Genomic DNA, 55892 nt, shown 5'->3' with positions numbered 1-55892 from the left:
GGCAGACCCCGACGGCACCTCGCTCACCGACCTCGATTCGCTCGAGGAGCGCACGCCGGTGTCGCTGCGCGTCTCGCTCGGGCCCGTGCCGGCGGCCGCCGGCCAGCCGGCCGATGAGGCCGCGGCCGCCCTGCAGCAGGTGGGGCTGGTCGCCGACTTCTCGACCGAGCAGCACTCTGCCGAGGTGCCGCAGGGCCGTCTCATCAGCGTCGGCATCCCCGCGGGCGAGGTGCGTCGCGACGCGACCATCACCGGCGTCGTCTCGCTCGGCCCCGAGATGGTCGATGTGCCGGATGTGGTGGGCAAGCCGATCCCGGAAGCCCTCGACCTGCTCCGCGCGGCCAGGCTCGAGCCTGACTTGCAGACCAACGTTCCCGAGGCGCTCTGGGGCACCGGCATCGCCTCGATCCTCTCGCAGAGCATCGAGGCCGGCACCCCCGTCGAGATCGGCACGACCGTGACGATCGACGCGACCTTCTAGCGCGGCGCGACGCCGCGCATCCGTCGCATCACCCCGCGCGACGCGCGCGGACGGCTAGGCAGGGCGAGGCGCGGCGCGCGCGGACGGCTATGCAGGGCGAGGCGCGGCGCGCAGCTCCTCGGCCACCAGGAACGCGAGCTCGAGCGACTGCATGTGGTTCAGGCGCGGGTCGCAGAGCGACTCGTAGCGGGTCTCGAGGGCGACCTCGTCGATCGCCTCCGAGCCGCCGAGGCACTCGGTGACGTCGTCGCCGGTGAGCTCGACGTGGATGCCGCCGGGGAACGTGCCGACCTGGCGGTGCGCCTCGAAGAAGCCGCGCACCTCGTCGACCACGTCGTCGAAGCGGCGCGACTTGTAGCCGTTCTTCGTGGTGATGCCGTTGCCGTGCATGGGGTCGGTGACCCACAGCGGCGTCGACTCGAGCGACTTCGAGGCCTCGAGCAGGCCGGGCAGCACGTCGCGGATGCGGCCGGCGCCCATGCGGGTGATGAACGTCAGGCGGCCCGGCTCGCGCTCGGGGTCGAGCCGGTCGACGAGCGCCTCCATGTCGGCGGGCGTGGTCGTCGGGCCGAGCTTCACGCCGATCGGGTTGCGCACCCGCGAGAAGAAGTCGACGTGGGCACCGTCGAGCTCGCGCGTGCGCTCGCCGATCCACTGGAAGTGGCTGGAGGTGTTGTAGGCCAGGCCCGTGCGGGAGTCGATGCGCGTCATCGGGCGCTCGTAGTCCATCAGCAGGCCCTCGTGGCCGGTGAAGAACTCGACGCCCTTCAGCTCGTCGAAGTTGGCGCCGGCCGCCTCCATGAAGCGCACGGCGCGGTCGATCTCGCCGGCGAGCGCCTCGTACCGGGCGAACGAGGGGTTCTCGCCGAAGCCCTTGTTCCACGAGTGCACCTGGCGCAGGTCGGCGAAGCCACCCTGCGTGAACGCGCGCACCAGGTTCAGCGTCGAGGCGGCCATGTGGTAGCCGCGCAGGATGCGCTGCGGGTCGGCCGCGCGCGACTCCGGCGTGAAGTCGTAGCCGTTGACGATGTCGCCGCGGTAGGCGGGCAGCGTCAGCTCGCCCCGGGTCTCGTTGTCGCTCGAGCGAGGCTTCGCGAACTGGCCGGCCATGCGGCCCATCTTGATGACCGGCATCGCCGCGCCGTAGGTGAGCACGACCGCCATCTGCAGGATCGTCTTGACCCGGTTGCGGATGTTGTCGGCCGTGGCGCCGGCGAAGGTCTCGGCGCAGTCGCCGCCCTGCAGCAGGAAGGCCTCGCCGCGGGCGGCGGAGGCGAGCCGATCGCGCAGCATGTCGACCTCACCCGCGAACACCAGCGGCGGCGAGCTGCGCAGCTCGCGCCGCACCCGCTCGATCGCGGCCTCGTCCTGCCAGGTGGGCTGCTGCTTGATCGGCAGCGCTCGATACGCATCGAGGCCCTGCTCGATGGAGCCGTGCTCCATGAACGAAGGTGTCGCGATGGTGTCGGTCATGCCCTGCCTCAATGCTCCGGCGGCGCTTGTGCGCCGTCATCCAGTCTAGTCGCGGGCGGATCGCCTCAGCGGCCCGTCGAGCGGGCCGTGCGCTCGGCCTCCACGCGCGCCTTCACGCTCGAGGCGTAGACGTCGACGTACTCCTGATCGGAGATGCGGTTGAGCGTGACCATGATCTCGTCGGTGATCGAGCGCAGCACGAAGCGGTCGCCCTCGAGGTTGTAGTAGCGCGAGAAGTCGATCGGCTCGCCGAAGATCATCCCGATCCTCCCGACGCGCGGCAGCCGGCTGCCGATCGGCATGATCTTCTCGGTGTCGACCATCACGCACGGGATGACCGGCACGCGCGCGTCGAGCACCATGCGGGCGACGCCGGTGCGGCCGCGGTACATCTTGCCGTCCGGGCTGCGGGTGCCCTCGGGGTAGATGCCGATGAGCTGGCCCTCCTGCAGCTTCTGCAGCGCCGCGTTCAGGCTCTGCGAGCTCTTCTCGCCGCCCGAGCGATCCATCGGCAGCTGCCCGACACCGAGGAAGAACCACCGCATGAGCCTGCCCTTGAGGCCCTTGCCGTTGAAGTAGTCGGACTTCGCCAGGAAGTAGACGCGGCGCTGGAGCACCAGCGGCATCAGAAAGGAGTCGATCACCGAGAGGTGGTTGCCGGCGATGATCGCGCCGCCGTGCTCGGGCAGGTTCTCGAGCCCGGCGACCCAGGGTCGGAACACCCGCGTGATGTAGGGGCCGACAATCCAATGTCGCAGCAGCCAGTAGATCATCGCCACCTCCTCGGGGATCGAGCCTAGGGCAGTGGGATGCTCCCTACAGACATGCGCGCCGTTGAGGGATCCTCGCGAGCGCCGACCCTAGACTGAGCCGAACGCACGAAAGCCGAAGGAGTCCCAGTGCCCGAGCTCACCACCCCAGAGGGTGTCATCCCTCCCGTCGTCACCCCGGATCCTGAGGCGAACGTCACCGATCTGCTCGAGGACACCGTCCGCAAGCATCCTGACTCCCCGCTGTTCTCCTTGCCCGAGGGCGAGGGCTGGCGCGACATCTCCGCCACCGAGTTCAAGCGCCAGGTGGTCGCGCTCGCCAAGGGCTTCGTCGCGGCCGGCATCCAGCCGGGCGACTCCGTGGGCTTCATGTGCAAGGTGCGCTACGAGTTCTCGCTGGTCGACTTCGCCCTCTGGTACGCCGGCGCCCGCATGGTGCCCGTCTACGAGACCTCCGCCCCCTCGCAGATCCAGTGGATCCTCTCCGACGGCGGCGCGAGCCGCGTGATCCTCGAGGACGCCGAGCTGGTCTCGCGCTTCGATGAGGCGCACGGCGACCTGCCCGCCATCAGCGACGTGTGGCGCATCGACCGCGGTGACCTCGACCGGCTGGTCGAACAGGGCAAGGACGTTGCCGACGAGGAGATCGAGCGCCGCCGCTCGCTCGCGGTCGGCAGCGACATCGCCACCCTCATCTACACCTCCGGCGCCACCGGCCGCCCCAAGGGCACGATGCTGACGCACTCGAACTTCGTCGAGCTGTGCCGCAACGCCGCCGTGGAGATGGCGGATGTGGTCCGCCCCGGCGCCGCCACCCTGCTGTTCGTCACGCAGGCGCACGTGTTCGCGCGCTTCATCTCGGTGCTCGGCATCGCCGCCGCGGTGCGGGTGGGCCACCAGTCCGACACGAAGCAGCTGCTGCCGTCGATGGGCTCGTTCAAGCCCACCTTCTTCCTCGCCGTGCCGCGCGTGTTCGAGAAGGTCTACAACGCCAGCGAGCAGAAGGCCGAGGCCGGCGGCAAGGGCAAGATCTTCCGCGCCGCCGCGCTGGCGGCCGTCGCGCACTCGAAGGCGATCGACGCCGGCCACGTGCCGCTGGGGCTCAAGCTGCGCTTCGCCGTGCTCGACAAGCTCGTGCTCAGCAAGCTGAAGGTGGCGCTGGGCGGCAACGTCAAGTACGCCGTCTCCGGCTCGGCCCCGCTGTCGATCTTCCTGGCCCACTTCTACCGCTCGCTCGGCATCCGCATCCTGGAGGGCTACGGCCTCACCGAGACGACGGCGCCGCTGACGGTCAACGTGCCCAGCAAGTTCAAGATCGGCACGGTCGGCCCCGCGCTGCCCGGCAACGGGGTGAAGATCGCCGAGGACGGCGAAGTGCTCGGCAAGGGCGCCGCCGTCTTCGCCGGCTACTGGAACAACGAGCAGGCCACCAAGGAGTCCTTCACCGAGGACGGCTGGTTCCACACCGGTGACATCGGCTCGCTCGACGCGGACGGCTACCTGACCATCACGGGCCGCAAGAAGGAGATCATCGTCACCGCCGCGGGCAAGAACGTCGCCCCGAACGTGCTCGAGGACCCGATCCGCTCCAACACCATCATCGGCCAGCCCGTGGTGGTCGGCGACCAGCGCAAGTTCATCGCGGCGCTCATCACGCTCGACTCGGAGATGCTCGGCACCTGGCTCAAGAACAACGGCCACGACGAGCACATGTCACTGGCCGACGCGGCGGCGTTCCCGCCGGTCATCGACGAGGTGCGCGTGGCGATCAAGCGCGCCAACAAGCAGGTCTCGCGCGCCGAGTCGGTGCGCAAGTTCGCGATCATCCCGGTCGAGTTCATCGAGGCCAACGGCCACCTGACGCCGAAGATGTCGATCAAGCGCCACAACATCCTGAAGGACTACGCCGCCGAGATCGACGACATCTACGCGTCGAACTCGACCGCGCACGACGTCGGCGAGTGATCGCACGGATCCCGGAGTGACCGGATGATCGAGCCGCACGCCCCCCAGGACGCCGTGGCGGTCGCCGATCACTACGACGAGCTCGACCTGATCTATCGCCGGGTGTGGGGCGAGCACGTCCACCACGGGCTCTGGACGACCGGGCGCGAGACGCCTGCGGAGGCTGTCGAGGCTGCAGCCCAGCGAGGCGTGCGTCGACATCGGCTGCGGCTACGGCGGCACCGCGAGGCGGCTCGCGGCGACCCGCGAGGTCGGGGTCATCGGCGTCACCCTCTCCGCCGAGCAGGCCCGGCACGCGGCGACGCACCCCGCTCCCGGCGTGGAGATCCGCGTGCGCGACTGGCTCGAGAGCGGTCTGCCCGGCGGCTCGGCCGACGCCGCGTGGGCGATCGAGTCGAGCGAGCACATGGTCGACAAGCCCGCGTTCTTCGCCGAGGCCCATCGCGTCCTGGCGCCCGGCGGCCGCTTCGTCGTCTGCGCATGGCTCGCCGAGACGGGCGCGAGCGGCTGGAAGGTCCGCCACCTGCTGGAGCCGATCTGCCGGGAGGGCCGCCTGCCCTCGATGGGCACGCGCGAGGAGTACGCGGCGATGGCACGGGACGCCGGCTTCGAGATCGTCGGCTACGAGGACGTCAGCCAGCGCGTCGCGCGCACCTGGACGATCTGCGCGCGTCGGCTCGCGCGAGCGCTGGTGGTCGATCGGGAGATCCGCCGGATCGGACTCGCCGCGCGCAACCGCATCTTCGCGCTGTCGTTCCCTCGTCTCATCGTGGCCTACCGCATCGGCCCGATGCGGTACGGCATCTTCACGCTCGTCAAGGTCGATCCGGCCCAGCAGGGCTGAGGCCTGCCCTGCCGCGCGGGTCGGCTCAGTACCAGTCGGCCTTGCGCACCTCGGCCATCGCGAGCGAGCGCACATCCTTCTCGAGCGCCTGCAGGTAGAGCTTCCCGTCGAGGTGCGCCATCTCGTGCTGCAGCATCTGCGCCATCAGGCCCTCCCCCTCGAGCACGACCTCGGCGCCGGCCGTGTCGACACCGATCACGCGGCAGAACGGATGGCGCGGGGTCGGGAAGCCGAGCTCGGGCACCGACAGGCAGCCCTCGTCGACGAGCTCGGGCTCGCCCCGCACCTCGTCGATGCGCGGGTTGAGCACGTAGCCGAGCTCGCCGTCGACGAAGTAGGAGAAGGCCGCCTTCGCGACGCCGATCTGGCAGGCGGCGACGCCGGCGCGGCCCGGCAGCTGCACGGTGTCGAGCAGGTCCTGCACGAGCGCGGCGGTCGCGGCACCGGCGGGGTCGACCGGCGCGGCGCGCTCTCGCAGCACCGGGTCGCCGAAGACCCGGATCTCGCGGACGCTCATGCCGGCGCCACCACCACGATCAGGTCGCCCGCCTGCACCGGCGTCGTGCCGGGCAGCGCGAGGCGCTCGACGGTGCCGGCGATCGGCGTCGTGATCGCGGCCTCCATCTTCATCGCCTCGATGGTCGCGACGGCGTCGCCGGCCGCGACGGTGTCGCCCTCGGCGACCTTGACGGTGACCGCCCCCGCGAACGGGGCCGCGATCTGGCCCGCCACCGACGCATCCGCCTTCTCCACCTGCGGCTTGTCGACCTTCACCGAGCGGTCGCGCACGTAGACGGGGCGCAGCTGGCCGCCCAGCACGGTCATGACCGTGACCATGCCGTCGTCGTCGGGCTCGCCGACCGCCTCGAGCTCGACGTTGAGGGTGACGCCGCGGCCGATGCCGACGTGGTGCTCCTCACCCTGCTGCATGCCGTAGAGGTAGTCGATCGTGTCGACCACCGAGAGGTCGCCGTACTGCTCGCGGCTCTCGTCGAAGGCCTTGGTCGGTGCGGCGAAGAGCAGCTCGTTGAGCGCGTGCCGACGGTCGGCGCCGGGCGCCGTGAGCCGCTCGGCCTGCTCGGGCTCGAGCGGCGTGACCGAGATGTCGACCTCGCGCCCGGCGAGCACCTTCGAGCGGAAGGGCTCCGGCCAGCCGCCGGGCAGGTCGCCCAGCTCGCCCGCCATGAAGCCGATCACCGAGTCAGGGATGTCGAACTTGCGCGGGTCGGCCTCGAACTCCTCCGGGGTGACGCCCAGCGCGACCAGCTGCAGCGCGAGATCGCCGACCACCTTCGAGGAGGGGGTGACCTTCGTCGGGCGGCCGAGGATGCGGGATGCCGCGGCGTACCAGTCCTCGATCTTCTCGAAGTCGTCGGCGAGGCCGAGCGCGATCGCCTGCTGGCGCAGGTTGGAGAGCTGGCCGCCCGGGATCTCGTGGTGGTAGACGCGGCCGGTGGGGCCGGGCAGGCCCGACTCGAACGGCTTGTAGAGGCGGCGCACGGCCTCCCAGTAGGGCTCGAGCTCGCTGACGGCATCGAGCGAGATGCCGGTGTCGCGCTCGGTGTGGGCGACGGCGGCGACGAGCGCCGACAGCGAGGGCTGGCTGGTGGTGCCCGACATCGGCGCGCTCGCCACGTCGACCGCGTCGACCCCCGCCTCCGAGGCGGCGAGCAGCGTCGCCAGCTGGCCGCCGGCGGTGTCGTGCGTGTGCAGGTGCACCGGTACGTCGAAGCGCTCGCGCAGCGCGGAGACGAGCTTCGAGGCCGCCCCGGCGCGCAGCAGGCCGGCCATGTCCTTGATCGCCAGCACGTGCGCGCCGGCGTCGACGATGCGCTCGGCGAGCCGCAGGTAGTAGTCGAGCGTGTAGAGGTCCTCCGCCGGGTTCAGCATGTCGCCCGAGTAGCAGAACGCCACCTCGGCGACGGTCGTGCCGGTCTCCAGCACGGCATCGATCGCCGGGCGCATCTGGTCGACGTCGTTGAGCGCGTCGAAGATGCGGAACACGTCGATGCCGGTCGCGGCGGCCTCCTCCACGAACGCGGCCGTGACCTCGGTCGGGTACGGCGTGTAGCCGACGGTGTTGCGGCCGCGCAGCAGCATCTGCAGCGGGATGTTGGGCATCGCCTCGCGGATGCCGGCGAGGCGCTCCCAGGGGTCCTCGCCCAGGAAGCGCAGCGCCACGTCGTAGGTGGCGCCGCCCCAGGCCTCCATCGAGAGCAGCTGCGGCGTCATGCGCGCGACGTGCGGCGCGACGGCGACCAGGTCGGCGGTGCGCACGCGCGTGGCGAGCAGCGACTGGTGCGCGTCGCGGAAGGTGGTCTCGGTGACCGCGAGCGAGGTGCGCTCGCGCAGCGCGCTCGCCCAGCCGGTCGGGCCGAGCTCGAGCAGCCGCTGGCGCTCGCCGTCGGGCGCGGGGGCGTCGATATCGATCTCCGGCAGCTTGATCGCCGGGTTGATGACGCCGTCGGCCGAGCCGTGCGGCTTGTTGACGGTGACGTCGGCCAGCCACGACAGCACCTTCGAGGCGCGGTCCTTCGGCGGGTTGATGCGCGTGAGCTCGGGGTGCTCGTCGATGAAGAGTGTCGAGACGTCGCCGGCGCGGAACTCCTCGTCGTCGAGCAGGTTCAGCAGGAACGGGATGTTCGTGGCCACGCCGCGGATGCGGAACTCGCTGACCGCGCGGTGGGCGCGGCGGATGGCGGTGTCGAGGTCGCGGCCGCGACAGGTGACCTTCGCGAGCATGGAGTCGAAGTGCGGGCTCACCTCGGTGCCGGGGTTGATGGTGCCGCCGTCGAGACGGACGCCGGCGCCGCCGGGCGAGCGGTAGGCGGTGATGCGGCCGGTGTCGGGGCGGAAGCCATCCGCCGGGTTCTCGGTCGTCACGCGGCACTGCAGCGCGGCGCCGTGCATCTCGATGTTGTCCTGCAGCAGGCCGAGCTCGGCCAGCGTCTCGCCGGCTGCGATGCGGATCTGGCTGGCGACGAGGTCGACGTCGGTGATCTCCTCGGTGACGGTGTGCTCGACCTGGATGCGCGGGTTCATCTCGATGAACACGTGCTCGCCGGCGCGCTCACCGGCGGTGTCGAGCAGGAACTCGACGGTGCCGGCGTTGACGTAGCCGATCGACTTCGCGAAGGCGATCGCGTCGCGGTACATCGCGTCCCGCTGCTGCTGGCTGAGGTTCGGCGCCGGTGCGAGCTCGACCACCTTCTGGTGGCGGCGCTGCACCGAGCAGTCGCGCTCGAACAGGTGCACCGTCTCGCCCGTGGCGTCGGCGAGGATCTGCACCTCGATGTGGCGCGGGCGCACGACGGCCTGCTCGATGAACATGGTGGCGTCCCCGAACGCGCTGTCGGCCTCGCGCATGGCGGCCTCGAGCGCCTCCCGCAGGTCTTCGCGCTTCTGGACCAGACGCATCCCTCGACCACCGCCGCCGGCGACGGCCTTGCAGAAGACCGGAAAGCCGATCTCGTCGGCGCCCGCGATGAGCACGTCCATGTCGGTGGTGGCGGGCGTCGATGCGAGCACCGGCACGCCCGCGGCGATCGCGTGCTCCTTGGCCGTCACCTTGTTGCCTGCCATGGCCAGCACGGAGGCGCCGGGGCCGACGAAGGTGATGCCTGCTTCCGCCGCGGCGGTGGCGAGCTCGGGGTTCTCGCTCAGGAAGCCGTAGCCGGGGTAGATCGCGTCGGCGCCGGCGTCCTTGGCGACCCGGATGATCTCGCTCACCGTCAGGTAGGCGCGCACCGGGCGGCCCGGTTCGCCGATCTGGTAGGCCTCGTCGGCCTTCTGGCTGTGCAGCGAGTTGCGGTCCTCGTGGGCGAAGACGGCGACCGTCTTCACTCCCAGCTCATTGGCTGCCCGGAAGGCTCGGATCGCGATCTCGCCGCGGTTGGCTACGAGCAGCTTCGTGAACATGCAGGAACCCTCCGAGGTGTGGCGGCGCTTCCGATCCAATCTAGTGCCGCTAGGCTTGGCCGCCGTGCACGTACTCTCGATCAGCTCCCTCAAAGGCGGCGTCGGCAAGACCACGGTGACGCTCGGTCTCGCCTCCGCCGCATTCGCGAAGGGTCTCCGCACCCTGGTGGTCGATCTCGACCCGCAATCCGATGCCTCCACCGGCATGGACATCGAGATCGAGGGCCGACTCAACATCGCGGATGTCCTCGCCAACCCCAAGGACAAGGTCGTCCAGCAGGCGATCTCGCCCTCGGGCTGGACCCAGGGCCACGGCGGCACCATCGACGTGCTGATCGGCAGCCCGTCGGCGATCAACTTCGACGGCCCGCATCCGACCATCAAGGACATCTGGAAGCTCGAGACGGCCCTCGCGACCGTCGAGAACGACTACGACCTGGTGCTGGTCGACTGCGCCCCCTCGCTCAATGCGCTCACGCGCACCGCATGGGCGGCCTCCGACCGCGTGCTGGTGGTCACCGAGCCGGGCCTGTTCTCGGTCGCGGCCGCCGACCGCGCGCTGCGCGCGATCGAGGAGATCCGCCGCGGGCTCAGCCCGCGCCTGCAGCCGCTCGGCATCGTCGTGAACCGCGCGCGGCCGCAGTCGCTCGAGCACCAGTACCGCATCCAGGAGCTCAAGGACATGTTCGGCCCGCTCGTGCTCGACGCGGTGCTGCCCGAGCGCACCTCCATGCAGCAGGCGCAGGGCGCCGCCCGGCCGCTGCACGTGTGGCCCGGCGAGGGCGCGCAGGAGATGGCGCTGCAGTTCGACGAGCTGCTGCAGCTGGTGCTGACCGCCGCAGGCCGCGCCGGCGACGAGGCGGCATCCGGCCGCCGCATCCCCGCGCCGACCGCCGCCGTCGACGCCACGGCGGCGGCAGAGCTCGAGGAGGCCGCCGCTGAGGCAGAGGCTGCCGAGGGCGAGAGCGGCGAGCCCGGCAAGACCGACAAGCAGTAGCCGACCTCACACCGAGGCGATGCGCTCCCCCGTGCGCGGCATGCCGCGCTCGACGACCGCGCCGTCGGCCACGCGCCGGGAGGGCCCGAGCTCGACGGCGATGCCGGATGCGCTCGGCCAGTCGAGCGAGTCGGTGGCCTGCAGGTGCAGGTGCGGCTCGGTGCTGTTGCCGGAGCCACCGCACTCGGCCGGCTGCTGGCCGGCCGTCACCCGGTCCCCGACCCGCGCGGCTGCTACCGGGCGCGGGCTCAGGCCGTGCGGCTCTTGCGCGCGCGGCGGGCGGCGAGCTCGTCGACCGGCTGCTGGTCGACCTGGGTGACCTCGAGCTCGATCAGCTGCGTCTCGACCTCGCGCAGCACCTTGCCGACCGCGATGCCGAACACGCCCTGGCCGCGACCGAGGAGGTCGATGACCTCGTCGTTCGAGGTGCACAGGTAGACGCTCGCGCCGTCGGAGATGAGGGTGGTCTGGGTCAGGTCGCGCACGCCGGCGTCGTGCAGCTGCACGATGGCGACGCGGATCTGCTGCAGCGAGATGCCGGTGTCGAGCAGGCGCTTGACGAGCTTCAGCACCAGGATGTCGCGGAAGGAGTAGAGGCGCTGGCTGCCGGAGCCGGTGGCCGAGCGGACGGTCGGCTCGACCAGCCCGGTGCGCGCCCAGTAGTCGAGCTGGCGGTAGGTGATGCCAGCCGCGTCTGCGGCGATGGCGCCCTTGTAGCCGACGGCGTCGTCCTCCTGCGGGAGGCCGTCGGTGAACAGCAGACCGAGCTCGTGGCGGTTCGTCCCGCCCTGGTCTGCATCCCGGCTGCCGTCGCGCATTGCCGTCCCTTCCACTGCTGGGCTCAACCTTCAAGTAATGGTTGAGTGTTGGCCCCACCGTAGCGACCCGACGCGTCGTCCCCGGGGATATCCGGATCGGGCGGCGTGTCGGGGCCGAGTCTACGCCCTGCCGCCGACGACGGACAGGGGCGCGCCAGCGATCAGGCGCCGAGCGAGTCGCGCGTGAGCAGCTCGCGCACCGACTGGATCTGGCCGGCGAGGTCGCGCGCCGCCTCCGCCGCCTTCGCCTGGCTGCCGGTCTCGCGACGGCCGCGCATGGGCTTCAGCGCCGACTCGATCAGCGCCGCCTCGCGCTGCGCCGACTGCCGCATGCCGCGCAGGTGGCGCGGCTCGATGCCGAAGCGCTGCAGCTCGACCAGGGACTTCAGCGCCTGCACGGCGGCATCGCCGAACGGCTCGGCGCCCGGCACCAGCTGCGCGGAGAGCGCATCGGCGAGCAGCTGCTTCGATGCGCCCGTCTCGGCCTGCAGCTCCGCCCGCGACAGCCGCCGCTCGGCGCCCAGGATGGAGGGAGCCTCGACGCGCACGTTCGCGCCGGGGATCTGCGGCGTGCGACCGGCGTCGATGTCGTCGAGGTGGCCGAGGATCACCTTGAGCGGCAGGTAGTGGTCGCGCTGCAGCGTCAGGATGTAGCGCAGCCGCTCGAGGTCGGCGGCGTCGAACTTGCGGTAGCCGGAGCTGGTGCGCTGGGGCGAGATGAGCCCCTGGTCCTCGAGGAAGCGCAGCTTCGACGGCGACAGGTCGGGGAACTCCGGGCCCAGCTTCGCCAGCACCTGGCCGATGGAGAGGAGGCCGGCGGGCTTCCTCGCCGCCTGTGCGCTCACGCCCGCTGCTCGAGGTCGAGCCGCGAGCGGTAGAACGTGAGCCGGAACTTGCCGACCTGCACCTCGGCGCCGTCGCGCAGCACGACCGACTCGACGCGCTCGCCGTTGTGGTACGTGCCGTTGAGCGAGCCGAGGTCGCGCAGCTCGAAGGCCGTGCCGGAGCGGGCGAACTCCGCGTGCCGGCGCGAGACGGTGACGTCGTCGAGGAAGATGTCGGCGTCGGGGTGGCGGCCGGCGACGGTGGAGTCCTGGTCGAGCAGGAAGCGCGCGCCCACGTTCGGCCCGCGGCGCACGACCAGGATCGCCGAGCCAGAGGGAAGCGAGGCGACAGCCTCGCGGTCCTCGGGCGAGGTGCCCTCGATCATCGCCGCCAGCTGTGCGCGGTAGTCGTCACCCCATGACTGCGTGCTCTCGCCGTCGCGGCCGTCGTGCTCGGTCATGCGGTTCCTCCACGCGAATGGTGCCAGCGGGCGCTGGCGGACGTTCAGCATAGCGTCGGAGCCTGTGCGGAGAGCCCATCGCTGGGACCCTCGCCGACGTAGGCACCGACGCCCTGAGACGCCACCCTAGCGAATGCGCGGGCGCGGCGGGAGGCTCAGGCGAAGCCTGCGAACTGGCGCAGCAGCGCGGCCACCGCGGCGGCCGCCGCGACCGCCACGATGAACGGCGCGCGCACCGCGAACAGGCCGGCCGCGACCAGCACGGCGGGGATGCGCGCGTCGAGCACGATCCCCTCGCCGCCGCCGAGCGTCTGCACGGCGACCAGGCCCGCCAGCAGCGAGACGGTCAGCAGCTCGAGCGTGCGGCGCGGTCGCGGCTGATCGAACAGGCGCGGCGGCACGGCGTAGCCGAGCAGCTTGATCGCGAGCACCGCGATGGACGCGAGCAGGATGAGGTGCCAGAGGGTCACGCGTGCTGCCCCTCGCGATGCTCGGGCCCGCCGGGGTCGGGCAGATCGGACTCGTGCTTGGGCCCGAACCAGTTCGTCAGCCCCACGACGACGCCGACGACCGCCGCCAGGATCACCGGCGTGCCAGAGGGCGCCACCGGCAGCAGCGCGGCGGCGAGCACGGCGCTGGCGGCGGCCACCGCGATCGCCTGCCTCGCCTTGAGCCGCGGCCAGAGCAGGCCGACGAAGGCCGCGGCGGCAGCGGCGTCGAGCCCCCACTGCTTCGGGTCGCCGAGCAGGTCGCCCAGCAGTGCACCGGCGAGAGTCGCCAGGTTCCAGCCGACGAAGATGCCCACGCCCGTCACCCAGAAGCCCACCCGCTGCGCCCTCGGCTCCGACTGCGCCAGCGCCACCGCGGTGGACTCGTCGATCGTCACATGCGCGGCCAGCGGCATCATCATCGGTCGCGGCTGCACCACCCGCCGCATGCTCATGCCGTAGAGGGCGTTGCGCAGGCCCAGCATGCCGGCGCTCGCGACGCCCGCGATGCCCCCGCCGGCGGCGATGACGCCGATGAACGCGAACTGCGAGCCGCCCGAGAACATCAGCAGGCTGAGCACCATCGTCTGCCACAGATCGAGGCCGCTCGCGATCGAGAGCGCACCGAACGAGAGGCCGTAGGCACTGGTCGCGACGACGACCGAGACGCCCTCCCGCCAAGCGCGACCCACCGCATCCGTCTGCACCGGATCAGCCTATTCGGCGGGCGCAGTGCTGCTCGCGGCCGGCCTCGCCGACTGCGCCGCTAGCCTGGAGCGCATGAGCCTGCTTGCCGGCGACGACGGCCTCGCCCGGCCCGCGTGGGCCGCGACCGACCCGCTCATGCGCGACTACTACGACCGCGAGTGGGGCATGCCGGTGCGCGACGAGACCGGGCTGTTCGAGCGGCTCTCGCTCGAGGCCTTCCAGTCGGGGCTGTCGTGGTCGACCATCCTGCGCAAGCGGCCGGCGTTCCGCGAGGCCTTCCTGGGGTTCGAGGCGGATGCGGTGGCCCGCTTCGACGAGGACGACACGGCCAGGCTGATGGCCGATGCGCGCATCGTGCGCAACCGGCGCAAGATCGCCGCCACCATCCAGAACGCCCGTGCCACCGTGGCGCTGCGCGAGGCGGAGGGGCTGGCGGCCCTGATCTGGTCGTTCCAGCCGCAGGCGACGCCGAGGCCGGCGACGTTCGCCGAGGTGCCGACGCAGAGCGCGGAGTCGATCGCGCTGTCGAAGGAGCTGAAGCGGCGCGGATTCGCGCACGTGGGGCCGACGACGATGCACGCGCTGATGGAGGCTGTGGGCATCATCGACACGCACCTCGTCGGCTCGCACCGGCGCGGCTCGAGCGGCATCTGGGCAGCCGATGGGAGCAGAGCATGAGGCAGATCCTGATCGTCCAGTCGCGGCCGGAGGACGCCGTCGCCGACGCCGAGCTCGAGGCGATGGTGCGCTTCGGCCGGCTCGACGAGGCCCGCATCCGCCGCGTGCGGCTCGACCGCGAACAGCCGGCCCTGGGCAGCGACGGAGTGGGCAGCGGCGGCGTGGGCGCGAGCGTCGTCGACCTGGCCGACATCGATGCCGTGCTGGTCGGCGGCGGCCCCGCGAACTTCAGCGACGAGCACGGCCGGCCGCCGGGCCACGCCGCCACCGTCACGTGGCTCACCGAGCTCGCCACCCGCGTCATCCGCGACGACGTGCCCTACCTCGGCGCGTGCCTGGGCCTGGGCGCCCTCGTGCACGCGCTGGGCGATCGCATGGTGCGCGGCATCGCCGAGTCGGTGGCGCCGGTCGAGCTGAGCCTGGTCGGCGAGGACTGGTTCACCGACGGCCTGCCGCGCGCCTTCACCGCGTTCGGCGGCCACAAGGAGGGCATCGCCCAGGCGCCGGAGGGCGCGACGACGCTCGCGGTCTCGGCGGCCTGCGTGCACATGATCCGGGTCGGCGAGCACGTGGTGGGCACGCAGTTCCACCCGGAGCTCGACGCCGAGGGGCTCGAGCAGCGCATCCGCGTCTACCGCGACCACGGCTACTTCTCCCCCGCCGAGGTCGACGACCTGGTCGCCGCCGGCCGCGCGGCGCAGGTGACGCATCCGCAGACCATCCTCGCCCGCTTCGCCGAGCGCTACGGGCTCACGCGGTGACGGCTGCCGCGAGCGCCGCCGGGCCGCGCGCGGTCGTCGCCTTCGACGCCTTCAAGGGCAGCCTGACCGCCGCCGAGGCGTGCGCGGCGGCCGCCCGCGGCATCCGCGCGGTGGTGCCGGATGCCGAGGTGCTGCTCGTGCCGATGGCCGACGGCGGCGAGGGCTCGCTCGATGCGCTGCTCGCCCGCGGCGGCGAGGAGGTCGTCACCGCCACCGTCGACGCCATCGGCCGCCCGGCCCGGGCGCGCTGGGCGCTCGAGGGCACGCACGCCGTCATCGAGCTCGCGCAGGCCGCCGGGCTCCCGCAGGTCGAGGACGCACCGCTGCAGCCGCTGGCCGCCTCCACCGCGGGGCTGGGCCGGGTGGTGCTCGCCGCGCTCGAGCGCGGTGCCGACGAGCTCACGCTGCTGCTGGGCGGCTCGGCGACCAGCGACGGCGGCGCCGGGCTGCTGACCGCCCTCGGGGCGCGGCTGACGGATGCGTCGGGCCGCCCCGTGCAGGCCGGCGGCGGTGGGCTCGGCGCGATCGCGCACCTCGACGCGAGCCGCATCGACCCGCGCGCCCTCGCCGCCACCTGGCGCTTCGTCACCGACGTCGACGCACCGCTCTTGGGCCCGCGCGGCGCAGCGGCCGTGTTCGGGCCGCAGAAGGGCGCGAGCGCCGCCGAGGCGGCCGCGCTCGATGCCGCGCTCGACCGCTTCGCGCGCGTGGGCGCCGCGGCCCTCGGGGTCGACGCGGCGGCGATCACCGAGGTGCCCGGCGCCGGCGCCGCCGGCGGCGTGGCGAGCGTGCTGCGGGCGCTCACCGGCGGCGCGATCGTCGCCGGCGGCGACTGGTTCGCCGAGCTCGCCGGGCTCGACGACGCGCTCGCCGGCGCCGCCATGGTGCTCACCGGCGAGGGACGCTTCGACAGCCAGTCGGCCGGCGGGAAGGTGGTCTCGGTGGTGCACGCCGCCGCGCAGCGCCACCGCGTGCCGCTGTGCGTGCTGGCGGGATCGGTCGATGCGGCCGCCGCACGAGCGATGGGCGTGCCGGCCTTCTCGCTCGCGGCCGGGCCCGCGACGCTGACCGAGCTGCAGCGTGACGCGGCCGGCCTGCTCGAGGCGGCCGCCGCAGCCGTCACCCGCCTGACCCTGCGCTGACCTCGGGCCCGGCGCTGGCAGATCGCCCGGTTAGATGGTGAGCATGACTCGCGTCGACCCGAACGCCTCGACCATCGCCCGCCTTCGCGCCGCCGCCGGCGCGCTCGGGCCGAGCGAGCGCCGCGTCGCCGATGTCGTGCTGAGCCGCCCGGAGGCGGTGGTCGAGTGGTCGACCTCGGAGCTCGCCCAGATCGCCGGCACCGCGCCCGCGACCGTGATCCGAGCGTGCCAGAGCCTGGGCTTCCGCGGCTTCCAGCACCTGCGGCTCGAGCTCGCCCGTGCCCTGCCAGCCGTCGCGGCCGACGAGCCGGCGACGGCACTGCCGGCGTTCACCGACGCGATCGAGGCGCTGCGCCACAGCGCCGCAGCCGTCGATGCGGAGGCGATCGAGGCCGCGGTCGCCGCCGTGGCCTCGACCCATCGCATCGTGCTGGTCGGCAACGGCTTCTCGGGCCCGCCGCTGCAGGACGCCGCGCTGCGCCTGTCGACGCTGGGCCGCAGGGTCGAGGCACCCATCGACGTGCTCGGTCAGCAGTTCGCGTGCCAGTCGCTGCGCCCCGGCGACGTCACACTCGCGCTCAGCTATTCGGGCGCCAACACCCACACGCTCGCCGCCTGCCGCGCCGTGAGCGCCGCGGGCGCGACCCTGATCGCGGTGACCTCGTTCGCCCAGTCGCCCATCGCTCGGCTCGCCGACGTGCTCGTCGTCACCGGTCAGGCGAACCGCGTGCACGATGTCGACCCCTTCCTCACCAGGCTCGGGCACCTCGTGGCCCTCCACGCCATCCATGACGGCGTCGCGCGGCGCTCGCCGTCGACCGTGCCCGGCATGCGCGAGGTGGTCGCCGACGCGCTCGCCGACGACGCCTGACCTTCGCCCGGGCGTCAGCCGCCCGACACCTCCCGTTCACGCTGCCCGACGAGTCTGGAATCACGTTCCGAGCGATGCGGAACGGCGGGAATTCGAACGGGGTGGCAGATGCAGGCGCACGAGCTCGCCCTCGACGGCACCCGCAACACCCGAGTCTTCGGCTCCCCTGCCTGGCTCATCCGCTCGGCGCACCTCGACGATCTGACCGCCGAAGGCGCCGCCGGCCTGCGCGAGGCGGGTGCGACCGTCGTGGTCGACCTGCGCGAGCCGATCGAACGAGCGGCGTCCGCTGAGCCCGCCGCGCACGGCCTGCCGGTCGTGCACATCCCGCTGTACGGGCTCGCCGACGGCCCGCCGCTGGTCGGCTCGCTCGAGGGCGTCGCCGAGATGCTGCTGGCCGATCGCATGCCGCAGCTCGCCGCGGCGGTCGCCGCGATCGCGGATGCGGACGGCGCCGCGATCGTGCACTGCGCCGTCGGCAAGGACCGCACCGGGCTGGTCGTCGCCCTCGCGCTGCTGGCGGCCGGTGCCACCCGCGAGCAGGTCGTCGCGGACTACGCGCGCTCCGGCGCGGCGATCAGCAGCGAGCGCATCGCCGAGGTGACGCGCGAGATCGATGCACTCGCGCTCGATTCCGAGACTCGTGCCGCGGCGCTGCGGCTGCACCTCGCGAGCCCCGCGCAGGCGATGGAGGACACGCTCGACCGCATCGAGGCAGCCGGTGGCGCCGAGCGGCTGCTGCTCGACGCGGGCATCGGCGCGCAGCGGATCGTCATGCTGCGCGCGAAGGCGAGCAGCGTGGTGCAGGCATGAGCGCCGCGAGCGGCAGGCTGACGATCCTGCACCTGAGCGACGTGCACGCCACCGACGGGGCGCTGCTCTACGACCCCGTCGACGGCATCGAGCGCCTCGAGCAGGTGGGCCGCTACGCCATCGACGCCGGCGTCACGCCCGAGGCGATCGTCGTCACCGGCGACCTGATCGAGCGCGGCAACGAGGCCGCCTACCCCGCGCTGGCTGTCGCCTTCGACCGGCTCTCCGCGGCCCTCGGCGCACCCGTGCTCGCCGTACCCGGCAACCACGACACCGCCGCCGTCGACGCGCTGCTCGGGCGAGCCGGCGCAGCCGTGGCCCCCGGCTCGCTCACCGCCGACCGCGTCGTGCACGTCGGCCAGCTGCGCTTCGCCCTGCTCGACTCGGCCGACGGCGGCCTCCACCCGCAGCAGCTCGACTGGCTGCGCGAGCAGCTCGCCGAGCCGTTCGGCATCGGCACCGTCGTCACCCTCCACCACCCGCCGCTGCCCTCCCCGCTGCCGAGCCTCGCCAAGCAATCGCTCGTGCAGGGCGAGGCACTGATGCAGCTGCTCAGCGACACCGATGCGCGCCTCGTGCTGGCCGGCCACTTCCACCACCCGATGTGGGCCGTCCAGGCCGGCGTCCCGATCAGCGTCGGCCCCTCGCTCGTCTACCAGCAGGTGATGGATGCGGTGCCCGGCACGGTCGCGGGCGACGGCGAGGCGATGTTCTCCCTCGTGCACGTGACCCCATCGACCGTCAGCGCCTCGTCGGTGCGCCTCGCCTCCCCCGCGCCGCTGTTCACCAGGCACATCGCCGTGCCGGCCTGACCCAGCCGGGCCGACCCGACCCATCCGCCCCCATTCCCACCCATCGAAGAAGGAACGACATGCATCGCAAGACCGTTCGCCTCGCGGCGCTCGCAGCATCCGCCATCGTCCTCGCCGGCTGCAGCGCAGCCGAGGCCGAGCCCGCGACCAGCGACTCGGGCGCCCCCGAGGCCGCTGCCGAAGCCACCACCATCACCCTCTACACCTCGGAGCCTCAGGAGAAGATCGACGAGATCATCAGCGCGTTCAACGAGCAGCGCCCCGAGATCACCGTCGAGGTCTTCCGCGCCGGCACCGGCGACCTGACCGCCCGCATCGAGTCCGAGCGGGTCGCCGGCGAGGTGCAGGCAGACGTGCTGCTCGCCGCCGACGCCCCGACCTTCGAGGGCTACGCCGCCGACGGGCTGCTGGCCGAGCTCGACGTCGCCGACGTCGACGCGCTCGACCCGGCTGTGCTGGATGCCGAGGACTACTACGTCGGCACCCGCATCATCCCCACCGTGATCGCCTACAATACCGACATGGTCGACAGCCCGCCGACGTCGTGGCAGGAGCTCACCGACCCGAGCTACGCGAACCAGCTCGTCATGCCGAACCCGGATGTCTCGGGCGCGGCGGCGTTCAACGCCGCGGTGTGGCTCGACGACCAGCAGCTGGGCGAGGAGTGGATGACGGCGCTGGCCGCGAACGAGCCGGTCATCGTCGACAGCAACGGGCCCACCTCGCAGGCCATCGCCAGCGGCGCGCAGCCGGTCGGCGTGGTCGTCGACTACCTGGTGCGCGACCTCGCGGCAGCCGGTTCACCCATCGCCGTGTCGTACCCCGAGGAGGGCGTGCCCTTCGTCAGCCAGCCGGCCGGCATCTTCTCGAGCAGCGACGACGTCGAGGCCTCGCAGGCGTTCATCGACTTCCTGGTCAGCGCCGAGGGCCAGGCCATCGCCGTCGAGCAGGCGTACCTGCCCGTCCGCGGTGACGTCGGCACGCCCGAGGGCGCTCCGGAGATGAGCGACATCGCGCTGCTGAATCCCGACCTCGAGGTCATCGCCGAGACGAAGGCCGACGCCGTCGCGACCTTCAATGCGCTCTTCCAGTAGCACGCTGCTCGCTGAGCCCGGCCGCCCCGCGGCCGGGCTCAGCCTCGTGCGCCGACGACTGACGGACGGCCTGAGCCTCGTCAGGCTCGCGGCCTGGCTCGCGGTCGCCGCGCTCGTGCTCGTGCCCTTCGGCTCGATGATCGTGCTCGCGGGCACCGAGCATCTCGCCACCCTGTTCGAGGGCGACGTCGTGGAGGCAGGCCTCAACAGCCTCGTCTCCTCGCTCGCCTCCGCGCTCGGCGCGGTGCTCGTCGGCGGTGCGCTCGCGCTCATCATCGAGCGCACCGACATTCCCGGCAAGGGCGCGCTGCGACTGTTCGCGTTCAGCCCCATGCTCGTGCCGCCCTTCGTCGGCGCCATCTCCTGGGTCGGGCTGGCCGGACCGGCGAGCCCCGTGAACCGCTGGTGGCGCGAGCAGTTCGGCGAGCCGCTGTGGTCGGTCTACGGCGCCGACGGCGTCATCATGCTGCTGATCGTGCACTCGTACCCGATCGCGATGCTCATCATCACCGCGGCGCTGCGCCGCGTGCCGGCCGACCTCGAGCAGGCCGCCCGCATCGCCGGCGCCTCCGCCCCACGCGCGATGCTCACCGTCACCGTGCCGCTGCTGCGCGGCGCCGTGCTCTCCGCCTTCACGCTCACCGCGGTCTCGAACCTGGCCGACTTCGGCATCCCCTCCATCCTCGGCACGCCCGAGCGCTTCACGACGCTCTCGACCCTCGTCTACCGCTACATCCAGTCGGGCACGGTCGACGACCCGCTCGCCGTGGTCGCGACCATCGGGGTCGTGCTGCTGGCGGTGGCGCTGCTCGCACTGGTGCTCGACGTGCTCATCGGCCGGACGAGCGTCGAGCTCGACGCCTCGGCATCACCCGCCGAACCGCTGCCGCTGGGACGCTGGCGACCGGCCGCTGCGGTCCTGTCCTGGGGCGGCGTGCTGGCCATCACGCTGCTGCCGCTGCTGGCGCTGCTCGAGCAGTCGCTGCTGCCTGCACCCGGTGTGCCGCTCACGCCCGAGACCATCACGACCGACTCGATCGAGCGGGCGCTCACCGCCAGCGGCACCATCACGGGGGCGGTCACCTCCATCTGGCTGGCAGGGCTCGCCGCCGTCATCTGCACGGTCATCGGGCTCGTCATCGGCACGCTCGTCACCCGCACGAGGGCCCGCGACAACCGGGCGCTGCACACGCTGGCGATCATGCCCCAGGCCATCCCGGGCCTGGTCATCGCCGTCGCCTGGCTCGTGATCGCCCCGCGCATCGGCCTGTTCAACACGCCGTGGCTCATCCTGGTCGCCTACGTCACCTCGTTCCTGGCGCTCGTGGTGCAGTCGGTGCACGCGCCGCTGTCGGCCACGCCGCTCACCGCGGAAGAGGCCGCGCGGGTCTCCGGTGCCAGCCGCGGGCGCGCACTGCTCGACATCTCGCTGCGCATGGCGATGCCCGCCGCGATCGGCGGCGGGGTGCTCGTCGCCCTCACCGCCGTGCGCGAGCTCACGCTCTCGGCACTGCTGCTCTCCCCGGGCAGCCAGACCCTCGGCGTGGTCATCTTCAGCCTCCAGCAGGGCGGCGGCTCCAACGCCGCCTCTGCGCTCGCCCTCATCGTCACCGTCGTCGGCCTCGCGGGCCTCGGGCTCGCCGCGCCGCGCCGACGCTAGGAAGGATCCCCATGGCAACCGTCTCACTCGACCGGATCGACGTGCGATTCCCCGACGGCACCGTCGGTCTGCGCGAGATCTCGCTCGACGTCCGCGACGGCGAGTTCGTCGCGCTCGTCGGCCCCTCCGGCTCCGGCAAGACGACCCTGCTGCGCGCCGTGGCGGGATTCCTCCGTCCGGCGGCCGGCTCCATCGACATCGACGGCACCGTGGTCGCGGGTGCCGGCGGCTTCATCGAGCCTGAGCACCGCGGGCTCGGCATGGTCTTCCAGCAGCACGCGGTGTGGCCGCACTGGAATGTCGGGCGCAACGTGGAGTATCCGCTGCGCATGCAGCGCGTCCCCAAGGCTCGACGCGCGGCGCTCACGACCGCGGCGCTCGAGCGCGTCGGCCTCGGCGGCTACGAGCGGCGCGACCCCGCAACGCTCTCCGGCGGGCAGCGGCAGCGGGTGGCCCTCGCGCGGGCCCTCGTGGCCGAGCCGCGGGTGCTGCTGCTCGACGAGGCGCTGTCGGCGCTGGACGAGCCGTTGCGCGACCGCCTGCGGCTCGAGCTGCAGGCCCTCACGCGCGAGCTGGACCTGACGGTGATCCACGTGACGCACGACCGTGACGAGGCGCTCGCGCTCGCCGACCGCGTGGTGATGCTCGATGGCGGCCGCATCGTGCAGGTGGGTGCACCGGAGGACCTCGTCGAGCGGCCCGCTTCGGCAGCGGTCGCCCGTTTCCTCTCGGACGCGGCGCTGGTTGAGGGCTGCCTCGACGCTGAGGGCTTCGCCGCCTACAACCACCCACTGCGGCTCCCAGCCTCCGCCGTCGCCGGCGCCCGCGGCGCGGTCACGCTCGCAGTGCTGCCGGAGGCCATCGCGATCGAGCCGGGCGACGACGCCGTCGTCACCAGCTCGCTGTACGGCCGCGACGGCAGCGACGTCGTGCTCGATTGGGCCGGCCTGTCGGTGCGGTGCCGCTCGCGAGCGCACCGCCCGAGCGTGGGCGATCGGATGCGCGTGGTCGTCGACCGCGCGATCGCCTACCCGGCGGCAGACGTGAGCGCTGCGCGACCGCTGGCTGAGTCGGTCGCGGCGTGACCCGCCGGCTCGCGCTCGTGCGCCACGGCCAGACCGCCTGGAACGCCGCCCGGCGCATCCAGGGCACGACCGACATCCCGCTCGACGACACGGGGCGGGCCCAGGCAGAGGAGGCGGCCGCCGCACTGGCAGCCCTCGGCCGCTGGACGCTCGTCATCGCCTCGCCGCTGCTGCGCGCGCACGAGACGGCGGCGATCATCGCCGCCCGTCTGCGCCTGCCGCTGCACGATCAGGTGCCTGCACTGGCCGAGCGCGACTGCGGCGAGGCCGAGGGGCTCAGCGTCGAGGAGGCGCATGCCCGCTGGCCCGAGCTCGACTACGCCGGCGGTGAGACCCTCGACGCCGTCGGACGGCGGGTGGCGGATGCGCTGACGCAGCTCGCAGACGCCGCTGACGGTGCGATCGTCGTCAGTCACGGCATCGCGCTCCGCGCAGGCATCGCGGTGCTGACGGGCGAGCCCATGACGCGGCTCGCGAACGCCGAGGCGATCGTGCTCGAGCGTCTGCCGGACGACGGCGGCGCGCGCATGTGGCGCCGCGGGGGCGCGCTGCTCGAGGGAGCGGGGCGCAGCGGCTGAGCCGAAGCCGACCGCCCCGGTCAGCGTCGGCCTCGCACGGTTCCGCCGCCGTGGCCGCGGGCCTATGCTCGTGACTCACTGCAGGGCACCGCGGCCGGAGCCGCTCGCGGGGCGACTGCCGGAGGGAGCGCCGGATGGGTTCGATCGAGATCACCGTCGACGGCGACCCGCGCGCGGCCGGCGCGATCGGCCCGCATACGAGCCTGCTCGACTGGCTGCGCGAGCAGGGGCGCACGAGCGCCAAGGAGGGCTGCGCCGAAGGCGAGTGCGGCGCCTGCGCGGTGCTGGTGGCCCGGCCCGACGGCGCCGGGGCGACGCGCTGGACGGCGGTCAACGCGTGCCTGCCGCCGGCGCTCGCGTTCGACGGGCAGGAGATCGTCACCGCCGAGGGGCTGGGCACCGCGCCGACGCCGGGGGCTGCGGCCGAGCTGCACCCGGTGCAGCGAGAGATGGCAGAGCGGGGCGGCTCGCAGTGCGGCTACTGCACGCCGGGGTTCGTCTGCGCGATGGCCGCCGAGTACTACCGCCCGGATCGCGCGGCCGAGGAGCGCGCCGCGCACGGCGAGTGCGGGCCGAACGGCTTCGACCTGCACGCGCTGAGCGGCAACCTGTGCCGCTGCACCGGCTACCGGCCGATCCGCGATGCGGCCTATGCGCTCGGCGCGCCGGCGGCAGACGACGCGCTCGCCCACCGCAGTATGCAGGCGCCGCCACCGCCGCGCCCCACCAGCGTGCGCGATGAGCGCGGCACCTTCCTGCGGCCCGCTGACCTCGCCGAGCTCACCGCGCTGCTGGGCGAGACACCCGAGGCGCTGCTGCTGGCGGGCGCGACCGATGCCGGTGTGGAGCGCAACCTCCGCCACACCCGGCCGCCGCTCGTGCTCGCGATCGACCGCCTGGAGGAGCTGCGCGGCCTGCACGTGACCGAGACCGCGATCGAGATCGGCGCCGCGCTCACGCTCAGCGAGATCGAGCACACTCTCGCCGGCCGGGTGCCGATGCTCGACGCGCTCATCCCGCAGTTCGCCTCCCGGCTGATCCGCAACGCCGCGACGCTGGGCGGCAACCTCGGCACCGGCTCCCCCATCGGCGACAGCCCGCCGGCGCTGCTCGCGCTGGAGGCGACGCTGCTGCTCGTCTCGGCGACCGGCGAGCGGGAGGTGCCGCTGGCCGAGTACTTCACCGGCTACCGGCAGAGCGTGCGCGCACCGGGCGAGGTGATCAAGGCGGTGCGGATCCCGCTACCGCTCGCACCGCTGACCGCATTCCACAAGATCGCCAAGCGTCGCTTCGACGACATCTCGTCCGTCGCCGTCGCGTTCGCCCTGACGCTCGAGGGCGGCCGGGTGACCACCGCACGCATCGGGCTGGGCGGTGTCGCCGCCACCCCCATCCGGGCGCTCGCCACCGAACGCGCCCTCGAGGGGCGCGAGTGGAACGAGGAGACCGCGCGGTCCGCCGCAGCCGTCCTGCGCGGCGAGGGCACACCGCTGGATGACCACCGTGCCAGCGCCCGCTACCGCAGCGCCATGCTCGAGCAGTCGCTGCTGCGTCTCCACACCGAGGCGGTGATCTGATGGCCACCGCACGGGCCACCGCTGCACTGGCCGCCACCTCCCTGGCCGAGCGCCCAGAGCATCCGGTCGTCGGCCGCGCCGTCTCGCACGAGAGCGCCGAGCTGCACGTCACCGGCGCCGCCCTCTACACCGACGACCTGCTGCCGCGGATGCCGGGGGCGCTCCACGCGTGGCCGCTGCAGAGCCCGCACGCGCACGCCAGGATCAGCGCACTCCGCACCGAGGCGGCGCTCGCGGTGCCGGGCGTGGTGCGCGTGCTCACCGCCGCCGACGTGCCGGGCGTCAACGACGCCGGCGTGCGGCAGGACGAGCCGCTCTTCCCCGCCGAGGCGGCGTTCCACGGCCACGCCGTCTGCTGGGTGCTCGGCGAGAGCCTCGAGGCCGCCCGGCTCGGCGCCGCTGCGGTAGAGGTGGACTACGAGCCGCTGCCCTCGGTGCTGACCCTCGCCGAGGCGATCGCGGCCGAGCAGTTCCAGGGCGCGCAGCCGATCGTCACCAGGGGCGATGCGGCGGCCGGGCTGGCGCGCGCCGCCCACCGCTGCAGCGGCGAGTTCGAGTTCGGCGGGCAGGAGCACTTCACCCTCGAGACGCATGCGGCGATCGCGCAGGTCGACGAGGCCGGGCAGGTGCTCGTGCACAGCAGCACGCAGCACCCCTCCGAGACGCAGGAGATCGTCGCGCACGTGCTCGGCCTGCGCAGCCACGAGGTCACCGTGCAGTGCCTGCGGATGGGCGGCGGCTTCGGCGGCAAGGAGTGGCAGCCGCACGGACTGGCCGCCGTCGCCGCGCTGGGGGCCGTGCTCACCGGCCGTCCCGTGCGCATGCGCCTGAACCGCACGCAGGACATCACGATGACCGGCAAGCGCCACCCCTTCCACGCCAGCTGGGAGGTCGGGTTCGACGAGGACGGCCGGCTCCAGGGGCTGCGCGCCACGCTCACCTCCGACGGCGGGTGGTGCCTCGACCTCTCCGAGCCCGTCCTGCAGCGGGCGCTCTGCCACGTCGACAACGCCTACTTCATCCCCGACGTCGAGTTGCGCGGGCGCATCGCCCGCACGAACAAGACCTCGCAGACGGCCTTCCGCGGCTTCGGCGGCCCGCAGGGCATGCTCGTCATGGAGGACATCCTCGGCCGCTGCGCGCCGCTGCTGGGCATCGACCCCACCGAGCTGCGCCGGCGCAACCTCTACGCCCCGGGCCAGCGCACCCCCTACGGGCAGCTGGTGCGGCACGCCGAGCGGCTGCCCGCCGTGATCGACGAGGTGGCCGCCCGGGCCGACCTCGACGCCCGCCGGGCCGACATCGCCGGCTTCAACGCCACGCATCCGCACCGCAAGCGCGGCATCGCCCTGACGCCGGTGAAGTTCGGCATCTCCTTCAACCACACCGCCTTCAACCAGGCCGGCGCGCTGGTGCACGTCTACAAGGACGGCTCGGTGCTGATCAACCACGGCGGCACCGAGATGGGGCAGGGCCTGCACACGAAGATGCGGCAGGTCGCCGCCACCGCGCTCGGCGTGCCGCTGGGCCTCGTGCGCCTCGCGCCCACCCGCACCGACAAGGTGCCCAACACCTCCGCCACCGCCGCCAGCACCGGCGCCGACCTCAACGGCGGCGCGGTGAAGGACGCCTGCGAGCAGATCCGCGCCCGCCTGGCGGTGGTCGCCGCCGAGCGGCTCGAGGTCGGGGCGGATGCGGTGCGCTTCTCGGGCGGGTCGGTCACGGCCGCCGGCGGCGAGGGCGAGGCCGCCGGCACGACGCTCGCCTGGCAGGAGGTGGTGCAGGCGGCGTACCTGCAGCGCGTGCAGCTCTCGGCCGCCGGCTACTACCGCACCGAGGGCCTGCACTGGGACCCGGTGCGCATGCAGGGCGACCCCTTCAAGTACTTCGCCTACGGCGCGGCCGTCTCAGAGGTGGAGGTCGACGGCTTCACCGGCGCCTCCACATTCCTGCGCACCGACATCGTGCACGACGTGGGCGACAGCCTCTCGCCGCTGGTCGACCTGGGGCAGATCGAGGGCGGCTTCGTGCAGGGCGCCGGCTGGCTGACGCTCGAGGAGCTGCGCTGGGACACCTCGGACGGCGAGGGCCGCGGGCGCCTGCTCACCCAGGCGGCCAGCACCTACAAGCTGCCCTCGTTCTCGGAGCTGCCGCGCGAGCTGCACGTGCACCTGCTCGAGCGGGCGGCGGAGGACGGCGCGGTGTACGGCTCGAAGGCGGTCGGCGAGCCGCCGCTCATGCTCGCCTTCAGCATCCGCGAGGCGCTGCGCCAGGCGGTCGCCGCGTTCGGCCCCGCCGGGCACGCGGTGGAGCTCGCCTCCCCGGCCACGCCCGAGGCGGTGTTCTGGGCGGTCGAGGCCGCCCGGCAGGCGAGCGGGAGCTGACGATGGACTGGCTGCGCGCGCTCCAGCACCTCCGCCGGGAGGGCCGCTCAGGCGTGCTCGTCACCGTCACCTCGGTGCGCGGCCACGCGCCGCGCGAGACGGGCGCCAAGATGGTGGTGACCGCCGGCGCCACCTGGGACAGCATCGGCGGCGGCAATCTCGAGGCGAGCGCCGTGGCGCGTGCGCGGGCGCTGCTGGCCGCCGGCACCGCGACGCCGGAGCGGCTGGAGCTCGCGCTCAACGAGCACGCCGCGAACGACTACGGGCGGCAGTGCTGCGGCGGCGAGGTGGCGCTGCTGCTCGAGCCGCAGCCCGCGCGCGCCGTGGTCGCGGTGTTCGGGCTCGGCCACGTGGGGCAGGAGCTGGCTCGCATCCTGTCGCGGCTGCCGCTGGCGGTGCGGCTGGTGGACAGCCGCGCGGCGCAGGTGCAGCAGCTGGCGGCGGTGGGGCTCGACGACGGGCTCGCCGATGTGCGCCTGATCCATGCGCCGGCGCCCGAGACCGTGCTCGCCGCCCTGCCCGCCGAGGCGCACGTGCTCGTGCTCACGCACGACCACGCCGAGGATCTCGTGCTGTGCGAGGCCGCGCTGCGACGCGGCGATCTCGCCTCGGTCGGCGTGATCGGCTCCTCCGCGAAGTGGCAGCGGTTCCGCAAGCGCCTGCGCGAGGCGGGGCACGCCGACGCCGCCATCGACACCATCACCAGCCCCATCGGGCTGCCGGAGCTGCGCGGCAAGGAGCCGGCCGTGATCGCGATCAGCGTCGCCGCCGCCCTCGTGCAGGTGCTGCAGCGCGAGCCCATGAGCGCGCTCGCCGGGCTGCGCAGCGCCGTGCGCGGCTAGGCTGCGGCCGTCTCGCCGAGCGCGCCCGCGGCCGCGAGCAGCTCGAGCGCCCGGATGCGCTCCGGCGTGCGTCCCTGCACGGCCATGATCAGCTCGTCCGCGTCCGCCTCGATCTGGAAGCGGCGGAGGGTCGCCGTCGCCTCCTCGCCGGTGCCGAGCGCGGTGTACTGCACCATCTTCGCGACGTGGGCGCCCTGCGGGCTCGCCGCCAGCGCATCCAGCTCGTCATCCCCGACCGTCGCGGCGACCGGGCTGTCGCGCAGCAGCAGGCTGCGCACCCGCGCTCGCACGACCTGCCGCTGCATCGTCATCGCCTCGTCGCGGGTGTCGGCGACGACGGCGTTGATGCCGGCGATCACGTAGGGCTCGGCGAGCTGCTCGCTGGGCTCGAAGCGCTCGCGGTAGACGGCGACCGCCTGGTGCAGCGCGTCGGGCGCGAAGTGCGAGGCGAAGGCGTAGGGCAGTCCGAGCGCGGCGGCGAGCTGCGCGCCGAACAGCGACGAGCCGAGGATGGTGAGCGGCACCTTGGTGCCGTGGCCGGGCACCGCCTTGATGCCGGGCACGACCGGCTCGCCTGCGAGGTAGCCGCGCAGCTCGACGACGTCCTGCGGGAACTGCTCGGAGGCGCGGATGTCGCGGCGCAGCGCCGTCCAGGTGCGCTGGTCGGTGCCTGGCGCGCGCCCGAGCCCGAGGTCGATGCGGCCGGGGTGCAGCTCGGCGAGCGTGCCGAACTGCTCGGCGATCACGAGCGGCGAGTGGTTGGGCAGCATGACGCCGCCGGCGCCGAGACGGATGGTCTTCGTGTGCGCGGCGATGTGCGCGATGAGCACGCTCGTGGCGCTCGAGGCGATGGTCGCCATGTTGTGGTGCTCGGCGTACCAGACCCGCGCGTAGCCGAGCCGCTCGGCGGCCTGCGCCAGCTCGACGGAGCCCGCCAGGCTCTCGGCGACAGCCTCGCCGGGGTTGATGTGGGCAAGGTCGAGGACAGAGAGACGCACCCGTCCAGCGTAGGCGTCGCGGACGCCTCCCGTGATCGCACGGCCCTACGGCGCGAGCCGGGTCAGTCTTGACCGTGCGGCTGGCGACACATGAGGCGAGCGCGCAAACCGAAGTGTGGACAACCCGCGCTGCAGTCGGTTTCATGGGGTACAGATAGAACCCAGCGACCGAAGGAGAGACCCGTGAGTCATCACGTGGAAGCCATGCTCGACACCTACCCGAAGGGTCTCGGTGGGATCGACAAGAAAGCGCTCGCGACGTGCATCGCCGCGTGTTTCGAGTGCGCACAGACGTGCACAGCGTGTGCCGACGCATGCCTGTCAGAGGACATGGTGGCGGAACTCACCAAGTGCATCCGCACCAACCTCGACTGCGCCGATGTGTGCGAAGTGACCGGGCGTCTGCTCTCGCGCCACACCGGATACGACGCCAACATCACCCGCGCCATCCTGGAGGCGTGCCAGACGGCGTGCAAGGCCTGCGCCGACGAGTGCGAACGGCACTCGCAGATGCATGAGCACTGCCGAGTGTGCGCCGAGGCATGCCGGCGCTGCGAGCGCGCATGCGCCGATCTGCTTGCCACGCTCGACTGAACTGCAGCGCGGACGACCAGCCAAGTCCCGACAACCATGTGCCGGCATCCATGCAGGGGGTGAATGGTGAGGTCGTGAGGCATAGCAAGTGACGTTGTGAACGGTCGATGGCAACACAGACATCGCCAGACCGTGACCCGGCTCGTCGAACAGCGTCGAACCAACGCACGGAGGGAAGCATCGATCATGGCGACGATGGAGCACGATGATGGCCACCAGCACGAGCAACGACAAGGCTCCAACGAGAGCGCACCTCGTTCCCACGGCGACATGAGGATGTACCTCCGCTTCGCCGCCATGATCCTGACGGGCATGGTCGTCATGTACGCGGCGATGTACGCGGGCTCGTGGGAGTGGGGCCATGTGCGGTGGAGCGAGAGCCGCTTGTTCATGGCGTTGACGATGGGCGGCGCGATGGGGCTCGTCATGCTCGCGTGGATGCTGCAGATGTACAAGAACCCCAAGGGCAACATCGCGGTGGTCGTAGTGAGCGTCCTGCTGCTTGGTGGCGGCATTGTCCTCGATCGCACCCAGGCCACAGTGAACGACATCGACTTCATGAGCGCGATGATTCCCCACCACTCGCTCGCGATCACGCGTTCCGAGCGCGCCGGCATCGAGGATCTCCGGGTGTGCGAGCTGGCGGTCGAGATCAGTGAGGCGCAACGGCGTGAGATCTTCGAGATGCAGTGGCTCATCGATGACATCGCCTCCAACGGAGCGGCGACCACACAACAGGACGCAGCGGCTCGTACTGTGCCGTCCTACCAAGAGTCCGCCGAGCGCCAGTGCTCGACTGACTGACGACGGCATCGCTGAAGCTGGCTTGGCGGTGTGCTGATCAACGCACAGATGCATGGGGACGGCGGGCCCGGATCCTATGGCACGGCCTTTGCCGCGCATCCACGCCGAGTAGAAGATGACCGGCAGGGACAGGATGAGCGCGAAGACGTCGTCGCGCAGACCGAACGGCGCCGGGACGCTGAAGCCGAGGTCCCGTCCGATGGGCGACCATAGCGTGATCGGCACCGACAGGATCGCCGCGACCAGGGACCGATTCCGCATGTCGCGGATCATCGACTCCATCGACACGCCGTGACCGCCTCCGTGACCCATGACCTCCTGCGCGTCGCGGGCGACGGGCTGGCGCTCGCTGACGTGGCCCATGCCGGCATGACCGTCGTTGGGGCACGGACCGGGACTGCGTCCGCCCGTCGTCGGCGCCCCCTCGGCAGCCGTCCCCGGATGGCCGCCGGAAGCCTCCTCGTGGCCCCCGAAGCCGGCGTCGGCCGGCTCAGCGCCGGCGCCCGCGCCCATCGGATCGCAGATGTGGTCGGGCACGGACCGGCCTGAGCAGTGATAGCCGCAGTCGCGGATCCACTCGGTCAGGTCAGCGATCGATGTCACCTTCGGGTCGAAGGTGACGTTCGCGCTCTGCGGGACGGGATTCGCTTCCACGCTCACCACACCCGGCCGGCGGGACAGGCTCGCCTCCGCGATCGACTTCGACGATGCCCAGTGGACACCGGCCACTTCCATCACGGCGGTCTGCGTCTTGTCGCTCACGCCGTCTCGTTCCCCTCAGGCATCGGTCGTGAGGCCCTGCCTCACTCGGGACTGCGTCCCGATCGTCAATATGCCGAGAGCATTCGACGGTGGGCGGTCGACTGCCGCCGGCTGGCTCGGCCCGCCACGGCTCGGATGGCGCGACGGGCCGAGGGATCGCCCTGTCGCCTCAGAGCGCCGAGAGCAGCTGCTCCATCTCGGCGATCTCCGCCTCCTGGTCCGCGACGATCTGGTCGGCCAGCTCGAGCGCCTCGGGGTTCTGGCCGTCCTGCAACTCGGTCTGGGCCATCTCCACGGCGCCCTTGTGGTGCGCGATCATGAGCTCGAGGAACTGGCGATCGAAGTCGACTCCAGAGCGGTCCCCGAGATCGGCCATCGCCTCTTCCTGGCTCATGCCGTTCATGTCCATGCCCATGTCCATCCCACCCATGGGCTCGGTCTCCTCTCCCCAGGCCTCGAGCCAGGAGGTCATCTTCTCGATCTCCGGCCCCTGGGCCGCGGAGATGCCCTCCGCGAGGGAACGGACCTCTTCGCTCTCCGCCTGCTCCATGGCGAGGTCGGCCATCTCGATGGCACCCTCGTGGTGGACGATCATCATCTGGGCGAACATTGTGTCCGCGTCGTTGTGGGTCTCGCTGGCGTCCCCGGATGCCGGCGCCGTCGACGCGGCACTCGTCGGTGCCGCGCTCGGCGTCGTGCTCCCCCCGCCGCTGCACGCGGCGAGCGTGAGGCTCACCGCGATGGCGGTACCGGCGACGACACCGAGCTTGCGCATGTTCTTCATCATCTTGATCTCTCCTTGACGCATTCGCAGCGCGGCTGACTGCGCCGCCGAAGCGCGCGGCGCGTCCGACCGTAGTCCGCCGCGCTGAGCACGGGGCGCCCGCACTGATCTTCACTGTCATGTCTATCGCGGATCGTGAGCCAGCGGCTCCCAGGGGCGTGGTCTTCACAGGACCTTCATGATCCGGCTCGGTCGGCTCCGCCTGCCGCGTGGCGGTCGGTCACCACGGGCAGCTCGACCGCGAAGACGGCTCCTCGGTCTGGCCCGTCGCTGCGGGCGCTGACCGAGCCGCCGTGGGCCTCCGTGATCGACCGGGCGATCGAAAGCCCGACGCCCGAGCCGCCGTGTGCCCGGTCGCGAGCCGTATCCACGCGGTAGAAGCGATCGAAGATGCGCGGCAGCTGCTCTGGCGTGATGCCCTCGCCGTCGTCGCGCACGATGACCCGGAGCCGATCGCCGACGCGTGCCGCACAGAGGCTGATGTGGCCACCGGGCGGGGTATGCCGCAGGGCGTTGTCCAGCAGGTTAGTGAGCACCTGGCCCAGCCGGTCGACATCCGCGTCGAGCAGGGCAGTCGCCGCGCTCGTTGCGACATCCACACTGAACCGCACGCCCGCGCCGGCGGCTCGTCCGGCGATCTGAGCGGCAGCGTCGTCGAGGAGCCGGCGTGCGGACACGCGCGTGCGCCGCATGGCGAGCCGTCCCTCCTCGGCCGTCGTGACCAGGGTGATGTCCTGACTGAGGCGGGTGAGGCGTGCGACCTGTGCCCGCAGCATCTGGATGGTCGGTTCGTCGGCGTGGGCGACGCCGTCGCGAATGGCTTCCAGATAAGCCTCCAAGATGGCAGCAGGTGTCCGCATCTCGTGAGCGAGCTCGCTGAGCATGCGGGTGCGGGCGGCCTCCATCCCGGCCAGGTCGGCCGCCATCGTGTTGAAGGCCCCGGCCAGCTCGTCGAACTCCGACCCCATGCCGATCAGCGGGGCGCGAGCCGAGTAGTCACCGACCGCAACCTGCTCGGCTGCGCGGCGGACCCCGATGAGCCGACGCTGGATCCGGCGGGCAAGGAACGCGCTGACGACGATCGAGCTGACCGCGGCGGCGACCAGCGCCAGCCCCAGGCTCAGCCCAGAGGCGGTGGCGAACGCTTCTCCCGCGTGCCGATTCACGGCCGGGTCGGCGGTGCCGGACTCGAGCAGGTGTGCGTCGAAGATGGGGGGCCCTATCGCAGAAGCCACGGCCCAGGCCGTCAGAGAGCCGGCGAGCACTGCGACGGCGGTCGCGGCGAGCAGCCGGCTGCTCAGCCCCCACGGGGGCCGCAGCGCGCCATCATCGAGCACCGCCGAGCCGTTCACCGGCCCGGCCCCATGCGGTAGCCGACACCGCGCACTGTGCAGATGAAGTCGGGCGCGGCGGGGTCATCGCCGAGCTTGCGGCGCATGTGCGCGACATGCACGTCGACGAGATGCTCGTCCCCGACCCAGTCCGGTCCCCAAACGTCATCGATGATCTGTCTGCGCGACAACGCCAGCTGGGGATGGCTGGCGAGTGCCATGAGGACATCGAACTCCGTCCTTGTCAGTCGCACCGGCTCGCCAGCGACGAGGACCTCCCGTCCCCCTGGGACCAGCGTGAGCACGCCGAACCTCAGCGGCGAGCTCGCCGCCCACCGAGCACGCCCACGCGGCCGACGCAGCATCGTCTTCACGCGGGCGACCAGCTCGCGAGGGCTGAACGGCTTGGTGATGTAGTCGTCCGCGCCGACCGAGAGGCCGAACAGCTTGTCGAACTCCTCGGCGCGGGCAGTGAGCATCACGACGTAGCAGTCGGAGAACGTTCGAAGCGCGCGGCATACCTCGATGCCGTCGGCGCCCGGAAGCCCAAGGTCGAGCACCACGACGTCTGGATCCCACTGGCGCGCGATCGAGAGCGCCTCCGCGCCGTCACCCGTGGTCTGGACGGCGAACCGGCTCCGCTGGAGGTACGTCGCGACGAGCCGGGCCAGCGGCTCCTCGTCCTCGACGACCAACACGCGGAGACCGGGGTCAGTCGGACTCATCATGGCCTTATCCTGCCCGGCTCTCGCAGCGGCAAGCCACTGGCGAGCCTACCTGCGTCTGTAGACACGCGACCGCGAGTCGCGCTGGAGACCCGGATGAGCGGCAGTACTACTCAGTTGGCCCGCCCACGATGGGCGGGCCAATCCTCTGCACGCTTAGGTGATGTCGATGAACACCGGTGCCGAGCCGCCGATGTCAACGCCGGCGATCACGGTGTTGAAGTCTCACCAGCCGCCGTGCACCGCACGGCCTCCGCCGATGTAGATGCCGATGTGCGCGCGCCTCACACCGCCGTCGGCGTAGTAGATGACGTCACCGGGCGAGGCGGCAGACATCGGGATCGTCGGGCCGAGGTTGAACAGCGAATTCATCCCGGAGTACGGCAGCCCCGCTGCGGCAATCGCCCGGCGCACCATCGCGACGCAGTCCTGTAAGACACCGACCTGCGCGATCGCAGCCTCCGCGATGACGCTGCCGGAGGCATCCGTCGCTGGGGCAGTCGAGGCCTGTGCGGGTTCGGACTGCGCTGCGGTGCCGCCGCCCGCGGTGCCGGCCGTCACCGCCGCGCGGGCCCGCTCCACTCGTTCCATCTCCGCTTCGAGATCCGTGCGAATCTGGGAGAGCTCCTCGGCCGTGGTCACCTGCACATCGAGGCGCTCGTCGCTGTCCGTTGCCTCCAGCGGTGACGACACCCGACACGGTCTGCGCGTTCGCGCTGAGACTCGACGGCAGTTGCTCAGCGCCGGTGTCAGCGGCGAACGCCGGCAGCGCGAGCGGTGTCGCAAGGCCGGTGGCTATGGCGATGACACCAATGCGGTTCGATGTCCTCAGATGGCTTCGAGCACCACTGCCGAGCCCTGGCCGCCGCCGCCGCAGATGCCGCTCGCGCCGATCGAGCCGGCGCCGAGCTGCTGCAGCCGCCGCGCCAGGTGGCCGACGATGCGCAGGCCCGAGGCGCCGATCGGGTGGCCCATGGCGATCGCGCCGCCGTTGGCGTTCACGATCTCGGGGTCGATGCCCAGCTGGCGGGTGGAGGCGACGCCGACCGCCGCGAAGGCCTCGTTGATCTCGACCGCCTGCAGGTCGCTCGTGCTCAGCCCGGCGCGCCCGAGCGCCTGCTCGATCGCGTCGGCCGGCTGCGAGTGCAGCGAGACGTCCTTGCCCGCCACGAAGCCCGTCGAGCGGATCTTCGCGAGACCCTGCAGCCCGTGCTCGGCTGCGTAGGCGTCGGAGACGAGCACGACGGCGGCGGCGCCGTCGGTGATCTGGGATGCGTTGCCGGCGGTGACCGTGCCGTCCTGCGTGAAGGCGGGGCGCAGCCCGGCGAGCGACTCGGCGGTCGTCTCGGCGCGCACGCCGTCGTCGGCGGAGACGGTCACGCTCTTGCGGCCGGCCTTCGCCTCGATCGGGACGATCTCGTCGTCGAGGGTGCCGTCGGCCTGCGCGCGGGCGAGCCGCGCGTGGGAGGCGGCGGCGAGCTCGTCCTGCTGCTCGCGGGTGATCTCGAACGTGCCGTTGTACTGGTCGGTCGACGCCCCCATCGCGACGCGGTCGAAGGCATCCGTCAGCCCATCGAACTGCATGGTGTCGATGAGGCTCGCGTTGCCGAACTTGCTGCCGGCGCGCATGGCCGCGGCGTGCGGGGCGAGCGTCATCGACTCCTGGCCGACCGCCACGACCACGTCGGCCTCGCCGAGCTGGATCATGCGGTGACCGGCCACGATCGCCTCGGTGCCGGAGAGGCAGACGGCGTTGATGCCGAGCGCCGGCACGGTCATCGGGATGCCGGCGCCGACGGCCGTCTGGCGCGGCGGGTTCTGGCCGACGGCGGCCTGCAGCACCTGGCCGACCACGACCGCGTCGACCGCGGAGGCCGCGACGCCGGCCTTCTCGAGCGCGTGCTTGGCGGCGTGCGCGCCGAGCTCGGTGGAGGGCGTCTGCGCCAGCTGGCCCAGGAACTTGGCGAACGGCGTGCGGGCGTAGCCGGCGATGATCGTCTCGGGCATGGGGCTGCTCCTTCGCAGGTGAGGGGTCAGCTCCAGCGTACCGCCGCCGGGCGTGAGCGGCACGTCAACCTGACGAGCGGTTCATCTCGGCGCCGCACGGTCCGATGTCCGCGCCGCTCGCGGGCTGTATCGAGATCGGTCTATATTGAAGACGTTCCGTTCCTTCTCCGAGTTCGCGAGGCGACCATGACGACCACCGGGAGCGCAGCAGCGTGCGATCGCGTCGACTCCGCGAGCGCCATCGATGAGGCCACCGCCGTCCCGATGGCTGCGGTGGCCAAGGCGATGGGCGACCCGCTGCGGCTGCGGATGCTCTCGATGATCGCGGCCGCCCCGGGCGATGAGGCGTGCGTGTGCGATCTCGCCGAGCTGTCCGCCGTCTCGCAGCCGACCGTCTCGCACCACCTCAAGGTGCTGCGAGAGGCTGGTGTGCTCACCGCTGAGCGGCGCGGCACCTGGGTGTACTACCGGTTCGCGCCCGCGATGCAGCGCGCAGTGAGCGCCCTCATCGATGGACTCGGGCGTGCGCTGCCCTCCGATGCGCAGCCCTATTGGCACCCCGGCCAGGGCGACCGCGATCTCGTCGACGTCGATGGGCGCCTGTCCCGCATGGCGCGACGCCTCGCCGATGCGACGCCCGACCTCTCGGGCGACGCGGTGCTGCGCATCGTGCGAGAGTCCTACGCGGCGCTGGCGCGAGCCTCGCGCGTCTCGAGTCACCTGCTGGTGCTCACCGAGCGCTTCGCACAGCAGCGGATCGCCGACGTGCTGCGCGACCGCATCGCGAGCGCACCGCACGTGCTGTTCGTCTGCGTGCAGAACGCCGGTCGCTCGCAGCTGGCTGCCGCCCTCGTCGAGCAGCGCTCCGGCGGCCGTGTCGTCGCCCGTTCGGCCGGCTCGATGCCCGCCGCCGACGTGCACCCCGAGGTGCGCGCGCTCATCGACGAGCTGGGCGTCGACGGCGACCCCTTCCCCAAGCCGCTCACCGACGACGCCGTGCGCGCCGCCGACGTGGTCGTCACGATGGGCTGCGGCGACGTCTGCCCGATCATCCCGGGCGTCCGCTACGAGGATTGGGCGGTGGGCGACCCCGCCCTCGCCTCCCCCGAGGGCGTGCGCGCCATCCGCGACGACATCGCGCGACGCGTGGAGCACCTGCTCGCCGAGCTCGCCCCCGCCACCTGAACGCATCCGACCACCAGACGAGGAACACCATGACCGACACCCCGACTCCCGCCGCCCACACTCCCAGCGCGCTCTTCGTGTGCGTGCACAACGCGGGTCGTTCGCAGATGGCAGCGGGCTTCCTGCGCGAGCTCTCAGGCGGCGCGATCGAGGTGCGCTCGGCCGGCAGCATGCCCGCCGAGCAGATCAACCCGGTGGCGGTCGAGGCGATGCGCGAGGCAGGCATCGACATCACCGCCGAGTCGCCGAAAGTGCTGACGACGGATGCGGTGCGCACCTCCGATGTCGTCATCACGATGGGCTGCGGTGACGCCTGCCCGATCTTCCCAGGCAAGCGCTACGAGGACTGGGAGCTCGCCGATCCGGCGGGTCAGGGCATCGAGTCGGTGCGACCGATCCGTGACGAGATCGAGCAGCGCATCCGCGGTCTGCTGACCTCGCTCGGCATCGAACCTGTGCGGTAGCCGAGCGCGCGCGTGCCGCATCAGAGATAGAACAGAGGCACGACGACGAGAGGAGTCGCACGATGAGCGAGCAGGACAAGCAGTCGCAGCAGCCCGAGGGGGGCGCGGAGCACGACGAGCAGCCGCCGACGCCCGATCAGCACGACCCGACGACCGAGGAGGACACGGCCTCGGGAGGCGCGCCTCAGCCGCCCGCCTGAGCAGAGCTGCCACGACGAGAGGCCTCGCGGATCGCGAGGCCTCTCGTCGTGCAGGTGGGTCAGCGGACGATGCCGAAGCCGCCCGTCCAGCTGATCTGCTCACCGGCGGCGAGCGTGAGCTGCAGGAAGCCGAGGGCCTCGAGCTCGTGTGCACGGGCGAGGCTGCCGGCGTCGATCGCGTCGGCACCGCCGGCCTTGACGGCTGCGATGAGCGCGGCCTTGGCGTCGGCGTCATCACCGGCGACGAGCACGGTGGTGGTGAGCGCGCCGACCTGCTTCGATGCGAGCGTGGCCGCGAAGGTGGTGTTGAACGCCTTGAGCACGGCGGAGCCCGGCAGCAGCGCCGCGAGCTGTGCCGCAGCCGATGAGCCGGCGGGCACGACGAGCGAGTCGAAGGTCTCGAAGTTGAGCGGGTTGGTGATGTCGACCACGGTCTTGCCCGCGAGCTGCTCGCGGTACTGCTCGGCGATCGGCGCCAGCGCGGCGTAGGGCACGGCCAGCACGACGATGTCGCCCTGCACCTGCTGCGTCTCGCCGGAGCCGATGTGCTGCACGTCGGCGCCGCCCGCAGCGAGCAGGCCGCCGATCGCGGTGCCCATGGTGCCGGTGCCGAAGATGGTGATCGAGGTCATTGCATGTTCCTTTGCTCTGGGGCGGCGTGATGTCGCCGCGCAGAGTGCAGCGCTTATGGCCGCTATGCGATTCCCCAATACCCTCCGGTTCGCTCACGGCTGAACGGCGATGCTCACCATCCAGAGCACGCCCCAGCGATCGACGAGCATGCCGAAGGTGTCGCCCCAGGGTGCGCGCTCGAGCGGCTGCAGCACCTCCGCGCCGTCGCCGAGCCCATCCCAGTAGCGCCGCAGCAGCTCGGCGTCGTCGCCGGAGATCGAGACCTGCTGGCGCCCGCGGTCGAGCCGCATCGCCGACGGCGAGTCGCTGGCCATGATCGTGTGCCCGTCGGCGGTCGTGAGCTGCGAGTGCATGATGCGCTCGGCGTCCGCTGGGTCCTCCGCCATGCCGCCGTCGGCGAAGGTGGAGACGACCAGGTCGCCGCCGAAGACGCCGTGGTAGAAGTTCATCGCCTCGCGGGCGTCGCGCTCGAAGGCCAGGTACGGGTTGAGCAGTGTCGTCATCGTCGTCCCTCCTGCGGCCGCACGGCCGACGCTGCTCAGCATTCCGCAGCGGCTCGCCGCCCGCCAGGGGTCACTCCGCGGTGCTGAGCGCGAAGCGCCAGGCCTCGGCGATCGCCGCATCGATGCCGCGGGGCGAGCGCGCATCGCCGATGACGGTCACGGGCACGCCCAGGCTCGCCTCCAGTGCCTCGGCGCTCAGGCCCTCGACCGTCGCCGACTGCCGGGGCGTGAGCGCGACGATGGCGGTGGGCGGCTGGAGCCGCGTCTCGCCACCGGTCAGCGCATCGACGGCGACGACCGCGTCGCCTGCCGCGCGCACCCGCGAGCTGGTGATGCGCGTGAAGTCTCCGGCGGCGAGCGTGCGCTGCACGAGCTGCCGCTCGTAGCCGGTGCCCACGTGCGGCAGCAGCTGCTCGAACGGTGTCACGACCTCCACGCTGGCGCCGGCTACCACCAGGCTCAGCAGCACGCCGGAGGCGTAGGCGGTGCCGTCGTCGTCGACCACCAGCACGCGCCCGCCCAGGCCCGCAGGGTCATCCATCGCCGTCCACGCATCGATCGTCACCGGCCGCTCCCCCGCGAAGGCGCCGTCGACGGCGAGTGCGGTCCCCTCGGGCGCGCGGGCGCCCGCCGCCAGCACGACGCCGTCGGGCGAGGTCGCGCGGATCGATTCGAGCGTCGCGGGCGTGGCCAGCCGGATGTCGACGCCGGCGGCGCGCGCGTCGCGCTCCAGGTCGGCCACCAGCAGCGACACCGAGGCCCTGCCCGGCACGCGGGCAGCGCGCCGCAGCTGGCCGCCGAGCTGCTCGTCGCGCTCGAGCAGGGTCACCGTGTGCCCGAGCTGCGCGAGATCCAGCGCCGCGCGCATGCCCGCGGGCCCCCCGCCGACGACCGTCCAGCGCCCTGGCCGCGCTGCTCGGGCGGGCACCGGCTCGAGCTCGTGGCCCGCCGCGGGGTTGACGGTGCAGGTGACGGCCAGGCCCACGCTGCCGCGCCCCAGGCAGCCCTGGTTCAACCGGATGCAGTGGCGGATGCCGCCGGTCGCGCCGCTGAGCAGCTTGCTGGCGAGATCGGGGTCGGCGAGCTGGCCGCGGGTGAGCGCCACCATGTCGGCGATGCCGCTGGCCAGCACCTCCTCCGCCGCCTCCACCGAGGTGGCGGCGCCGACGCCGAACACCGGGATGTCGGGATTCGCGCGCTTGAGCGCCGCGACGTCGTCGCGCAGCCAGGCGACCGGCATCGCCGAGGACGGGAACACCCAGTGCACGTCGTGGTAGCCGCCCGCGGCCGTGTCGAGGAAGTCGACGCGCGCCTCCCCCCGCAGCGCCGCGACGATCTCGCGGCAGTCGGCGGCGTCGAGCCCGGCCTCGTTGTGCTCGTTCGCCACGATCCGGATGCCGACGGTGAAGTCGTCGCCCACGCGTGCCCGCACCGCCCGCAGCACCTCGCGCGGGAACCGGGTGCGCGCCTCCAGGTCGCCGCCGTACGCATCCGTTCGACGGTTGTAGAGCGGGCTGAGGAACTGGTGCAGCAGGTAGCCGTGCGCCATGTGGATCTCGACGCCGTCGAAGCCACCCAGCCGGGAGCGCTCGGCCGCGTCGGCCCATGCGGTCACGAGGCCGGCGATGTCGCGCTCGCTCGCCGCACGCGTGGCCGCGCCGGTCGAGGGCGAGAGGATGCGGCTGGGCGCGAGCACCGCGCGCGGCCCGTCAGGGCCCTCGGGCGATGCCTGCGCGCCGTGGTGGTTGAGCTGCACGAGCACGCGCGCGCCGGCGTCGTGGATCGCGTCGGTCATGCGGCGGTTGGCATCGACCGCCTCCCGGCGCCAGGCGTCCTGGAAGCCGCGCGTGGCCGCGCTCGGGTGCACGAGGTGGTTGCCGGCGACGAAGAGGCCGCAGCCGCCCTGCGCGCGGCGCACGAAGTAGGCGGTCTCGCGATCGGATTCGACCCGATCGGAGTACTGCTTCGAGTGCGCGGCCTGCATCAGGCGGTTCGGGGTCTCGAAGCTGCCGATGCGCAGCGGCTGGGCGAGGAGGCTCACGGCTCGATCCTGGCAGTCGATCGCCGCGAGCGCGGCAGGAATCGCCCCGAATCGGATGCGGAGCATGCGAAAGCCACGTAGCATGAATATGCACTTCATGCACGAATGCGAGGGTCTCCCGGTGGACGAGCAGCCCGAGCGCGAGCCCGCGGGCTCCGCAGACGCTGAGGCGCGGCGCCGCATCGTGGTGCTCGCCGAGCTTCGTCGACGCCGCAATCGGCGGCGCTGGATCGTCGGGCTCTCCACGGTCGCCGCGACCGCGCTGATCGTCTCCGGTTCCGTGGTCGCCTGGAGCTCGCAGGCGCGCGCCGGCGAGCTCGCCGGCAAGATCGAGGCCTGGCACGAGGAGCACGACCGCGCCAGCTGCGAGCTCGCGGTGCGGATCGTGAGCGCCGTGGGGCTCGAGCGCCGCGCGCAGGACGTGCTCGAGGCGGCCGAGCACGTGGGCGGCGCGAGCTGGCTGCTGCCCGATGGCGAGCGCGCCGCGTTCGCGAGCGATCGCGAAGCGCTGCTGCAGACCATCGCCGACGGCGGCTTCGTCACCGCGGAGGATCGCGAGCTGGCGGACACCTGGGAGGCGCGGGCCGCCGCCGCGGAGGACCCGCAGTCCTTCGACGTGCTCGAGGCGTGCATCGCCGCCGCCGCCGCGGAGCGCGAGCCCGTCTCTGGGGTCACCGCCGAGCGCGCCGACGCGCTCGCCCGCGAGCTGCGGGCGCTCGGCGACCCGCGCGACTTCGACGATGCGCGCATCGACCAGCTCGAGGCGGCGATCGACCGCTTGCGGGTCTCTGCGGCGGCGACGGCGCAGGGCAGGGCCGACTTCGCGTCGCTGCAGGCAGAGCTCGACCTCGCGCCCGATCAGGCCATCGCGAGCCTGCGCGACTCCGACGCGCATCTCACCGCTGTGCTCGGCGTGCTGCGCGCCGGTCACACGCCCTCCGACGTGCTCGACCTGGTCGAGAGCCTCACCCTGCACCTGGCATCCGCGTGGATGGCCGAGGCCTGGCAGCTCGAGGCGCAGGGCGAGGCCGAGGCCGCTGCAGCGCTCGCGGCCGCGTCGCAGAGCACGAGGGACGCGATCGCGAACGCCGCGCCGCGGCCGGTCACCGACCCCGGCATCACGCGCCCGGTGCCCCCGACCGTGCCGCCGCGCGGGGACGCCCCCGGGCCGACCCTGCCCGCGCCCACCACAGCGCCGACGCAGCCGGTGCAGCCTGCGCCGACCCAGCCTGCGCCGACCCAGCCTCCGCCGACCCAGCCTGCGCCGACGACGCCCGCGCCTGAGCCGGTGGAGCCCGCACCCACCGAGCCGGCGCAGCCCGCACCCGAGCCGGAGCCCGAGCACGACCCCGAGCAGCCTGCGCCCCCCGCGCTGGGTGGCATCGAGCTGCCGCCGCCGACGCAGTCGGAGCAGCACTCGGGCGAGTGAGCCGCGAGCGGAGGTCGCCGACCGAGGCGGCGGCTACGATCGAAGCATGACTGTCACGACCATCACGATGTACGGCGCTGATTGGTGCCGCGACTGCCGCCGCACCAAGGCGCAGCTGGACGGGCTCGGCATCGACTACGCGTACATCGACATCGAGCACGACGACGCGGCGGCCGAAGAGGCCAAGCGCATCTCCGGCCGCATGAACATCCCCGTCGTCGTCTTCCCCGACGGCAGCCACCAGGTGGAGCCCTCCAACGCCGACGTCGAGGCGAAGCTGGCCGAGCTCTCGCTGCGCTGAGCCGCCCCTGAGCGGGGCGGCGCCCCATCACTCTGCGTATGCGGCATGATCGGATGCATGACGACGAGCAATGACGCTCCCCTCCGACTCGACTCGCTCGCGGTGCATGCCGGCCGCGACGACTTCGAGGCGCTGGGCGTGCACGCGACCCCCATCGACCTCTCCTCCACGTATCCGCTGCCCAGCATCGACATCGGTGGCGAGGCGTACGAGCGAGGTGCGACCGGCGGCGACCTGCACGACACCACCGCGGTCTACCAGCGCCTCTGGAACCCGACCGTCGCGCGCTTCGAGCGGGCATTCGCGGCGCTCGAGGGCGCTGAGCAGGCGGTCGCGTTCGCCTCGGGCATGGCCACCACCACGGCGGTGCTCACCGCCGCCAAGCAGCGCCGCGGCAGCCACGTGGTGGCGCTGCGGCCGCTCTACGGCGGCACCGACCACCTGCTGGCGACCGGCCTGCTCGGCACCGAGACGACGTTCGTGGATGCGGTGGAGCAGGTGGCGGCAGCGGTGCGGCCCGACACGGGGCTGGTGATCGCCGAGACTCCGGCGAACCCGACGCTCGAGCTCGTCGACCTCGCCGCGCTCGTCGCGGCGGCGGGCGACGCGCCCGTGCTGATCGACAACACCTTCGCGACCCCGGTGCTGCAGCGGCCGCTCGAGCACGGGGTGGCGCTCTCGCTGCACTCCGCGACCAAGTACATCGGCGGCCACGGCGACGTGATGGGCGGCGTCGTCGCGTGCGATGACGACTGGGCGCACGCGATCCGCCCGATCCGCGCCATCACCGGTGCCATCGCGCATCCCTTCAGCGCCTACCTCATGCACCGGGGGCTGCAGACGCTGCCGCTGCGGGTGCGGGCGCAGCAGGCGAACGCGCAGCAGGTCGCCGAGGCGCTCGCCGCGATGGCGGGCGTCGACCGCGTGCACTATCCGGGGCTCGAGGGCAGCGACCCCGGCGGCCTGGTCGGCGAGGGCCGCCAGATGGCCGGCCCCGGCTCGATGCTGGCGATCGAGCTCGGCACCCATGCGCGCGCGGCTGCCGTCGCGGAGGGCGTGCGGCTGTTCACGCACGCGGTCTCGCTCGGCAGCGTCGACTCGCTCATCCAGCAGCCCGCCTCGCTCACGCACCGCCCGGTGGCGCCGGAGGCGAAGCCGGGCGCCGGCGTGCTGCGGCTCTCGATCGGGCTCGAGCACCCCGCAGACCTGATCGCCGATCTCGAGCAGGCGATCGCGGCGGCCGGCTGACGCCGAGGTGCTCGGCTACGCCGCGCTCGCGTCGGTGACCGGCACCGCCTGGTCGGCCGACGCATCCGCTCGCCTGAACAGGGCGAAGCCGAACGCGAAGGCGACGAAGAACATCAGCACGCCGTAGACCGCGGCGGGCAGGCTGAGCTCCATCGAGCCGAGCACGCTCTGCGCGATGACGATCGCGAGCGTGGCGTTGTGGATGCCGATCTCGAACGAGGCGGCGATCGCCTGCCGGCGCTCGACGCGCAGCAGTCGCGGCACCCAGTAGCCGACCGCGAGGCTCAGCAGGCAGAACAGCACCGTGATGAGCGCCAGCTGCGCGACGTTGTCGATCAGCAACTGCCAGTTGACGATCACGGCGCCCGCGACCACGACCGCGAGGATGATGACCGAGGCGATGCGCACGGGCTTGTCGCAGCGGTCGGCGAAGCGCGGCTGGAAGCGTCGCAGCAGCATGCCCAGGATCACCGGCAGCAGCACGATCGCGAACACCTCGAGGGTCTTCGACCACTGCAGGCCGAGCTGCCCGTCGAACGGCTGGAAGTACCAGATCGCGGCGTTCGTGATCAGCGGCAGCGTGACGACGGCCACGACGGAGTTCACTGCCGTGAGCGAGATGTTCAGGGCGACGTCGCCGCGGAACAGGTGGCTGTAGAGGTTGGCGGTCGTGCCGCCCGGCGATGCTGCGAGCATCATCATGCCGACCGCCAGCACCGGCGGCAGCTGGAACAGCAGCACGAGCCCGAAGGCCAGTGCCGGCAGCAGCAGCAGCTGGCAGGCGAGCGCGATGATCACCGCCCTGGGGTGCTTCGCCACCCGCGCGAAATCCTGCACGGTGAGGCTGAGGCCGAGGCCCAGCATGATGATGCCGAGGGCGATCGGGAGCCCGATGGAGGTCAGCGCTGAGTCCATGGCGCAAAGTATGGCTCACCGTCTGCGCGCTCGGGACCACATCCACTAGGCCGCCGAGCGTGTCGCATGCGCCGCAGGCAGGCGCAGCTCGACGACGAGGCCGTGCGGCGCAGCCGGCCGCAGCGCCACCGAGCCGCCGTTGCGCGCGGCGAGCTCCGCCACGATCGCAAGGCCCAGCCCGGTGCCCGCCACGTTGTCGCGCTCGGCACCGGGTGCTCGGTAGAAGCGCTCGAACGCCTGGGCGCGCTCGTCGGCGGACATGCCGGGGCCGGTGTCCTCGACGAGCACCAGCACCAGATCGCCGTCGGCCCGCGCGCTGAGGCGGATCTCGCCGCCCTCGGGCGTGAACTTGCACGCGTTCACCAGCAGGTTCGAGAGCATCCGGCCCGCGTCGCCGCGCGAGGCGAACACCGCGTGGCCGCCCGGCTCCAGCCGGACCCGCAGCCGCCGCTGCTCGGTCACCACGCGCAGGTTCGCCGCCACCTCCTCGAACAGCTCGGCGCAGCGCACCGCCTCCTGCCGGATCTGCAGCGGCGCACCGCTCACGCCACGGCCGAGCGTCAGCAGATCCTCGACCAGCTCAGCGAGCCGCTGGCCGTTGCGGGCGATGACGCGCACCCAGGCCTGCTCGGTGCTGCTGAGCGTGCCGCCGTCCTGCAGCAGCTCGGCATAGCCGACGATGCTCGTGATGGGCGTGCGCAGCTCGTGGCTGGTGGTGACGAGGAAGTCGTCGCGCTGCCGCTCCAGCTCCGCGCGGATGGCCCTGGCCGCATCCCGCTCGACGGCAGCCTCGAGCTGCGCCTGGCGAGCGCGCAGCATGGCGGTCACGTCGAGCAGCTGCACCGCGATGCGATCGGCGACGCCGTCGATGGGATTGGCTGCGACCGTGATGGTGCGCTCGCCATGGGCGCCGACCGTGACCTGCTCCCCGGTGCGCAGCGCCGACATCGCCGCGACCCGCAGCGGTCCGGCCCAGCGCTCGCCGTCGAGCTCGTCGGCCAGCAGCCTCCTGCCCGCCCGGTTCGCCCACGTCACCCGCGTCGCCTGCGCGTCGCGCTCGGCCACCACCAGACCGATCCGGGCATCGACGACGCTGCCGGTCAGCAGCAGGTTGGCCGCGCGCACCTGCCGCGTCAGCGCGCGCAGCTCGTACTGCGCCGCAGAGAGCACGACCGCGAAGCCGGCGAACGAGATCAGCAGCGTCTCGAACATCGCCGCGCCCACGGTCATGTCGAGCCCCTCGCGACGGAAGGGGCCGCCGCCGTCGAGCGTCAGCGCGATCATGACGAGCGTGGCCAGCGCCGTCTCGGCGATGACGAACCGGATCGGGAACCGCAATGCCGCCCAGGCGACCAGCGGGAACGGCGCGAACGCGAGCGGGAGCGACGACGAGGGGTGGAAGACCACGGCGAGCACCACCGCGAGCAGCAGCACCTGCACCGCCATCTCCACCCGGCCGGCCGCCACCGGCACGGGCGGCGGCAGCGCGGCCAGCGGTGCGATCAAGCACACGGCGGCACCGTGCGAGGCGGCGGCGAACCCGACAGTCGACCAGAACTCGCCGCCCTCGAGCAGCGCGACCGTGGCTGCCGCGAGCAGACCAACCGCCAGGGCACCCGCGACGACCGCGACCGCGAAGCGGATGCCGGCCCGCACGGTGGAGAGCTCGAACCTGCGCGTCGCCGAGCCGAGCAGGGCGACGATGACGGCGACCTCGGCGGTGTTCGCGACGCCGAACGCCAGCGAGACGGCCAGCGGCCTGCCTGCGATCGCGTTCGCCACGGTGGTCACCACCAGCACCAGCACGATGGCGGCGGCGATTCGCGAGCGCGGCTGCAGCAGCACGAATGCCACCGACAGCCCTGCGGCGGGCCACCAGATGGCCACGCCCGTCTCCGCCGGCATGAAGAGCACGCCCGAGACGTCCGCCAGGAAGATCGCCACCCCGGCGATGATCCAGGCCCACCACGGCAGCACCGGCCGCGCACCCGTCGTGTGCTCCGCGTAGGGTGCGCGACCGGCATCGGTGCCGTGGTCGACGGTGCTCACAGACCAAACCGTACGCATCCGCGTCGGTTCTGCCCAACAGCCCGGCCGTGCTGCTGCGGCGGAGCGCTCAGGACGCGAGCGGCTCGAGCACGATGATGGGGGTCCGCTTCGAGCGCAGCGTCGCGTAGTCGTCCATCGACGGCCCCTCCTGGTACCGGCTCCAGTCGGTCCAGAGCCGCTGCCGCTCCGAGCCCTGTGCCTCGCGGGCGTGCACCTCGCGGTGGCCTCCGGGAAGGTCGATGGATGCGTCAGGGTGCGCCCTGAGGTTCAACCACCAGGCGGGGTGCGGCTCGGCCCAGCCGTTCATCGCCATCACGATGACGTTCGGTCCCTTCCGTCGGCTGCTGCGTCGATCGTAGGCTCGTGCACGGATGTGCGCAGTGGGGTCATCCCCCATGCGCACGGAGTGTGAGCCCACCCACCGGCCGAGACGAGGTGCCCGCGATGCGACGCCGCAGCAGCATCCGCACTGCCGCCGCGGCCGCCGCCGCGGCCGCCGTCGCAGCCGCGCTGCTGCTCGCCGGCTGCGGGCCCTCCGAGCCCGCGCCGAACGGTACCGACGGTGGCCAGCGGCCCGAGCCCGCCGCATCCGACCCTGCGTCGACCGGGCAGCGAGCCGAGCCGGGCACGCTCGACGAGCCGGCGGTGCTGGCGACCGACCTCGAGGCGCCCTGGTCGATCGCGTTCGTCGACGAGCGGACGGCGCTCGTGAGCGAGCGCGACAGCGGCACGATCCTCGAGGTCTCGGCGAGCGGCGCAGTGCGGCAGCTCGCGCAGATCGCCGGCCTCTCGCACGGCGGGGAGGGCGGCCTGCTCGGGCTCGCCATCGGCGACGGCCACCTCTACTCGTACGGCACGACGGCCGACGGCAACCGGGTGATGCGGGTCGCGCTCGCGGGCGAGCCCGGGAGCCTCGAGCTCGGGCAGCCGCAGGAGGTCATCACGGGCATCCCCGCGAGCGGCAACCACAACGGCGGCCGCATCGCCTTCGGGCCTGACGGGATGCTCTACGTCACGACCGGCGACGCCGGCGTGCCCGGCGCCGCGCAGGATCCGGGCAGCCTGGCGGGCAAGATCCTGCGGCTCGAGCCCGACGGCGCCATCCCCGCCGACAACCCCTTCCCCGGCTCGCCCGTCTACAGCCTCGGGCACCGCAATCCGCAGGGCATCGCGTGGGCGCCCGACGGCACGATGTGGGCGAGCGAGTTCGGGCAGGACACCTGGGATGAGCTCAACCGCATCGAGGCCGGCGCGAACTACGGCTGGCCGACCGTCGAGGGCATCGCGGGCGAGGCCGGCTTCACCGATCCGGTGCAGCAATGGCGGCCGGCGGAGGCGAGCCCGAGCGGCATCGCGATCGCCGACGGCAGCATCTGGATCGCGAACCTGCGCGGCGCGGTGCTGCGCGAGGTGCCGCTGCCCGAGCCGTCGTCCTCGACCGAGCACTGGCAGGCCAGATTCGGGCGGATGCGCGACGTCGCGGTCGCGCCGGACGGCTCGCTCTGGGTGCTCACCAACGCCACCGACGGCCGCGGTCAGCCCGCTGAGGGCGACGACCGCATCCTGTCGTTCACGTCGTAGCGGGTCAGAACTCCTCGTAGACCGCCGGATCCTGGCCCTTCAGCCTGCCGTCGGCGCGGCCGAGTGCCGTGATCGCCGCGACCTCGTCGCCCGTGAGCCGCAGCTCGAGCGCGCCGAGGTTCTCGCGCTGCCGCTCCTCCGAGGCCGCCTTCGGGATGGGCACGACGCCGCGCGCGATGCCCCAGGCGAGGATCACCTGGCCGGGCGTCGCCCCGTGCGCCTCGGCGATGCCGACGATCGTCGGCTCCTCCAGCACCTCGCCGCCGCGCCCCAGCGGGCTCCAGGCCTGCGTGATGATGCCGTGCTCGCGGTCGTAGACGAGCTGCTCCTCCTGCGGGAAGTACGGGTGCAGCTCGATCTGGTTCACCTCCGGCAAGACGCCGGTGTCGGCGTGCAGCCGTTCGAGGTGCTCGGGCAGGAAGTTGCAGACGCCGATCGCGCCGACCAGCCCGCGCTCCTTCGCCTCGATCAGCGCCCGCCAGGCCTCCACGTAGGTGCCCTGCCCGGGGTTCGGCCAGTGGATCAGGTAGAGGTCGAGCGATGCGAGCCCCATGCGCGCCGCGCTCTCCTCGATCGTCGCGATGGCGGCGGCGTGCTGCTGATGCCGGCCGGGCAGCTTCGAGGTCACGATCAGCTCGTCGCGCGCGGCATGGTGATGGGCGGATGCGCGCACTGCGGCCCCGACGGAGCCCTCGTTCTCGTAGTTGAAGGCCGAGTCGAGCAGCGTGTAGCCGCTGGCGATGGCCCGCTCGATGGCCGCCGTGCCGGCGTGGCCCTTGAGCTTGTAGGTGCCGAAACCGAGCACTGGCAGGGTCAGGCCGCCGTGGGCGGTGGTGGTGGGGATCATCGCGCTTCTCCTTGTGCTCGCGGCCTTCCGCTCGCGACGCTACGCGACCAGCGCGAGGTGCGCGAGCAGCGCGGCGAGCGGGCGAGGCGCCGCCACCGGGTCGAGCGCCTCGACGAGCAGGCGCGCGTAGATCGCCTTGCGGCCCGAGCGCGAGCCGAAGAAGCGCCGCAGCACCGCCTCGCGCGACCATCCGCGCTGCGCGGGCATCTGCGCGAGCCGCTCGAGCGATGCCGTCTCCCCCGCCGCCGTGATCACGGCCTGGACGCGGTCGGCGCCGAGCGCGCGGATGAGCTCGTCCTCCAGGTCGAGCGTGCAGCGGAAGAAGCCGAGCGGCTCGAGCGCGGCGGTGCGCGCCTCGGGCATGCCGGCCTGCGCGAGCCCGCCGCGCACGCGGCGCTCCTCCGGCGCGTCGTACAGCCCGGCCAGCCGTGCACCCTCACCGAGCGGCCCGTGGCGCAGCGCGAACGCGCGCGTGTTCGTGATGCCGCCCATGGCGAGAACCCGCGTGCCCTCGGCGGCGAGGTCGCGGCCGAGCAGCCTCGCGAGCGCCTCGAGCGCGATGCGATCACTGCGCCCCTCGACGAGCACGACCGTGCGCACCCTCGTCAGCCGAGCACCTCTACGGCGCATCGAATGCCGGGCGCTCGGCTCAGCCGCGCGCCGGCAGTGACCAGGACGGCATCGAGCAAACCGGCGTGCTCACGCGCTCGATCGCCGGAAGGCCCGTCGTCCAGCAGTGCGGTGGCGCGCACACTGGCGTCAACGATGATCACGGTCACCCCGCACCAGTTCGACGGCCTCGCTGAACGACAGCGACCCGCCGGCACGACCGCCGGCTCGAGCCAGCACATCTTCGAGCGTGGGCCGCGCCGACTCGGCCTCCAGCTTCGCGCGCAGGTACTCCTGCAGCGATTGCCCGGCGGCGGCGGCGGCGCCAGCACTGTGCAGAACGGGCATTCGCTCGCCGGCCCGGATCGAGATGTCGAGACGGTTCTCGGGGCTCGGCATCGGGCACACGTAGTGATCGCTGAAGGCGCACGGCGGCAGGAACGCGCGGTTGAAGTCGATGGTGACGGCGCCGGATGCGTCCGGCAGCGGCAGGCGCAGGAAGCGGAAGCGGTAGCTCCCGTCGCCGCTGGTCGCATCGGTGAACACGACCGCGAGCGCGGGGTTGCCGTCCGCGTCGATCCCGCCGGTGGTCGTGAGGCGCAGCTCGCGACCGTCGAGCTCGAAGGCGAGCGAGCCGACGTCGCTGCGCCGGGTGCGGTGTCCGTCGACCTGCTCGATCTCGAGCGTGTCCGCGCCGAGCGCTGTGCCGCCTGCGGTCCACTGCGCCTCGACCACCCACGCGGGGTCGGGCTCGTGCGCGTCGATGCGACGCAGGCTCGTGCGTCCCTCGGCGGCCGGGTCGATGCGACGCAGGGCCGGCACGCCCTCGCGCACGAAGATGCGCAGCCGCGCATCTTCGTGGTTGCGCGGCAGCTGAGCAGCGCCCTGCCCGACGCCGAGGCGCAGCTCGTCGCCGCCGACCAGCAGCACCTCGTCCTCCACGGCGGTGCCGTCGAGGCGCGTGACCGCCGCGCCCATCGGATCGGCCTCGAGCAGCCCGGCGCCGATCGCCGCCGCTCCCTCTGCTCGCCAGCGGCCTGGGATGCCCTCCAGCCGCTGCTCGGCGGCGCCGAGCCAGTGCGTCGCCGCGAGCGCCGCGATCCCGTGCGGGCCGGCGACGTCTCGCCAGCGGCGCTCCTGCCATACCTGCCAGTCGCGCGCGAACACATCCCGATCGGTCATCCGGCAGCCCCCTTCGTCGAGCCCCACGCTATCCCGGCGCTCCGTAGGATCAGGGGGTGACGTTCACCCGCACGACGATCGAGCTCGCCGCGAGCGACCCCGACCGGCTCGCGCTCGCGGGAGACGGGGAGCGCCTGACGTACGGCGACCTGCGCGAGACCAGCACGCGCATCCGCTCGGGTCTCGAGCAGCTGCTCGACGCTCGTCACCGAGAGGGCCGGCCCGCGAGCGCCAGCGACGGTGAGACCGGCGGCGTGCCGATCGTCGCCGTCTCGCTCTCCCGCGCGATCGACGTGGGCCGCTTCGTCGTCGGCATCGCCTCGTTCCGCGCCATCGTCGCGGTGATCGACCCGCTGTGGCCGCTCGAGCACCGACTGACGACCATCCGGCGAGTCGACGCGGCGATCGTGATCACCGACGATGGCGACTTCGAGGGGGCGCTGGCCGGGCTCGAGCATGGAGCCTGGCACGGCAGCGTGATCGGGCTCGAGCGCTTCGACGCGCTGGCCGCTGCCGCCCCGGTCTCGGCCGGGCCGGAGGTGCGCCCGCGCGACGAGCCCTACCTGCTGCTGTTCACGAGCGGCACGACCGATCTGCCGAAGGGCTTCCTCCGCACCCGCGGCAGCTGGGACTACAACGTCGAGGCCAGCCGCGGCCCGCTGTTCGCGAGGGCCGGTGTGCAGACGATCGCACCCGGCCCGGTCTCCTACAGCCTCACGCTCTACGCGCTCGTCGAGGCGCTTGCGACCGGCGGCTCGCTGCACCTGCAGTCGCGGTTCGACGCGACGGATGCGGTGCGCACGATCGCGCAGCACGGCATCGCGCGCTTCGTGGGCGTGCCGTCGATGCTCCTGGCGCTGGCCGCCGCGGCCCGGCGCGAGCCGCCGGGCGCCGGCAGCGCGCTCGCCTCGCTGCGCTGGGTGATCACCGGCGGCGCGAACCAGAGCCAGGCGATCCGCGAGCGCTTCGCCGAGGCCGCCCCGCAGGCGGTGCTGCGCAGCTACTACGGCGCGAGCGAGATCGGCTTCATCGGCTACAGCGACGCCGGCGACGGCACGCGCCTGACCCCGTTCGCCGGGCTCGAGGCCGAGGTGCGCGACGATGCCGGCACCCGCGTGCCCGACGGCGAGATCGGCACCCTGCACATCCGCGTCGCCTCGCAGGTCGAGCGCTACCTGACCGCGACGAGCCACGAGCGCATCACCGGCGATGACGGATGGTCGAGCGTCGGCGATCTGGCCGCGCTCGTCGATGGCGAGATCGTGCTCGCCGGCCGTGCCGGCGACATGGCGGTGACCGGAGGCCACAAGGTGTCGCTGCCGCAGGTCGAGCGGGCGCTGGCGACCGTGCCCGGCTGCGAGCAGTGCTGCGCGATCGCGCTGCCGGATGCCGCGCTCGGCTCGATCGTCGCGGTGGTGGTCGAGGGCGCGTCGGTGGTCGAGAGAGCGCCCGGCGGCGAGCCGACGGCCGCTGCGGGCGACGCGCTCAGTGTCGGCGAAATGCTCAGTGTCGGCGAAATGCTCAGTGTCGGCGAAATGCTCAGTGTCGGCGAAATGCTCGGTGCCGGCGAAATGCTCGGTGCCGGTGTCGTGCCGCCGAAGGCGGTGATGCAGCGCGAGCTGCGCCGCCTGCTGCCCGAGCAGTTCGTGCCGCGCCGCTACTACCGGGCCGATCGGCTGCCGCGCACGGCCGGTGGCAAGATCCGCCGGGTGGCCGTGGCCGAGCTGGTCGCCGCGGGCGAGGCGGAGCGGCTGTGAACGGCGCCGCCGGGCTCCCGAACGCCGGAGAGGGACGACCATGAGCAGCGCCACCGCGCACTGCGCCCGCGCCGTCATCACCGGCCTCGGCGCAGTGACCCCGAACGGCCTCGACATGCGCTCGACGTGGGACTCCGTCGTGAACGGCCGCAGCGGCATCCGCGCCTTCGACAGCGTCGATGTCAGCGATCTCGCCGTCAAGGTCGGCGGCGAGGTGCGCGGCTTCGACGCGCTCGCGCACGTGTCGCGCACCGATGCGCGCCGCCTCGACCGGCATGCGCTGTACGCGATCGCGGCGGCCGCCGAGGCGCTCGAGGGCTTCGCCACCCCCGACCCCGCGCGCTTCGCCATCACCGCCGCGACCGGCTCCGGAGCCGTCTCGCTCACACAGGATGCCGTGCGCGCCCTCGACGCCCAGGGCCCGCGCCGGGTGCCGCCGGGGGTCGTGCTCTACGGCGGAGCCGACGGCGCCGCCGCCTACCTCAGCCAGCGCTACGGCGCGCGCGGCGCGAGCGCCGGCACCTCCGCCACCTGCGCGAGCGGCACCGTCGGCCTCGGCGACGCCCTCCGCACGATCCGGCACGGGTATGCGGATGCGGTGCTCGTCGTGGGCGCGGAGGACTGCCTCAACCGCGTCAACCTGGGCGTCAACGCGACGCTGGGCTCGCTCGCCGCAGGGTTCGCCGACGAGCCCGCACGGGCATCCCGCCCCTTCGACCGCGCGCGCAGCGGCTTCGTCATGTCGGCCGGCGCCGTGGCGGTGCTGGTCGAGTCGGAGGCGCACGCGCGCCGCCGCGGCGCGGACGTGCTGGGCGAGCTGGCCGGCTACGGCGTCACCTCCGACGCGTTCCATGCGACCGCTCCGCGTCCCGACGGCAGCGGCGCGGCGGCCGCGATGCAGGCGGCGCTCGACGACGCGCGGCTTTCCCCCGCCGACGTCGGCCACGTGAACGCGCACGGTACCGGCACGCCGCTCAACGACGCGATGGAGACGCGTGCGCTCGAGACGGTCTTCGGCTCATCGCTCGCGGCGGTGCCCGTCACCTCGACGAAGTCGACCACCGGCCACCTGCTCGGCGCCGCCGGCACGCTCGAGGCGGCGCTGTCGCTCATGGCGCTGCGCGAGCAGGTCATTCCGCCGACGATCAACCTCGACGACCTGGAGTTCCCGCAGCTCGACGTGGTCGCGCACGAGGCGCGCGAGACGGGCACCGGCGGCACGGCACGGCTTCGCACGGTGCTCTCGAACTCGTTCGGCTTCGGCGGCCACAACGCCGCCATCGTGCTGCGCGCGCTCTGACGCATTCGTCGCGCGCGCCGCCCGTCCCGAATCGAGGATCGATTCGGAGATCGTCACGAATCGAGGACGCATCGTCCTCTGTTCAGGACATCTCCTCTTCTCGTGACGCGCTCCAGCGCCAGACGGCGGGCCAAACCTTCCACCTGGCCCCTACCGCGCGATATCGCGCAGTTATATCGTCACCGCATGGCGAATATCCTCGTGCGAGCGGTCCCTGAGCCCGATGCTGCGCGGATCGCGGCGCTCGCGGCGCGTGCCGGCGTCTCACAGGCCGAATACCTGCGTCGGGTGATCCATGAAGCGGCACAGCGCGACGCTCCCTGCATGCGGGAGCTCGCCGGTTCAGCGACCGGCATGTTCCCGCCCGACATCCTGAGCACCCTGGATGAGGAGTGGGCGACGTGAACGTCGTCGACGCGAACGTGGTGGTCGGATTCCTCGACAGCACGAACGCGAATCATGCGCGGGCCGTCGAGCTCCTCGGAGCGCGCGAGAGCGAACCGCTCGTGATGCACGAGGTGACGATGGCCGAAGTGCTGGCTGGGCCGGCGCAGGTCGACCGAGCGGCAGCCGAGCGGGTCTGGACGAGCATGCTGCAGATGGGCATCCGGCAGGCAGCAACTGCCGCGTCTCCGCTCGATGTTGCGCAGCTGCGCGCCTCGACGGGACTGCCGATACCCGACTGCCTCGTCATCCTGACGGCCGGCAAGCCCGCGACCGGCCACCCGATCCTGACCTTCGACGAATGGCTCGCCGCCAAGGCGCGCGCGCTCGGCTACTCCGTGGCGCCCTGACCGGCAGCGTCAGAACGCCGCCGGCACCCCCAGCTCCTGCAGCCGCTCGCGCACGTGCTCGCTCGTGATCGCGCGCACGAGCGCAGCGATCTCCGGCGAGTCCGCGTTGTCGGAGCGGCTCACGAGCGCCACCTCGAAGGCCTCATCCTGCTCGACCGCGAGCCCGTCGAGCTCGGGCGTCAGCCCGAGCTGCCGAGCGAACGACGGCAGGTTGAACACCGCATCCGCCTCGTCGTACGCGGTGTTGAGCTGCAGCAGGTCGACCGCGGTGATCTCGAGCCCGCGCGGGTTCTCGGTCACGTCGGTCAGCCGGGCCTGGTAGCGCTCCACGGCCGGGTCGAGGGTGATGAGCCCCTCGTCGGCGAGCATCTGCAGCGCGCGGGCGCCGTTCGACTTGTCATTGGGGATCACGACGCTGCCGCCCTCCGGCAGCTCGTCGAGCTGCGTGAGCGTCTTCGAGTAGAAGGCGACGACGGTCGCGTAGACCGGCTGCACGACCACGAGGTCGGCGTCGTTGCCGGCGTTGAACTCCTCCATGAAGCCCTCGAACTGCACGACGTTGGCGTCGATCTCGCCGTGCTGCAGCAGGATGTTCGGCTGCACGTAGTCGTTCACCGGCACCAGCTCGACCTCGTAGCCCTCCTCGATCACCTCGGCGGCGGCCTCGACCGCATCCGTCATCGGCGTGACGGTCGCCGCGACGCGAATGGTGACGGTGTCGGATGCGGCTTCGCCGGCGGGCGCCGCGCAGGCGCCGAGCGCGAGGGCGAGGCCTGCCGCTGCCAGGGCGAGGAGGGGGCGGGCG

General features: G+C 72.6%; 58 protein-coding genes and 1 pseudogene (1 of these 59 cut by a window edge). 31 read left to right on the top strand and 28 right to left on the bottom strand.

The features are described 5' to 3' along the window. On the top strand, window positions 1-481 hold the final stretch of the coding sequence (pknB, locus tag J1M46_RS02815) for a Stk1 family PASTA domain-containing Ser/Thr kinase (RefSeq protein WP_342384242.1). 1442 nt of this gene lie to the left of the window's left edge; only the last 481 of its 1923 coding nucleotides appear in the window; its start codon lies off the left edge, out of view; its stop codon occupies window positions 479-481. Window positions 482-568: 87 nt separating this feature from the next. On the opposite strand, the gene J1M46_RS02810 is transcribed toward pknB, so the two are convergent. Then, window positions 569-1954: a class II 3-deoxy-7-phosphoheptulonate synthase gene (locus J1M46_RS02810; protein ID WP_241248988.1), complete on the bottom strand. Its 1386-nt coding sequence runs from the start codon at window positions 1952-1954 to the stop codon at window positions 569-571. Between the two features lie 65 nt (window positions 1955-2019). Continuing rightward, window positions 2020-2727, bottom strand: coding sequence for a lysophospholipid acyltransferase family protein (locus tag J1M46_RS02805; RefSeq protein ID WP_206446435.1), 708 nt, complete (start codon window positions 2725-2727; stop codon window positions 2020-2022). A gap of 126 nt (window positions 2728-2853) precedes the next feature. On the opposite strand from J1M46_RS02805, the gene J1M46_RS02800 reads away from it, so the two are divergent. Further along, window positions 2854-4689 (top strand): AMP-binding protein, encoded by a 1836-nt coding sequence (locus J1M46_RS02800; RefSeq protein WP_206446434.1) that lies wholly within the window; start codon window positions 2854-2856, stop codon window positions 4687-4689. Between the two features lie 94 nt (window positions 4690-4783). Beyond that, a complete protein-coding gene (locus J1M46_RS02795; protein ID WP_342384404.1) occupies window positions 4784-5533 on the top strand; it encodes a class I SAM-dependent methyltransferase in 750 nt (249 codons plus the stop codon). A gap of 25 nt (window positions 5534-5558) precedes the next feature. Here the strand turns inward: J1M46_RS02795 and J1M46_RS02790 are convergent, their stop codons facing one another. Then, the gene (locus tag J1M46_RS02790; protein ID WP_206446433.1) at window positions 5559-6050 is read right to left on the bottom strand and encodes a peptide deformylase; all 492 of its coding nucleotides are present in this window, start codon (window positions 6048-6050) and stop codon (window positions 5559-5561) included. After that, window positions 6047-9451 carry a pyruvate carboxylase gene (locus J1M46_RS02785; RefSeq protein WP_206446432.1) on the bottom strand — a complete coding sequence of 1135 codons (3405 nt, stop codon included), beginning with the start codon at window positions 9449-9451 and terminating at the stop codon, window positions 6047-6049. Before J1M46_RS02785 ends, J1M46_RS02790 begins: the two co-directional genes overlap by 4 nt. Before the next feature lie 64 nt (window positions 9452-9515). On the opposite strand from J1M46_RS02785, the gene J1M46_RS02780 reads away from it, so the two are divergent. After that, entirely contained in the window at window positions 9516-10448 is a 933-nt protein-coding gene (locus J1M46_RS02780) for an AAA family ATPase (protein WP_206446431.1), read from the top strand. A gap of 6 nt (window positions 10449-10454) precedes the next feature. Here J1M46_RS02780 and J1M46_RS15195 read toward each other — a convergent pair whose 3' ends face one another. The 6 genes from J1M46_RS15195 to J1M46_RS02750 all read right to left on the bottom strand — a co-directional run bounded on the left by J1M46_RS15195 (window position 10455) and on the right by J1M46_RS02750 (window position 13746). After that, window positions 10455-10658 carry a M23 family metallopeptidase gene (locus J1M46_RS15195; RefSeq protein ID WP_241248986.1) on the bottom strand — a complete coding sequence of 68 codons (204 nt, stop codon included), beginning with the start codon at window positions 10656-10658 and terminating at the stop codon, window positions 10455-10457. A 38-nt stretch (window positions 10659-10696) separates the two neighbouring features. After that, window positions 10697-11266, bottom strand: coding sequence for a MerR family transcriptional regulator (locus tag J1M46_RS02770; RefSeq protein WP_206446430.1), 570 nt, complete (start codon window positions 11264-11266; stop codon window positions 10697-10699). A 161-nt stretch (window positions 11267-11427) separates the two neighbouring features. Continuing rightward, window positions 11428-12111, bottom strand: coding sequence for a transcriptional regulator FtsR (gene ftsR / locus J1M46_RS02765; protein WP_206446429.1), 684 nt, complete (start codon window positions 12109-12111; stop codon window positions 11428-11430). After that, window positions 12108-12551 (bottom strand): FHA domain-containing protein, encoded by a 444-nt coding sequence (locus tag J1M46_RS02760; protein ID WP_206446428.1) that lies wholly within the window; start codon window positions 12549-12551, stop codon window positions 12108-12110. The genes ftsR and J1M46_RS02760 overlap by 4 nt, the downstream gene beginning before the upstream one ends. A gap of 155 nt (window positions 12552-12706) precedes the next feature. Next, entirely contained in the window at window positions 12707-13021 is a 315-nt protein-coding gene (locus J1M46_RS02755; RefSeq protein ID WP_206446427.1) for an AzlD domain-containing protein, read from the bottom strand. Further along, window positions 13018-13746 carry an AzlC family ABC transporter permease gene (locus J1M46_RS02750; RefSeq protein ID WP_206446426.1) on the bottom strand — a complete coding sequence of 243 codons (729 nt, stop codon included), beginning with the start codon at window positions 13744-13746 and terminating at the stop codon, window positions 13018-13020. The genes J1M46_RS02755 and J1M46_RS02750 overlap by 4 nt, the downstream gene beginning before the upstream one ends. 73 nt (window positions 13747-13819) lie before the next feature. Between J1M46_RS02750 and J1M46_RS02745 the strand changes: the two genes are divergently transcribed. The 13 genes from J1M46_RS02745 to xdhC all read left to right on the top strand — a co-directional run bounded on the left by J1M46_RS02745 (window position 13820) and on the right by xdhC (window position 28044). Beyond that, window positions 13820-14425 carry a DNA-3-methyladenine glycosylase I gene (locus tag J1M46_RS02745; RefSeq protein WP_206446425.1) on the top strand — a complete coding sequence of 202 codons (606 nt, stop codon included), beginning with the start codon at window positions 13820-13822 and terminating at the stop codon, window positions 14423-14425. Then, window positions 14422-15186 carry a glutamine amidotransferase-related protein gene (locus tag J1M46_RS02740; RefSeq protein ID WP_206446424.1) on the top strand — a complete coding sequence of 255 codons (765 nt, stop codon included), beginning with the start codon at window positions 14422-14424 and terminating at the stop codon, window positions 15184-15186. Before J1M46_RS02745 ends, J1M46_RS02740 begins: the two co-directional genes overlap by 4 nt. Then, complete coding sequence (locus tag J1M46_RS02735) at window positions 15183-16328, top strand: glycerate kinase (RefSeq protein ID WP_206446423.1); 1146 nt, start codon at window positions 15183-15185, stop codon at window positions 16326-16328. Before J1M46_RS02740 ends, J1M46_RS02735 begins: the two co-directional genes overlap by 4 nt. 43 nt (window positions 16329-16371) lie before the next feature. After that, window positions 16372-17199, top strand: a complete 828-nt coding sequence (locus J1M46_RS02730) for a MurR/RpiR family transcriptional regulator (protein ID WP_206446422.1) — start codon at window positions 16372-16374, stop codon at window positions 17197-17199. A gap of 108 nt (window positions 17200-17307) precedes the next feature. Continuing rightward, the gene (locus tag J1M46_RS02725) at window positions 17308-18012 is read left to right on the top strand and encodes a tyrosine-protein phosphatase (protein WP_206446421.1); all 705 of its coding nucleotides are present in this window, start codon (window positions 17308-17310) and stop codon (window positions 18010-18012) included. Then, the gene (locus tag J1M46_RS02720) at window positions 18009-18824 is read left to right on the top strand and encodes a metallophosphoesterase family protein (protein ID WP_206446420.1); all 816 of its coding nucleotides are present in this window, start codon (window positions 18009-18011) and stop codon (window positions 18822-18824) included. Before J1M46_RS02725 ends, J1M46_RS02720 begins: the two co-directional genes overlap by 4 nt. 59 nt (window positions 18825-18883) lie before the next feature. Then, on the top strand, window positions 18884-19918 hold the full coding sequence (locus J1M46_RS02715; RefSeq protein ID WP_206446419.1) for an ABC transporter substrate-binding protein: 1035 nt from the start codon (window positions 18884-18886) through the stop codon (window positions 19916-19918). Beyond that, a complete protein-coding gene (locus J1M46_RS02710; RefSeq protein WP_206446418.1) occupies window positions 19902-21578 on the top strand; it encodes an ABC transporter permease in 1677 nt (558 codons plus the stop codon). The genes J1M46_RS02715 and J1M46_RS02710 overlap by 17 nt, the downstream gene beginning before the upstream one ends. An 11-nt stretch (window positions 21579-21589) precedes the next feature. After that, window positions 21590-22663 (top strand): ABC transporter ATP-binding protein, encoded by a 1074-nt coding sequence (locus J1M46_RS02705; protein ID WP_206446417.1) that lies wholly within the window; start codon window positions 21590-21592, stop codon window positions 22661-22663. Continuing rightward, complete coding sequence (locus J1M46_RS02700) at window positions 22660-23241, top strand: histidine phosphatase family protein (protein WP_206446416.1); 582 nt, start codon at window positions 22660-22662, stop codon at window positions 23239-23241. Before J1M46_RS02705 ends, J1M46_RS02700 begins: the two co-directional genes overlap by 4 nt. Before the next feature lie 134 nt (window positions 23242-23375). Then, window positions 23376-24818 (top strand): xanthine dehydrogenase small subunit, encoded by a 1443-nt coding sequence (locus J1M46_RS02695; RefSeq protein ID WP_206446415.1) that lies wholly within the window; start codon window positions 23376-23378, stop codon window positions 24816-24818. Beyond that, window positions 24818-27202: a xanthine dehydrogenase molybdopterin binding subunit gene (gene xdhB / locus J1M46_RS02690; RefSeq protein WP_206446414.1), complete on the top strand. Its 2385-nt coding sequence runs from the start codon at window positions 24818-24820 to the stop codon at window positions 27200-27202. The genes J1M46_RS02695 and xdhB overlap by 1 nt, the downstream gene beginning before the upstream one ends. 2 nt (window positions 27203-27204) lie before the next feature. Then, complete coding sequence (gene xdhC, locus J1M46_RS02685) at window positions 27205-28044, top strand: xanthine dehydrogenase accessory protein XdhC (protein ID WP_206446413.1); 840 nt, start codon at window positions 27205-27207, stop codon at window positions 28042-28044. Here xdhC and J1M46_RS02680 read toward each other — a convergent pair. Continuing rightward, on the bottom strand, window positions 28041-29042 hold the full coding sequence (locus J1M46_RS02680; RefSeq protein ID WP_206446412.1) for an MsnO8 family LLM class oxidoreductase: 1002 nt from the start codon (window positions 29040-29042) through the stop codon (window positions 28041-28043). The two genes, xdhC and J1M46_RS02680, sit on opposite strands and share 4 nt — an antisense overlap. A 183-nt stretch (window positions 29043-29225) precedes the next feature. Here J1M46_RS02680 and J1M46_RS02675 point away from each other — a divergent pair, with 183 nt between their 5' ends. The 3 genes from J1M46_RS02675 (at window position 29226) to J1M46_RS15190 (ending at window position 30735) form a co-directional block, all read left to right on the top strand. Further along, entirely contained in the window at window positions 29226-29636 is a 411-nt protein-coding gene (locus J1M46_RS02675; RefSeq protein WP_206446411.1) for a four-helix bundle copper-binding protein, read from the top strand. Between the two features lie 186 nt (window positions 29637-29822). Next, on the top strand, window positions 29823-30440 hold the full coding sequence (locus J1M46_RS02670; protein WP_241248985.1) for a DUF305 domain-containing protein: 618 nt from the start codon (window positions 29823-29825) through the stop codon (window positions 30438-30440). Window positions 30441-30555: 115 nt separating this feature from the next. After that, window positions 30556-30735 carry a hypothetical protein gene (locus J1M46_RS15190; protein WP_241248983.1) on the top strand — a complete coding sequence of 60 codons (180 nt, stop codon included), beginning with the start codon at window positions 30556-30558 and terminating at the stop codon, window positions 30733-30735. Between the two features lie 269 nt (window positions 30736-31004). Here the strand turns inward: J1M46_RS15190 and J1M46_RS15185 are convergent. The 6 genes and pseudogenes from J1M46_RS15185 to J1M46_RS02640 form a co-directional block, all read right to left on the bottom strand. Continuing rightward, a pseudogene (locus J1M46_RS15185) lies at window positions 31005-31175 on the bottom strand (heavy-metal-associated domain-containing protein); the annotation flags it as partial. A gap of 196 nt (window positions 31176-31371) precedes the next feature. After that, window positions 31372-31989: a DUF305 domain-containing protein gene (locus tag J1M46_RS02660; protein WP_342384241.1), complete on the bottom strand. Its 618-nt coding sequence runs from the start codon at window positions 31987-31989 to the stop codon at window positions 31372-31374. A gap of 173 nt (window positions 31990-32162) precedes the next feature. Beyond that, window positions 32163-33323 (bottom strand): sensor histidine kinase, encoded by a 1161-nt coding sequence (locus tag J1M46_RS02655; protein ID WP_342384240.1) that lies wholly within the window; start codon window positions 33321-33323, stop codon window positions 32163-32165. 11 nt (window positions 33324-33334) lie between these two features. Further along, window positions 33335-34045, bottom strand: coding sequence for a response regulator transcription factor (locus J1M46_RS02650; RefSeq protein ID WP_206446410.1), 711 nt, complete (start codon window positions 34043-34045; stop codon window positions 33335-33337). A gap of 222 nt (window positions 34046-34267) precedes the next feature. Continuing rightward, on the bottom strand, window positions 34268-34828 hold the full coding sequence (locus J1M46_RS02645; protein ID WP_206446409.1) for an NlpC/P60 family protein: 561 nt from the start codon (window positions 34826-34828) through the stop codon (window positions 34268-34270). Window positions 34829-34870: 42 nt separating this feature from the next. Then, the gene (locus tag J1M46_RS02640; RefSeq protein WP_206446408.1) at window positions 34871-36049 is read right to left on the bottom strand and encodes an acetyl-CoA C-acyltransferase; all 1179 of its coding nucleotides are present in this window, start codon (window positions 36047-36049) and stop codon (window positions 34871-34873) included. A 186-nt stretch (window positions 36050-36235) separates the two neighbouring features. On the opposite strand from J1M46_RS02640, the gene J1M46_RS02635 reads away from it, so the two are divergent. The 3 genes from J1M46_RS02635 to J1M46_RS02625 all read left to right on the top strand — a co-directional run bounded on the left by J1M46_RS02635 (window position 36236) and on the right by J1M46_RS02625 (window position 37898). Next, on the top strand, window positions 36236-37234 hold the full coding sequence (locus J1M46_RS02635; protein WP_206446407.1) for a metalloregulator ArsR/SmtB family transcription factor: 999 nt from the start codon (window positions 36236-36238) through the stop codon (window positions 37232-37234). Between the two features lie 29 nt (window positions 37235-37263). Continuing rightward, window positions 37264-37698, top strand: coding sequence for an arsenate reductase ArsC (locus J1M46_RS02630; RefSeq protein ID WP_206446406.1), 435 nt, complete (start codon window positions 37264-37266; stop codon window positions 37696-37698). Window positions 37699-37760: 62 nt separating this feature from the next. Next, the gene (locus tag J1M46_RS02625; RefSeq protein ID WP_206446405.1) at window positions 37761-37898 is read left to right on the top strand and encodes a hypothetical protein; all 138 of its coding nucleotides are present in this window, start codon (window positions 37761-37763) and stop codon (window positions 37896-37898) included. 59 nt (window positions 37899-37957) lie between these two features. Here J1M46_RS02625 and J1M46_RS02620 read toward each other — a convergent pair whose 3' ends face one another. From J1M46_RS02620 to J1M46_RS02610, 3 genes are all read right to left on the bottom strand, one after another. Further along, window positions 37958-38530 (bottom strand): NADPH-dependent F420 reductase, encoded by a 573-nt coding sequence (locus tag J1M46_RS02620; protein ID WP_206446404.1) that lies wholly within the window; start codon window positions 38528-38530, stop codon window positions 37958-37960. Window positions 38531-38623: 93 nt separating this feature from the next. Continuing rightward, window positions 38624-39034 (bottom strand): VOC family protein, encoded by a 411-nt coding sequence (locus tag J1M46_RS02615; protein WP_206446403.1) that lies wholly within the window; start codon window positions 39032-39034, stop codon window positions 38624-38626. A gap of 70 nt (window positions 39035-39104) precedes the next feature. Beyond that, window positions 39105-41075 carry an FAD-dependent oxidoreductase gene (locus J1M46_RS02610; RefSeq protein WP_342384239.1) on the bottom strand — a complete coding sequence of 657 codons (1971 nt, stop codon included), beginning with the start codon at window positions 41073-41075 and terminating at the stop codon, window positions 39105-39107. Between the two features lie 121 nt (window positions 41076-41196). Between J1M46_RS02610 and J1M46_RS02605 the strand changes: the two genes are divergently transcribed. Genes J1M46_RS02605 through J1M46_RS02595 form a run of 3 tightly spaced genes read left to right on the top strand, consistent with a single transcriptional unit; the run spans window position 41197 to window position 44053 of the window. After that, window positions 41197-42504 (top strand): hypothetical protein, encoded by a 1308-nt coding sequence (locus J1M46_RS02605; protein WP_206446401.1) that lies wholly within the window; start codon window positions 41197-41199, stop codon window positions 42502-42504. Between the two features lie 46 nt (window positions 42505-42550). After that, complete coding sequence (locus tag J1M46_RS02600; protein ID WP_206446400.1) at window positions 42551-42805, top strand: mycoredoxin; 255 nt, start codon at window positions 42551-42553, stop codon at window positions 42803-42805. A gap of 57 nt (window positions 42806-42862) precedes the next feature. Then, window positions 42863-44053, top strand: coding sequence for a trans-sulfuration enzyme family protein (locus J1M46_RS02595; RefSeq protein WP_206446399.1), 1191 nt, complete (start codon window positions 42863-42865; stop codon window positions 44051-44053). Window positions 44054-44068: 15 nt separating this feature from the next. Here the strand turns inward: J1M46_RS02595 and J1M46_RS02590 are convergent, their stop codons facing one another. The 3 genes from J1M46_RS02590 to J1M46_RS02580 form a co-directional block, all read right to left on the bottom strand. Next, window positions 44069-44968, bottom strand: a complete 900-nt coding sequence (locus tag J1M46_RS02590; RefSeq protein WP_206446398.1) for a bile acid:sodium symporter family protein — start codon at window positions 44966-44968, stop codon at window positions 44069-44071. 45 nt (window positions 44969-45013) lie between these two features. After that, window positions 45014-47017 carry an ATP-binding protein gene (locus J1M46_RS02585; protein ID WP_206446397.1) on the bottom strand — a complete coding sequence of 668 codons (2004 nt, stop codon included), beginning with the start codon at window positions 47015-47017 and terminating at the stop codon, window positions 45014-45016. Between the two features lie 67 nt (window positions 47018-47084). Further along, window positions 47085-47414, bottom strand: coding sequence for a nitroreductase/quinone reductase family protein (locus J1M46_RS02580; protein WP_274606903.1), 330 nt, complete (start codon window positions 47412-47414; stop codon window positions 47085-47087). A 47-nt stretch (window positions 47415-47461) separates the two neighbouring features. On the opposite strand from J1M46_RS02580, the gene J1M46_RS02575 reads away from it, so the two are divergent. Further along, on the top strand, window positions 47462-48598 hold the full coding sequence (locus J1M46_RS02575; protein WP_206446395.1) for a PQQ-dependent sugar dehydrogenase: 1137 nt from the start codon (window positions 47462-47464) through the stop codon (window positions 48596-48598). A gap of 4 nt (window positions 48599-48602) precedes the next feature. On the opposite strand, the gene J1M46_RS02570 is transcribed toward J1M46_RS02575, so the two are convergent. From J1M46_RS02570 to J1M46_RS02555, 4 genes are read right to left on the bottom strand one after another with little or no spacing between them, the layout of a single operon-like run. Continuing rightward, a complete protein-coding gene (locus J1M46_RS02570; RefSeq protein WP_206446394.1) occupies window positions 48603-49445 on the bottom strand; it encodes an aldo/keto reductase in 843 nt (280 codons plus the stop codon). A gap of 39 nt (window positions 49446-49484) precedes the next feature. Next, window positions 49485-50045 (bottom strand): TOPRIM nucleotidyl transferase/hydrolase domain-containing protein, encoded by a 561-nt coding sequence (locus tag J1M46_RS02565; RefSeq protein ID WP_342384238.1) that lies wholly within the window; start codon window positions 50043-50045, stop codon window positions 49485-49487. A 5-nt stretch (window positions 50046-50050) separates the two neighbouring features. Continuing rightward, the gene (locus J1M46_RS02560; RefSeq protein ID WP_206446392.1) at window positions 50051-50218 is read right to left on the bottom strand and encodes a hypothetical protein; all 168 of its coding nucleotides are present in this window, start codon (window positions 50216-50218) and stop codon (window positions 50051-50053) included. Further along, window positions 50205-51236: a DUF1684 domain-containing protein gene (locus tag J1M46_RS02555; protein WP_206446391.1), complete on the bottom strand. Its 1032-nt coding sequence runs from the start codon at window positions 51234-51236 to the stop codon at window positions 50205-50207. Before J1M46_RS02555 ends, J1M46_RS02560 begins: the two co-directional genes overlap by 14 nt. 56 nt (window positions 51237-51292) lie before the next feature. On the opposite strand from J1M46_RS02555, the gene J1M46_RS02550 reads away from it, so the two are divergent. The 4 genes from J1M46_RS02550 to J1M46_RS02535 all read left to right on the top strand — a co-directional run bounded on the left by J1M46_RS02550 (window position 51293) and on the right by J1M46_RS02535 (window position 55087). Further along, window positions 51293-52993 (top strand): AMP-binding protein, encoded by a 1701-nt coding sequence (locus tag J1M46_RS02550; protein WP_206446390.1) that lies wholly within the window; start codon window positions 51293-51295, stop codon window positions 52991-52993. A gap of 40 nt (window positions 52994-53033) precedes the next feature. Continuing rightward, complete coding sequence (locus J1M46_RS02545) at window positions 53034-54293, top strand: beta-ketoacyl-[acyl-carrier-protein] synthase family protein (protein ID WP_206446389.1); 1260 nt, start codon at window positions 53034-53036, stop codon at window positions 54291-54293. A gap of 186 nt (window positions 54294-54479) precedes the next feature. Continuing rightward, complete coding sequence (locus tag J1M46_RS02540; protein WP_206446388.1) at window positions 54480-54698, top strand: ribbon-helix-helix protein, CopG family; 219 nt, start codon at window positions 54480-54482, stop codon at window positions 54696-54698. Next, window positions 54695-55087 carry a PIN domain-containing protein gene (locus J1M46_RS02535; protein WP_206446387.1) on the top strand — a complete coding sequence of 131 codons (393 nt, stop codon included), beginning with the start codon at window positions 54695-54697 and terminating at the stop codon, window positions 55085-55087. The genes J1M46_RS02540 and J1M46_RS02535 overlap by 4 nt, the downstream gene beginning before the upstream one ends. A gap of 9 nt (window positions 55088-55096) precedes the next feature. On the opposite strand, the gene J1M46_RS02530 is transcribed toward J1M46_RS02535, so the two are convergent. Continuing rightward, window positions 55097-55892: MetQ/NlpA family ABC transporter substrate-binding protein (locus J1M46_RS02530; RefSeq protein ID WP_342384237.1), on the bottom strand; the 796-nt coding region annotated here is incomplete at its 5' end.

This window comes from Agrococcus sp. KRD186 (assembly GCF_017168255.1).
Classification (GTDB): Bacteria; Actinomycetota; Actinomycetes; order Actinomycetales; family Microbacteriaceae; genus Agrococcus.
The sequence above is the reverse complement of the archived record's forward strand: the minus strand, read 5'-3'. Positions and strand labels throughout refer to the sequence as shown.

Coding starts and splice junctions, on each gene's coding strand:
- J1M46_RS02590 (WP_206446398.1), bottom strand. CDS start 44,968: ATGGACTCAGCGCTGACCTCCATCGGGCTCCCGATCGCCCTCGGCATC.
- J1M46_RS02670 (WP_241248985.1), top strand. CDS start 29,823: ATGGCGACGATGGAGCACGATGATGGCCACCAGCACGAGCAACGACAA.
- J1M46_RS02570 (WP_206446394.1), bottom strand. CDS start 49,445: ATGATCCCCACCACCACCGCCCACGGCGGCCTGACCCTGCCAGTGCTC.
- xdhB (WP_206446414.1), top strand. CDS start 24,818: ATGGCCACCGCACGGGCCACCGCTGCACTGGCCGCCACCTCCCTGGCC.
- J1M46_RS02650 (WP_206446410.1), bottom strand. CDS start 34,045: ATGATGAGTCCGACTGACCCCGGTCTCCGCGTGTTGGTCGTCGAGGAC.
- J1M46_RS02575 (WP_206446395.1), top strand. CDS start 47,462: ATGCGACGCCGCAGCAGCATCCGCACTGCCGCCGCGGCCGCCGCCGCG.
- J1M46_RS02640 (WP_206446408.1), bottom strand. CDS start 36,049: ATGCCCGAGACGATCATCGCCGGCTACGCCCGCACGCCGTTCGCCAAG.
- J1M46_RS15190 (WP_241248983.1), top strand. CDS start 30,556: ATGACCGGCAGGGACAGGATGAGCGCGAAGACGTCGTCGCGCAGACCG.
- J1M46_RS02725 (WP_206446421.1), top strand. CDS start 17,308: ATGCAGGCGCACGAGCTCGCCCTCGACGGCACCCGCAACACCCGAGTC.
- J1M46_RS02760 (WP_206446428.1), bottom strand. CDS start 12,551: ATGACCGAGCACGACGGCCGCGACGGCGAGAGCACGCAGTCATGGGGT.
- J1M46_RS02740 (WP_206446424.1), top strand. CDS start 14,422: ATGAGGCAGATCCTGATCGTCCAGTCGCGGCCGGAGGACGCCGTCGCC.
- J1M46_RS02630 (WP_206446406.1), top strand. CDS start 37,264: ATGACCGACACCCCGACTCCCGCCGCCCACACTCCCAGCGCGCTCTTC.
- J1M46_RS02695 (WP_206446415.1), top strand. CDS start 23,376: ATGGGTTCGATCGAGATCACCGTCGACGGCGACCCGCGCGCGGCCGGC.
- J1M46_RS02545 (WP_206446389.1), top strand. CDS start 53,034: ATGAGCAGCGCCACCGCGCACTGCGCCCGCGCCGTCATCACCGGCCTC.
- J1M46_RS02615 (WP_206446403.1), bottom strand. CDS start 39,034: ATGACGACACTGCTCAACCCGTACCTGGCCTTCGAGCGCGACGCCCGC.
- J1M46_RS02635 (WP_206446407.1), top strand. CDS start 36,236: ATGACGACCACCGGGAGCGCAGCAGCGTGCGATCGCGTCGACTCCGCG.
- J1M46_RS02580 (WP_274606903.1), bottom strand. CDS start 47,414: ATGGGGGATGACCCCACTGCGCACATCCGTGCACGAGCCTACGATCGA.
- J1M46_RS02785 (WP_206446432.1), bottom strand. CDS start 9,451: ATGTTCACGAAGCTGCTCGTAGCCAACCGCGGCGAGATCGCGATCCGA.
- J1M46_RS02715 (WP_206446419.1), top strand. CDS start 18,884: ATGCATCGCAAGACCGTTCGCCTCGCGGCGCTCGCAGCATCCGCCATC.
- J1M46_RS02720 (WP_206446420.1), top strand. CDS start 18,009: ATGAGCGCCGCGAGCGGCAGGCTGACGATCCTGCACCTGAGCGACGTG.
- J1M46_RS02705 (WP_206446417.1), top strand. CDS start 21,590: ATGGCAACCGTCTCACTCGACCGGATCGACGTGCGATTCCCCGACGGC.
- J1M46_RS02810 (WP_241248988.1), bottom strand. CDS start 1,954: ATGACCGACACCATCGCGACACCTTCGTTCATGGAGCACGGCTCCATC.
- J1M46_RS02600 (WP_206446400.1), top strand. CDS start 42,551: ATGACTGTCACGACCATCACGATGTACGGCGCTGATTGGTGCCGCGAC.
- J1M46_RS02540 (WP_206446388.1), top strand. CDS start 54,480: ATGGCGAATATCCTCGTGCGAGCGGTCCCTGAGCCCGATGCTGCGCGG.
- J1M46_RS02805 (WP_206446435.1), bottom strand. CDS start 2,727: ATGATCTACTGGCTGCTGCGACATTGGATTGTCGGCCCCTACATCACG.
- J1M46_RS02790 (WP_206446433.1), bottom strand. CDS start 6,050: ATGAGCGTCCGCGAGATCCGGGTCTTCGGCGACCCGGTGCTGCGAGAG.
- J1M46_RS02620 (WP_206446404.1), bottom strand. CDS start 38,530: ATGACCTCGATCACCATCTTCGGCACCGGCACCATGGGCACCGCGATC.
- J1M46_RS02595 (WP_206446399.1), top strand. CDS start 42,863: ATGACGACGAGCAATGACGCTCCCCTCCGACTCGACTCGCTCGCGGTG.
- J1M46_RS02710 (WP_206446418.1), top strand. CDS start 19,902: ATGCGCTCTTCCAGTAGCACGCTGCTCGCTGAGCCCGGCCGCCCCGCG.
- J1M46_RS02555 (WP_206446391.1), bottom strand. CDS start 51,236: ATGACCGATCGGGATGTGTTCGCGCGCGACTGGCAGGTATGGCAGGAG.
- xdhC (WP_206446413.1), top strand. CDS start 27,205: ATGGACTGGCTGCGCGCGCTCCAGCACCTCCGCCGGGAGGGCCGCTCA.
- J1M46_RS02770 (WP_206446430.1), bottom strand. CDS start 11,266: ATGCGCGACGGCAGCCGGGATGCAGACCAGGGCGGGACGAACCGCCAC.
- J1M46_RS02625 (WP_206446405.1), top strand. CDS start 37,761: ATGAGCGAGCAGGACAAGCAGTCGCAGCAGCCCGAGGGGGGCGCGGAG.
- J1M46_RS02660 (WP_342384241.1), bottom strand. CDS start 31,989: ATGATGAAGAACATGCGCAAGCTCGGTGTCGTCGCCGGTACCGCCATC.
- J1M46_RS02745 (WP_206446425.1), top strand. CDS start 13,820: ATGAGCCTGCTTGCCGGCGACGACGGCCTCGCCCGGCCCGCGTGGGCC.
- J1M46_RS02730 (WP_206446422.1), top strand. CDS start 16,372: ATGACTCGCGTCGACCCGAACGCCTCGACCATCGCCCGCCTTCGCGCC.